Origin of the sequence: uncultured Enterococcus sp. (genome assembly GCF_913775425.1) — a bacterium.
In the GTDB taxonomy this organism is placed as follows: Bacteria; Bacillota; Bacilli; order Lactobacillales; family Enterococcaceae; genus Enterococcus_G.
Genome location: NZ_CAJYIS010000059.1, coordinates 1 through 48,014, shown reverse-complemented (window position 1 = coordinate 48,014; position 48,014 = coordinate 1). Strand labels below are relative to the sequence as shown.

Annotated in this window: 47 protein-coding genes; 36 read left to right on the top strand and 11 right to left on the bottom strand. The window is 39.3% G+C overall.

Annotated elements, in window-relative coordinates; genetic code table 11:
- The 11 genes from QZ413_RS06685 to QZ413_RS06635 all read left to right on the top strand — a co-directional run.
- On the top strand, nucleotides 1-1,175 hold a 1,175-nt coding region (locus QZ413_RS06685; RefSeq protein ID WP_297077762.1), incomplete at its 5' end, for an amino acid permease.
- A gap of 141 nt (nucleotides 1,176-1,316) precedes the next feature.
- A complete protein-coding gene (locus tag QZ413_RS06680; protein WP_297077760.1) occupies nucleotides 1,317-1,538 on the top strand; it encodes a hypothetical protein in 222 nt (73 codons plus the stop codon).
- Between the two features lie 391 nt (nucleotides 1,539-1,929).
- Nucleotides 1,930-2,991 (top strand): 3-deoxy-7-phosphoheptulonate synthase, encoded by a 1,062-nt coding sequence (locus tag QZ413_RS06675; RefSeq protein ID WP_297077766.1) that lies wholly within the window; start codon nucleotides 1,930-1,932, stop codon nucleotides 2,989-2,991.
- Nucleotides 2,992-3,287: 296 nt separating this feature from the next.
- Nucleotides 3,288-4,049 (top strand): amino acid ABC transporter permease, encoded by a 762-nt coding sequence (locus QZ413_RS06670; RefSeq protein WP_297077758.1) that lies wholly within the window; start codon nucleotides 3,288-3,290, stop codon nucleotides 4,047-4,049.
- On the top strand, nucleotides 4,046-4,861 hold the full coding sequence (locus tag QZ413_RS06665; RefSeq protein WP_297077756.1) for a transporter substrate-binding domain-containing protein: 816 nt from the start codon (nucleotides 4,046-4,048) through the stop codon (nucleotides 4,859-4,861). The genes QZ413_RS06670 and QZ413_RS06665 overlap by 4 nt, the downstream gene beginning before the upstream one ends.
- Before the next feature lie 15 nt (nucleotides 4,862-4,876).
- Complete coding sequence (locus QZ413_RS06660) at nucleotides 4,877-5,584, top strand: amino acid ABC transporter permease (protein ID WP_297077753.1); 708 nt, start codon at nucleotides 4,877-4,879, stop codon at nucleotides 5,582-5,584.
- Nucleotides 5,584-6,357, top strand: coding sequence for an amino acid ABC transporter ATP-binding protein (locus QZ413_RS06655; protein WP_297077751.1), 774 nt, complete (start codon nucleotides 5,584-5,586; stop codon nucleotides 6,355-6,357). Before QZ413_RS06660 ends, QZ413_RS06655 begins: the two co-directional genes overlap by 1 nt.
- Nucleotides 6,354-7,580, top strand: a complete 1,227-nt coding sequence (locus QZ413_RS06650; protein WP_297077749.1) for a PLP-dependent aminotransferase family protein — start codon at nucleotides 6,354-6,356, stop codon at nucleotides 7,578-7,580. Before QZ413_RS06655 ends, QZ413_RS06650 begins: the two co-directional genes overlap by 4 nt.
- 13 nt (nucleotides 7,581-7,593) lie before the next feature.
- Nucleotides 7,594-8,553: an NAD(P)-dependent oxidoreductase gene (locus QZ413_RS06645; protein ID WP_297077747.1), complete on the top strand. Its 960-nt coding sequence runs from the start codon at nucleotides 7,594-7,596 to the stop codon at nucleotides 8,551-8,553.
- Between the two features lie 12 nt (nucleotides 8,554-8,565).
- Nucleotides 8,566-9,324 carry an amino acid ABC transporter ATP-binding protein gene (locus tag QZ413_RS06640; protein ID WP_297077745.1) on the top strand — a complete coding sequence of 253 codons (759 nt, stop codon included), beginning with the start codon at nucleotides 8,566-8,568 and terminating at the stop codon, nucleotides 9,322-9,324.
- A gap of 133 nt (nucleotides 9,325-9,457) precedes the next feature.
- Nucleotides 9,458-9,922, top strand: coding sequence for an Lrp/AsnC family transcriptional regulator (locus tag QZ413_RS06635; protein ID WP_297077743.1), 465 nt, complete (start codon nucleotides 9,458-9,460; stop codon nucleotides 9,920-9,922).
- A 38-nt stretch (nucleotides 9,923-9,960) separates the two neighbouring features.
- Here QZ413_RS06635 and QZ413_RS06630 read toward each other — a convergent pair whose 3' ends face one another.
- From QZ413_RS06630 to queG, 3 genes are all read right to left on the bottom strand, one after another.
- The gene (locus QZ413_RS06630) at nucleotides 9,961-10,398 is read right to left on the bottom strand and encodes a DUF1093 domain-containing protein (protein ID WP_297077741.1); all 438 of its coding nucleotides are present in this window, start codon (nucleotides 10,396-10,398) and stop codon (nucleotides 9,961-9,963) included.
- A gap of 110 nt (nucleotides 10,399-10,508) precedes the next feature.
- Nucleotides 10,509-10,709 carry a hypothetical protein gene (locus QZ413_RS06625; protein WP_297077739.1) on the bottom strand — a complete coding sequence of 67 codons (201 nt, stop codon included), beginning with the start codon at nucleotides 10,707-10,709 and terminating at the stop codon, nucleotides 10,509-10,511.
- Nucleotides 10,710-10,761: 52 nt separating this feature from the next.
- Entirely contained in the window at nucleotides 10,762-11,916 is a 1,155-nt protein-coding gene (gene queG, locus QZ413_RS06620; protein ID WP_297077737.1) for a tRNA epoxyqueuosine(34) reductase QueG, read from the bottom strand.
- Nucleotides 11,917-12,059: 143 nt separating this feature from the next.
- On the opposite strand from queG, the gene thrC reads away from it, so the two are divergent.
- Nucleotides 12,060-13,544, top strand: coding sequence for a threonine synthase (gene thrC / locus QZ413_RS06615; RefSeq protein WP_297077734.1), 1,485 nt, complete (start codon nucleotides 12,060-12,062; stop codon nucleotides 13,542-13,544).
- Between the two features lie 92 nt (nucleotides 13,545-13,636).
- Here the strand turns inward: thrC and QZ413_RS06610 are convergent, their stop codons facing one another.
- Entirely contained in the window at nucleotides 13,637-14,317 is a 681-nt protein-coding gene (locus QZ413_RS06610) for a YoaK family protein (protein ID WP_297077732.1), read from the bottom strand.
- Nucleotides 14,318-14,441: 124 nt separating this feature from the next.
- Nucleotides 14,442-14,969 carry a DUF308 domain-containing protein gene (locus QZ413_RS06605; protein WP_297077730.1) on the bottom strand — a complete coding sequence of 176 codons (528 nt, stop codon included), beginning with the start codon at nucleotides 14,967-14,969 and terminating at the stop codon, nucleotides 14,442-14,444.
- 216 nt (nucleotides 14,970-15,185) lie between these two features.
- Here QZ413_RS06605 and QZ413_RS06600 point away from each other — a divergent pair, with 216 nt between their 5' ends.
- The 5 genes from QZ413_RS06600 (at nucleotide 15,186) to pheT (ending at nucleotide 26,538) form a co-directional block, all read left to right on the top strand.
- Complete coding sequence (locus QZ413_RS06600) at nucleotides 15,186-18,740, top strand: PD-(D/E)XK nuclease family protein (protein ID WP_297077729.1); 3,555 nt, start codon at nucleotides 15,186-15,188, stop codon at nucleotides 18,738-18,740.
- Nucleotides 18,733-22,380: a helicase-exonuclease AddAB subunit AddA gene (gene addA / locus QZ413_RS06595; RefSeq protein WP_297077727.1), complete on the top strand. Its 3,648-nt coding sequence runs from the start codon at nucleotides 18,733-18,735 to the stop codon at nucleotides 22,378-22,380. The genes QZ413_RS06600 and addA overlap by 8 nt, the downstream gene beginning before the upstream one ends.
- A gap of 77 nt (nucleotides 22,381-22,457) precedes the next feature.
- A complete protein-coding gene (locus QZ413_RS06590) occupies nucleotides 22,458-22,775 on the top strand; it encodes a helix-turn-helix domain-containing protein (protein WP_297077725.1) in 318 nt (105 codons plus the stop codon).
- Nucleotides 22,776-23,082: 307 nt separating this feature from the next.
- Nucleotides 23,083-24,126, top strand: coding sequence for a phenylalanine--tRNA ligase subunit alpha (gene pheS / locus QZ413_RS06585; protein WP_297077723.1), 1,044 nt, complete (start codon nucleotides 23,083-23,085; stop codon nucleotides 24,124-24,126).
- Between the two features lie 3 nt (nucleotides 24,127-24,129).
- Nucleotides 24,130-26,538, top strand: a complete 2,409-nt coding sequence (gene pheT, locus QZ413_RS06580) for a phenylalanine--tRNA ligase subunit beta (RefSeq protein WP_297077721.1) — start codon at nucleotides 24,130-24,132, stop codon at nucleotides 26,536-26,538.
- 138 nt (nucleotides 26,539-26,676) lie between these two features.
- On the opposite strand, the gene trpS is transcribed toward pheT, so the two are convergent.
- Entirely contained in the window at nucleotides 26,677-27,681 is a 1,005-nt protein-coding gene (gene trpS, locus QZ413_RS06575; RefSeq protein ID WP_297077719.1) for a tryptophan--tRNA ligase, read from the bottom strand.
- 225 nt (nucleotides 27,682-27,906) lie between these two features.
- Here trpS and QZ413_RS06570 point away from each other — a divergent pair, with 225 nt between their 5' ends.
- The 8 genes from QZ413_RS06570 to cbpB all read left to right on the top strand — a co-directional run bounded on the left by QZ413_RS06570 (nucleotide 27,907) and on the right by cbpB (nucleotide 34,027).
- Nucleotides 27,907-28,638 (top strand): amino acid ABC transporter ATP-binding protein, encoded by a 732-nt coding sequence (locus tag QZ413_RS06570; protein ID WP_297077717.1) that lies wholly within the window; start codon nucleotides 27,907-27,909, stop codon nucleotides 28,636-28,638.
- An 11-nt stretch (nucleotides 28,639-28,649) separates the two neighbouring features.
- On the top strand, nucleotides 28,650-29,462 hold the full coding sequence (locus tag QZ413_RS06565) for a transporter substrate-binding domain-containing protein (RefSeq protein ID WP_297077715.1): 813 nt from the start codon (nucleotides 28,650-28,652) through the stop codon (nucleotides 29,460-29,462).
- A 12-nt stretch (nucleotides 29,463-29,474) separates the two neighbouring features.
- A complete protein-coding gene (locus tag QZ413_RS06560; protein ID WP_297077713.1) occupies nucleotides 29,475-30,122 on the top strand; it encodes an amino acid ABC transporter permease in 648 nt (215 codons plus the stop codon).
- 15 nt (nucleotides 30,123-30,137) lie between these two features.
- On the top strand, nucleotides 30,138-30,800 hold the full coding sequence (locus QZ413_RS06555; protein ID WP_297077711.1) for an amino acid ABC transporter permease: 663 nt from the start codon (nucleotides 30,138-30,140) through the stop codon (nucleotides 30,798-30,800).
- A gap of 88 nt (nucleotides 30,801-30,888) precedes the next feature.
- A complete protein-coding gene (racE, locus tag QZ413_RS06550) occupies nucleotides 30,889-31,710 on the top strand; it encodes a glutamate racemase (protein ID WP_297077709.1) in 822 nt (273 codons plus the stop codon).
- Nucleotides 31,700-32,968, top strand: a complete 1,269-nt coding sequence (locus QZ413_RS06545; protein ID WP_297077707.1) for an XTP/dITP diphosphatase — start codon at nucleotides 31,700-31,702, stop codon at nucleotides 32,966-32,968. The genes racE and QZ413_RS06545 overlap by 11 nt, the downstream gene beginning before the upstream one ends.
- Complete coding sequence (locus tag QZ413_RS06540; protein ID WP_297077705.1) at nucleotides 32,965-33,486, top strand: metallophosphoesterase; 522 nt, start codon at nucleotides 32,965-32,967, stop codon at nucleotides 33,484-33,486. Before QZ413_RS06545 ends, QZ413_RS06540 begins: the two co-directional genes overlap by 4 nt.
- Before the next feature lie 67 nt (nucleotides 33,487-33,553).
- A complete protein-coding gene (gene cbpB, locus QZ413_RS06535) occupies nucleotides 33,554-34,027 on the top strand; it encodes a cyclic-di-AMP-binding protein CbpB (protein WP_297077703.1) in 474 nt (157 codons plus the stop codon).
- Between the two features lie 159 nt (nucleotides 34,028-34,186).
- On the opposite strand, the gene QZ413_RS06530 is transcribed toward cbpB, so the two are convergent.
- Both QZ413_RS06530 and fabI read right to left on the bottom strand, forming a co-directional pair.
- Entirely contained in the window at nucleotides 34,187-35,110 is a 924-nt protein-coding gene (locus tag QZ413_RS06530; protein ID WP_297077701.1) for a mechanosensitive ion channel family protein, read from the bottom strand.
- Between the two features lie 66 nt (nucleotides 35,111-35,176).
- On the bottom strand, nucleotides 35,177-35,932 hold the full coding sequence (gene fabI, locus QZ413_RS06525) for an enoyl-ACP reductase FabI (RefSeq protein ID WP_297077699.1): 756 nt from the start codon (nucleotides 35,930-35,932) through the stop codon (nucleotides 35,177-35,179).
- A gap of 186 nt (nucleotides 35,933-36,118) precedes the next feature.
- Here fabI and fabZ point away from each other — a divergent pair, with 186 nt between their 5' ends.
- On the top strand, nucleotides 36,119-36,559 hold the full coding sequence (gene fabZ, locus QZ413_RS06520) for a 3-hydroxyacyl-ACP dehydratase FabZ (protein WP_297077697.1): 441 nt from the start codon (nucleotides 36,119-36,121) through the stop codon (nucleotides 36,557-36,559).
- Between the two features lie 78 nt (nucleotides 36,560-36,637).
- Here the strand turns inward: fabZ and QZ413_RS06515 are convergent, their stop codons facing one another.
- On the bottom strand, nucleotides 36,638-37,384 hold the full coding sequence (locus QZ413_RS06515) for a peptidylprolyl isomerase (protein ID WP_297077695.1): 747 nt from the start codon (nucleotides 37,382-37,384) through the stop codon (nucleotides 36,638-36,640).
- Nucleotides 37,385-37,522: 138 nt separating this feature from the next.
- On the opposite strand from QZ413_RS06515, the gene QZ413_RS06510 reads away from it, so the two are divergent.
- The 8 genes from QZ413_RS06510 to QZ413_RS06475 all read left to right on the top strand — a co-directional run bounded on the left by QZ413_RS06510 (nucleotide 37,523) and on the right by QZ413_RS06475 (nucleotide 45,605).
- Nucleotides 37,523-38,449, top strand: a complete 927-nt coding sequence (locus QZ413_RS06510; RefSeq protein WP_297077693.1) for an alpha/beta hydrolase — start codon at nucleotides 37,523-37,525, stop codon at nucleotides 38,447-38,449.
- 124 nt (nucleotides 38,450-38,573) lie between these two features.
- Nucleotides 38,574-39,887 (top strand): GTPase ObgE, encoded by a 1,314-nt coding sequence (obgE, locus tag QZ413_RS06505; RefSeq protein WP_297077691.1) that lies wholly within the window; start codon nucleotides 38,574-38,576, stop codon nucleotides 39,885-39,887.
- Nucleotides 39,888-39,992: 105 nt separating this feature from the next.
- Nucleotides 39,993-40,544: a DUF456 domain-containing protein gene (locus QZ413_RS06500; RefSeq protein WP_297077689.1), complete on the top strand. Its 552-nt coding sequence runs from the start codon at nucleotides 39,993-39,995 to the stop codon at nucleotides 40,542-40,544.
- A gap of 21 nt (nucleotides 40,545-40,565) precedes the next feature.
- Nucleotides 40,566-41,495 carry a ribonuclease Z gene (gene rnz, locus QZ413_RS06495; protein ID WP_297077687.1) on the top strand — a complete coding sequence of 310 codons (930 nt, stop codon included), beginning with the start codon at nucleotides 40,566-40,568 and terminating at the stop codon, nucleotides 41,493-41,495.
- A 12-nt stretch (nucleotides 41,496-41,507) separates the two neighbouring features.
- Nucleotides 41,508-42,296, top strand: coding sequence for an SDR family oxidoreductase (locus tag QZ413_RS06490; RefSeq protein ID WP_297077684.1), 789 nt, complete (start codon nucleotides 41,508-41,510; stop codon nucleotides 42,294-42,296).
- A 27-nt stretch (nucleotides 42,297-42,323) separates the two neighbouring features.
- Nucleotides 42,324-42,710 (top strand): lipopolysaccharide assembly LapA domain-containing protein, encoded by a 387-nt coding sequence (locus QZ413_RS06485; protein ID WP_297077683.1) that lies wholly within the window; start codon nucleotides 42,324-42,326, stop codon nucleotides 42,708-42,710.
- Nucleotides 42,711-42,794: 84 nt separating this feature from the next.
- Entirely contained in the window at nucleotides 42,795-45,083 is a 2,289-nt protein-coding gene (gene recJ, locus QZ413_RS06480; protein ID WP_297077681.1) for a single-stranded-DNA-specific exonuclease RecJ, read from the top strand.
- A 9-nt stretch (nucleotides 45,084-45,092) separates the two neighbouring features.
- Nucleotides 45,093-45,605 (top strand): adenine phosphoribosyltransferase, encoded by a 513-nt coding sequence (locus QZ413_RS06475; protein WP_297077679.1) that lies wholly within the window; start codon nucleotides 45,093-45,095, stop codon nucleotides 45,603-45,605.
- Between the two features lie 149 nt (nucleotides 45,606-45,754).
- Here QZ413_RS06475 and QZ413_RS06470 read toward each other — a convergent pair whose 3' ends face one another.
- Entirely contained in the window at nucleotides 45,755-45,964 is a 210-nt protein-coding gene (locus tag QZ413_RS06470) for a hypothetical protein (RefSeq protein WP_297077677.1), read from the bottom strand.
- Nucleotides 45,965-46,141: 177 nt separating this feature from the next.
- A complete protein-coding gene (gene lexA, locus QZ413_RS06465; protein ID WP_297077675.1) occupies nucleotides 46,142-46,765 on the bottom strand; it encodes a transcriptional repressor LexA in 624 nt (207 codons plus the stop codon).
- 146 nt (nucleotides 46,766-46,911) lie between these two features.
- Here lexA and QZ413_RS06460 point away from each other — a divergent pair, with 146 nt between their 5' ends.
- Together QZ413_RS06460 and QZ413_RS06455 are read left to right on the top strand one after the other, a co-directional pair.
- Nucleotides 46,912-47,154, top strand: a complete 243-nt coding sequence (locus QZ413_RS06460) for a DUF896 family protein (protein ID WP_297077673.1) — start codon at nucleotides 46,912-46,914, stop codon at nucleotides 47,152-47,154.
- Between the two features lie 119 nt (nucleotides 47,155-47,273).
- On the top strand, nucleotides 47,274-48,014 hold a 741-nt coding region (locus QZ413_RS06455; protein WP_297077764.1), incomplete at its 3' end, for a thiamine pyrophosphate-dependent enzyme.

Below are 48,014 nucleotides of genomic sequence, written 5' to 3'. Positions count from 1 at the left end.
TGCTCTACATTCAGCCAAATTCTGGTTCATTTTCTCATTTCGCAAGCAATTATTTAGGCAAACCATATGGCTACATTACAGCATGGAGTAACGTATTTGAGTATTTAATTGTTGGAATGAGTGAAATTATTGCAGTCGGGGAATACATGAAATTTTGGTTTCCAGACTTGCCATCGTATATTCCAGGGATTATCGCGATTGCGACATTAGGACTTGCCAATTTGATTTCTGTAAAATTTTTTGGTGAATTAGAATTTTGGTTTTCATTTATCAAGGTCTTCACGATTATTTTAATGATCATTGCAGGTTTTGGGTTGATTTTCTTTGGTTTTGGTGATGGTGCGATTGGATTTTCAAATCTTTGGGCACATGGAGGTTTTTTCACTGGTGGATTTACAGGCTTTTTCTTTGCCTTATCGATCGTCGTGTCTTCGTATCAAGGGATCGAATTGCTCGGAATGACAGCCGGAGAAGCAGAAAATCCTCAATCGACGATTACAAAAGCGATCAAATCAACTGTTGGTCGAATTTTAGTTTTTTACGTCGGTGCGATTTTTGTCATTGTGACGGTCTATCCATGGAATGAATTGACCACACTGGGTTCACCTTTTGTTCAGATTTTTTCTAAAATCGGGATTACATTTGCTGCCGGACTGATCAACTTTGTCGTATTAACGGCTGCTTTATCTGGATGTAATTCAGGGATTTTTAGTTCAAGTCGGATGTTATATAGTATGAGCTTGCGTGGAGAAATGCCAAAATCCTTTAGTAAATTAACAGCTCACGGTGTCCCATTGTTTCCAGTAGTGACAATGTCTGCAGGTATTTTGATTGGGTTTGTCTTAAATGAATTGCTACCATTTGTATTGCCAAGCGTCAATAATTTATTTATTGTCGTATATAGTTCAAGTGTACTTCCAGGGATGATTCCTTGGATCGTTATCTTATTAAGTCAGATCAAATTCAGAGCACAACACCAAGACTTGATGGAGGATCATCCGTTTAAGATGCCATTTTCGCCTTATAGTAATTATTTGACGTTAGGATTTTTAGCGATCGTGTTGATTTTTATGTTTATCAATCCTGAAACAAGAGTGTCTTTAATAGTGGGGATCATCTTTTTGATTCTTGTACGTATCGATTATTACCGACGATTTGAGCGTAAAATGCGATAAAGAAAAAAAGTTGTGATAGAAGTGAACAGCTTTAAGAAATAAGCCATTTATTTGATTTTTAGGGGATGTGATCAATTTTTGTCACATCCTTTTTTTTTTGACATCAAATCGAGTATAATAAACAAAAAAGGAGTGATTTTAATGGATTGGCAAACGATCATGAAAAAACGTGCAGAGCGTAAAGCACGTAAAAAAGCGATGTTAAGACAAAAAAATGCTCAGCTTCGTGCACAAGGAAAAGATCCGTTAAAAGGCTGGGGGACTATGGTCGATAGTGGATATGGCGGGATAAATAACGGTACTAGTAAATTGGATACAAAGCCCTTTTTACTAGAAGAACAACGAAGAATCCGAAAAAAATAGAGCCAGAGAACAAATCAGTGAAGGTAGACTATTGGTTTAGATGACCGGTTTTTAGCGCTCGTGAGCAAAAGCTAAATCTAAAATAGCCGACAACCGGCAGAACAAAAAATAGTAGAAAAAAGATTGACGCTAAAAATTGCTTATGGTATATTCTCTATAACGTTTTGACGTTACCGAAATAACCGAGTAGATTGGTCAATCCCTCTATCAGAAAGTCGATGGTTGCTGTGAATCGATGAAATTGACAAATTGAATTACATTAAAGTAGGTTACAATTGCATAGAGTCAGAGTGGAAAACGAATCGTTTTCAATTAAGGTGGTACCGCGGAATAAACTTTCGCCCTTAGCATTAGGCTAAGGGCGTTTTTTTATACTCTTTAATTGAATGACATTAGAACTGGGAATCAAGAAAGGAAGAAAAATATGAGTTTTGAAGCATTAAGTAGTCGCATTAATTTAGAATTAGTCAAAAACACTTCTACCCTAACGGCGGAACAGACCGCGTATAAACAAGCACGCGATATAGAATTAGCCAATATCATCAAAGGGGACGATCCACGCTTTTTACTCGTTATGGGTCCTTGTTCAGCAGATAATGAATTGGCAGTGATGGAGTACGCGAAACGTTTGTCACAATTACAAGAACAAGTCAAAGATAAGGTCTTTATCGTGCAACGAGTCTACACCAATAAACCTCGAACAAATGGGGATGGCTATAAAGGTCTATTGTACCAAAAATCACCCGAAGAAGAAGTCGATTTGATCCAAGGACTTGTTTCTGTACGTAAGATTCACCGTCGTGTATTGACTGAAACTGGATTAACGACAGCAGATGAAATGTTGTATCCTGAAAATTTTGAAGTGGTGTCAGATTTAGTTAGTTATCATGCTGTCGGTGCGCGTTCAGTAGAAGATCAACAACATCGTTTTGTAGCAAGTGGAATCGATGCGCCAGTTGGCTTGAAAAATCCAACAAGTGGGAATTTGTCGATCGCTTTTAATGCGCTACACGCGGCACAACGCCAACAATCATTTATCTATAACGGGATGGAAGTGTTGACAAGTGCCAATCCACTTGCGCATTTGATCTTGCGTGGTGGCGTCAATGAGTTTGGTAAAGTGATTCCAAACTATCATTATGAAGATTTACTGCAAGCGGCGAACCTTTACGAAAAAGAAGCCTTCCATAATCCGATGGTGATGGTTGATACAAACCATGACAACTCGGGTAAACAATATTTAGAACAAGTTCGGATCACCAAAGAAATTCTTTCGAGCCGTAAATGGAACGATAAAATCGCTAAGACTGTTCGTGGGTTGATGATTGAAAGCTATTTAGAAGATGGCCGTAATGAACCAGGGCAACAAGCTTTTGGCCAATCGATCACGGATCCATGTTTAGGTTTTGAAAAAACTAAAGAATTAGTAGAATACATCTATAAAGAAGTTTAAATCCAAAGGAGACTGTGATAAAAGTTGGTCACAGCCTCTTTTTTTGTATGTATTGATTGATTTAGTCTTCAAAAAAAGTAGCACAAGCATGTATTCGACTAAACGAGAGCGCTAGGTTGTAAAAGACCGCGCTTTTTTTTATGTCTAAAAAGAGCGTTCTCATTTTTGTTTTCATAGTGAGAAGGATTCTTTTGCCTAATTATTAGATTTTGATGATAAAAAACGTATTAAATTAAAATTAGATGAGTTAAAGTAGGAACAAGCCAAAGAGGAGACAACCAAAAGGAGGATCTGTTATGACACAATTTTTTCAACCGCAATTAATCGTTCAGTATTTTCCCAAAATTTTAAGTGCACTACCTGTAACACTAGGAATCGTGCTAATGGCTACAGGCATCGGTTTAGTACTAGGTGCGCTGATTGCATTTAGTCGCATCGAAAAAGTTCCTATACTCGCACAAATAAGTACCGTATTTGTTTCATTTATCCGTGGAACACCGATCTTAGTACAACTATATATCGTCTATTACGGGATTCCGGCACTTTTACAAGCGACAGGACTTGATATCTCCAACTGGAATAAGCTGATTTTTATTTACATCACATATGGATTAAATACTGCAGCCTTCCAATCGGAAACGATTCGCGCAGCAATATTAAGTATCCCGGAGCATCAAAAAGAAGCGGCCATTGCATGTGGGTTATCGCGGAACCAATTTTACCGTAAAATTTTGTTCCCGCAAATGTTAAAAATCGCACTTCCTTCTTTTGGGACAACGACAATTGCCTTATTACAAGATACCTCATTAGCTTTTACGATTGGTTTGATCGATGTAGTCGGAAAGGCAAAAGCGATCGGAGCAGTCACTTATCATACATTAGAAGGATATATTGGAGCGGCGATTATTTTTATCGTACTTAGTATCGTACTCGAACAAGTTTTCCAAGTATTAGAAAAAACAGTGCAATACGAACGAACCGTACAATTGGCAAAACCACGTATTTTATTTTTCAAAAAAAATTCCCTATCGACAGGGTATAAAGGAGAAAATATATGAAAAAACAATTGAAATGGATCATGATGACGGTCGCAGTAATTGGATTGAGTGCAACGTTAGCTGGATGTAAATCAGAAAGTAAAACAGCCAAAGCCGATGCGAATCAAACGATTAAAGTAGGAACAGGAAACGATGCCTTGCCTTATGCTTATTTGGATGAAAATGGTGAGTACGATGGCTATGATGTCGCAGTTGTCAAAGCGATCGCAGAAAAATTACCAGAGTATACTTTTGTTTTTGAAGGCGCCGATTTTCCAACGACCCTGTCGAATCTAGAAAGTGACAAGGTCACGATGGCTGCTTATGAATATGAAATGAATGACGAACGAAAAGAAAAATTCGTTTATGGTGATGTAGGATATGTCACATGGGATACGTATATCGTCTATGATGCCGATAAAAAAGAACCCTACCAAACGTTTGAGGATTTGAAAGGGAAAAAAGTCTATGTGACAACAGCGACCAATCAAGCAGCGATGGCTGAAAATTATCTAAAAGAACATCCTAATGCGTTTACACTCGTTTATGGTGAGTACAATAATGAGCAGATCGTTCAAGCGCTAACTTCAGGAGCAGTGGATGCCACGCTCGCACCTAAATATCAAGTCGATAACTATAATCGCACTTTCGATACAAATCTAAAAATCGGCGATCAACCAGTCCACAATTCGGATGCTTATCTTTTATTCAATAAAAAAACCGATCCAGCATTCATCAAAAAGGTCAACACCGCTTTAGCTGAGTTGAAAAAAGAAGGGACATTAAAAACTTTATCTGAAAAGTATCTTAAAGGAGATTATGTCAGTAAATAGAAAGCAGGGATGAAAATGAGTTTTCATATTGATATCATGTTGCAAACATTGCTGGTTGCGAGTCGTTATATTTGGATCACGTTGTGGATGTCTGGATCGTCTTTAGTGATTGGTAGCTTATTGGGACTTGGGATCGCACTTATTCGTTATTTAAAGATCCCGCTTTTTTCTCAGCTATTTCAATGGACCATGCCCATCTTCAAAGGAATCCCAATCGTTTTATTGATCTTAGGAGTTTATCTAATTGCTTCTAAAACATTTGATAATGTGGCTCAATCCATGCATTGGTCTTTACGTTTTAAAAACTTTCCGTTAATTACAATCGTGATTTTTGCCCTTAGCTTTATGGCGATGATTAATAGTAGTGAAATTTTCCGTGGCGTGTTCCAAGGTGTCAAAAAAGGACAACTAGATGCTGCTCGTTCACTGGGGATGAACAGAGGTCAGATGATTCGTCGTGTCTTGCTTCCCCAAGCCTTTCCAACAGCGATTCCAATGTTGAGTAATTTATTTATCCAAATTATTAAAGCGTCAGCATTAGCTTCTATGGTTAGTGTAGTCGATGTGTTTTCAGCAGCTAAAATCACTGCTCAACAAAATTATCGTTTTTTAGAAGCCTATATTGCCGTAGCGATCGTGTATTGGAGCTTGAGTCTTGTGATTGAACAAGCGACAAAAGGCTATGAGAAAATCCAACATAAAAAATTTAGGAGGACTGTTTGATGAGCTATATCGAAATTCGCCAACTTAAAAAATCATTTCGTAAACACGTCGTATTGGATGGTCTTGATCTTGATATTGAAGAAGGGAGTGTCATTGTCTTACTAGGACCAAGTGGATCGGGGAAAACGACTTTTCTACGTTGTTTGAATTTTTTAGAACAACCAGAATCAGGCACGATCAAACTAGATCAAATGCAAGTCGACAGCGCGCGATTAACTAAAAAAGTGCGTGTAGCCTACCAAAAGCAGACTGCGATGGTTTTTCAACATTATGCTTTATTTCGCAATCAAAATGCTTTAGAAAATATTGCACTGCCACTAATGGCAGCACAAGGCTATACCAAAGAGGAAGCTTTCAGCCGCGCAGCTGAATTGCTCGATCAGGTAGGATTACGTGAGCGTGCACAATTTTATCCTAGTGCATTATCTGGAGGACAGCAACAACGAATCGGGATCGCACGTGCGTTGGCTTTAGCACCAAAACTCATGTTATTTGATGAACCGACAAGCGCGTTAGATCCCGAATTAGTCCAACAAGTCTTGCTCGTGTTGAAAGAGATCGCTAAACAAAAGCAAACAATGGTCATTGTGACCCATGAAATGCGTTTTGCTTATGAAGTGGCCGATCATATCGTATTTATGGAACACGGTAAAATTGTAGAACAAGGGCCACCCAAGCACTTTTTCCATCATCCAAAACAAGAACGAACACAAGCCTTTATTGCGAAATTTAGAGAACAATTACCCTTAGACGAAATGGAGGAAGCGATATGAACTATTCATTTGCCAACCGTATTGAAACATTAACAGGATCTGTATTACGTGAAAATGCAAAAAAACGTCAAACAAATACACAACTTATTTCGTTTGCATATGGCTATCCATCGGTTCAAGCGTTTCCGATGGAGACTTTAGGCAAAATATCAGAAAAACTGTATACGAAAATCGATCCCGAAACCTTTTTGCAATACGGGGCTACAGAAGGGGATGGCCGATTGCGCCAATTGATTGCTGCTCGTTTGCGAAATACGGTCGACATCCAAGTAAAAGAAGATCCTTTGATCGTTTCAGGTTCGACACAAGCCATCGATTTGGTTATCAAAACATTATGTAATGAAGGCGATATCGTGTTGTGTGAAGCCCAAACCTTTTCAGGTGCTGTCAATGCAATCAAAAGCTATGGTGCAATTCCTAAAGCGATTCCTTTTGATGTTGAGGAACAATCGATGGATCTTGCTTATTTAGAAAAAACCTTAGCACAAGATCATGAACACAAAATCAAGTTGATCTATGTCATCCCAACTTTTCAAAATCCTTTAGGAACATCGATGCCGTTAGAACGTCGTCAAGCGCTCTATGCGCTGGCGTGTCAATATGATGTGTTGATTTTAGAAGATGATCCATATGGCGATTTGCTTTATACAGGAAAAGCGATTCCCAAAATAAAGAGTTTGGATGACGAGGAGCGTGTGATTTACGCTGGCTCATTTTCAAAGATCTTAGCACCAAGTACCCGTCTAGGATTTATTGTGGCACCCACACCAATCTTTGATAAATTGGTTCTAGTCAAACAAACGACAGATTCGCACACAAATTTTTATTGGCAAGTCATGCTTGCTGAATTTATGCAATATTATGCATTTGAAGCGCATGTAGAAACATTAAAGCAACTTTATGCACGCCAAGCAAAATTGATGATGAGTGGGTTACAAGCGTGTCCAAGTGACTTATTGACCGTTATTGAACCAACAGGTGGATATTTTATTTGTTGCCATCTGACTGAACAAGTCGATCCACTTCGTTTTTATGATTATCTTGAAACACATGGATTAGCCATTATCCATGGCAATATCATGAGTGTTTCAGGTAAAGGATATGATCGTTATTTCCGCTTGAATTTTACAAAACCGAGTCCTAAAGAAATCCAACAAGGCTGCCGTATCATACAAAATGCTTTAATCGATGCAAGTGTATATACGCAACCAGTCAGCGTTTAGAAAGGAGAAGCCAATGAGGATTATTTATTATGGCGTGCAGCCAGAAGAGGAAAGTACCATCCATCAATGGGCATTTCGCTATCAGATTCGTGTCACGATCGTTCATGAAGCGATCGATACCGTCAATGTCCATCTAGCAAAGCATCATCAAGGTGTATGTTTGTTTCCAAGCCAAGTGATGCGTACGTCAGAAGAGATCTATCGAATTTTGGCTGCTTATCAGATTCAAACGATCGCCATCAAATCGACAGGAGTTGAAAGCGTGAATTTTGAATGGGCAAAAAAATATGGCTTAACGATCACGAACGTACCTGCATATAGTCCAACTTCTGTAGGTCATTATGCTGTGATGGCGATCTTGATGGGACTACGGAACGTACCACAAATTATCCAACACTATAAGATGCCAGCAGGTAAGGAAATGAGTGAAGTCACGATAGGATTAGTTGGGATGGGGCGGATCGGGAAAGTCGTAGCAAAAAATTGCCAAGCACTTGGAGCCAAAGTGATTGCGACCACAAGGAATAAGCAGTTTGGAACTTACGAGGGAATCGAGTATTGTTCGTTTACAACCTTGATCACGCAGGCAGACGTCATTTCCTTACATCTTCCCCAAACACAAGAGAGTTACCATTTGATTGATGAGCAAGTATTTGACCAACTAAAAAAAGATGTCGTATTCGTCAATACAGCCAGAGGCGCGATCATTGATACCAAGGCGATGCTGTTGTGGCTAAAGACAGCGCCATTTGCCTCAGTGATTTTAGACACAGTAGAAGATGAAGAGGAGTATCGCAGTAATTATACCGATAATCCTTGGTATCAGCGGCTATCGATTCATCCTCAAGTCATGATGACCCCGCATATTGCCTATCATACGAAACGTGCAGTGGATGAGATCGTTTGGACGGCATTGAGTAATACAATGGAGATCTTGACGACTGGAAAATCAGCCAATCAAGTGTTCTCATAAGGAGGAAACCAGATGATTAAAGCACAAGTAAAAGCCTTGAAAAAAAGTTTTGGCAAACAAGAAGTATTAAAAAATATCGATTTTACAATTCAAGAAGGTGAGGTTGTCTGTATAATTGGGCCAAGTGGCTCTGGTAAAACGACCTTTTTACGTTGCTTAAATGTATTAGAAGAACCCGATGAAGGATTGTATCAGTTAGGGGAAGTGCAATATGATTTTGCCAGAATGGGGAAAAAGCAAGCTCGTGAAATTGCACAACACACCGCGATGGTCTTTCAATCTTACGAGTTGTTTGAGCATCTGACCGTTTTAGAAAATATTATGGAAGGATTACGCACAGTACAAAAAATTCCGAAAAAACAAGCACACAAACTGGCATTAGAAAATTTGGCTAAAGTGGGATTAAGCGATAAACAACATGCCTATCCCATCCAGCTATCCGGTGGTCAACAACAGCGAATCGGCATCGCGCGTGCGATGGCTTTATCTCCTGAATTATTATTATTTGATGAACCAACCAGTGCTCTAGATCCAGAATTAGTTGAGGAGGTCTTACAAGTCATGCGTGAATTAGCGCAACAAGGGCAAACCATGGTGATTGTGACTCATGAAATGCAGTTTGCTCAAGAAGTAGCCGATCAGGTTGTATTTATGGCAGATGGACTCGTGATTGAAAGTGGGTCGGCTACAACTTTATTTCAATCACCTCAACAAGAACGAACACAGCATTTCTTAGCACAACTTAGATTTCAAGAACTTCAGCTGACCTAAATGAGGGTCAGTTTTTTTGTGTTTACATAATAAAGTTATCGTAAGTGTTATAAAATCTAACATGTAAAGGGAGGTCTAGCTTGCATCTTCTGCCTAAGCTCGTTAAAATAGAAAAAAAGGTGAGGTGTAGCGGATGGATGCAATTGATCAAAATATTTTAAATATTCTACAAAAAAATGCACGAGAGACAGTAAAGCAAATGGCCGAAGAGTGTTTTATTTCGTCACCATCAGTATCTGTGCGTTTGCAAAATTTAGAAAGCCAAGGATATATCAGTTCTTATCAAGCGATACTGGACTATCAAAAAATTGGATTTGCTATTAAAGCGTATATCCATTGTGCAGTGAATGCCAAAGATAAGGAATCTTTTTATGGATTTATCGAAGACGTTCCCAATGTAGTAGAGTGTGATTGTATTACGGGAGATTTTTCGATGATGTTAAAAGTATATTTCACCAACACGGTCGAACTCGATGAATTTATTAATCAGTTGCAACGCTTTGGCGATACCAAAACGAATGTGGTCTTTTCGACTAGAGTTGCTGCTCGAGGGCTACAATTAGAGCATGATGAACTTTCAGATAAAAAAAATAAATAATCCGTAACTTGCCTTCTATTACTTATCTAGAAGGCAAGTTACGGATTATTTGCGGTCCATTTTAGATGTTGTTGGTGTTGCAATTGATTTAATTCTAATTGTGCTAAAATCGTCGTTGGTACTTTAGATAGCTCGATTGGTTTAGGTGTTCCAATCAGGTGACCAAATAAAATAAAGGCACGGATATACGTTTTTGGGGCTAGTGGGATAACCGTTTCTCCGGATCGTTCGTATGTGATTTGTTGAGTATGTTTTTGGTTATCTACTGCAGTTAAGTGATAGGTGTAGGTATATGAATCCAAAATCGGATTTCCTTGGTCGTCTAAAGTATGTAATTTCAAAGGGATCTGTTCAGGAACGGCTGCGTAGACGACAAACGAATGATACACGTCAAGTACTTCACGAGAGAGGGTTTGGTGAAAATAAGCCACAGCACCGATGAACAAGATACAAAAACATGCAATAAATTTCTTCATACGCGTGAACATCCTTTCGTTTAGTATGTCTCTACTATACGAAAAAATAACAAAAAAATTCCATCGAAATGCGTAACATTTCTGTCACACTAAACGATGGAAGGCAAGACTTAATCAATAAAGCATTTAAATTGCGTGATGTGTTCAACTAAAGGTTTTTGGTTGTGGGTAAATTCAATCTGGATCAATTGTTCGCCTAAAGCCTTGACGCTGGCAATTTTGTTTCCATATTGATCTTTTAGTGATTGGCTCGCTTTTAATGTGTGTAACAAATGATTGATCGTTTGTTCAACTTCTTGCGCTGCGGACATGTCCATTCCTCCTTTATGTTAACTTTATCATACCAAAATTAGCAAAATATGACTATGATTTACTGCGTCTTTTAGGTCGTTTTAAACGAGCGATCGTTTCTGTCAGCTCTGCTAACACCATCTCATCTTGCTCTTTTTCTAACAACTCTTCAAATAATAAAATCGTTTCTTCTGGATAACGTTTTGTTAATTCCCCAATGGCCCAAACGGCAGTTGCCCGAATCACCGGACGAGGATCTTTTAAGCATTGCATGATTTCAGGTAGATGCTCTTTTGCACCTAGGTTTGCTAATGCCATAAGCGCATTGCGCTGGAGTGGTTTTTTTCCGCGCCATGATCCAGCTAAGTGTCCGAATTGTTCTTTAAATTCTCGGTTAGATAACTGCAACATCGGGACTAGTTTTGGAAAAGCTTCTTCTTGTTTTGGCTCCATCTCAGCATGAAAATGAAAATCTTTGCCTTTATTATAAGGGCAAACCAATTGACAGATATCACAACCATAGATGATATTGCGGATTTTTTTTCGATATTCGATCGGCATCATGCCTTTTGTTTGTGTTTGATAGGATAAACATTTTTTGGCATTCATTTGTCCATTTCCTAATAGTGCTGTGGTCGGACACCCCGTGATACAACGTGTACAAGAACCACAACCATTTGGAATGGGCGTATCTGCTTCGAATTCTAAATTAGTGACGATCTCACCTAGATAAACGAAAGAACCGAATTCTTCAGTGATCAATAACCCGTTTTTTCCAATAAAGCCTAAGCCCGCTCGTTGTGCAACGGCGACATCGATGAACTCCCCAGTATCGACTTCGGCTTTAAAGCGTGGATCATCTTGTTGGGCTTCTTGTTTGATAAAGGCAATCAATTCATTGAGTCGACTTTTTAATACATCATGATAGTCGATTCCCCAAGAAGCACGTGCGAATTGTCCGCGCTTTTCTTTACGGTCAGGTTCTTCATGTAATTTAGTAGGGTAAGCAAGTGCGATCGAGATGATCGATTTAGGTTGATCAAATGTCAGTGATGGATCGATCCGCTCTTCGATATCTGGATGTTCAAAACCAGAAGTATGCCCAGCCTCTTTTTGTGCATATAACGATTCCCGATAGTCAGCAAAAGGCTCAGCAGTGGTAAAACCGATCTTATCGATGCCGATGCGTTTACTTTCGGCAATAATTCGTTCTTTTAGCGTATGCATAGTGATCTCTCCTTTAAGGTAATCATACCGAGAAAGCCGCAAATATTCAAAGAAATCTTGTTCTTTTTCAGAGAAAGTATAGTTTCTTTTCGCAATAAATGATAAACTAATGAAAATTACGAGAGAATGAAAAGAGGTCTGTTATGACAACAATCTACACGAGTACGCGTGGTGGACAACAACACGTTACAGCGTCACAAGCGATTTTACAAGGATTAGCTACAGATGGTGGGTTATTTGTACCTGAACATTTCCCACAAGTAAACTTAGACTTTGAACAATTAAAGGGACAATCGTATCAAGAGATCGCGCTATTGATCATGAAAGCTTTTTATAGTGATTTTTCAGAAGCTGAATTAAAAGCGTGTATCAAAGCGGCTTACGACGATAAATTTGATACCGACGTTATTGCACCTGTAAAAAAAGTGGGGACGGAGTATTATTTAGAATTATTCCATGGTCCGACATTAGCCTTTAAAGATATGGCGTTATCGATCTTACCTTACTTGATGACGACTGCGGCAAAGAAAAATCAGTCGACAAATGAATTAGTGATTTTAACGGCCACTTCTGGAGATACAGGAAAAGCGGCAATGGAAGGGTTTGCGGATGTCGAGAATACGAAAATTATTGTATTTTATCCTAAAGAAGGCGTCAGTAAGATTCAAGAACAGCAAATGCGCACTCAAAAAGGCGACAATACGTTTGTTGTCGCAGTCGAAGGGAATTTCGACGATGCGCAAACACGCGTGAAAGAGATGTTTAATGATCTTGCGTTACGTCAAACATTGGCATCACATCAAAAACAATTCTCATCAGCAAATTCAATCAATATCGGGCGTTTGATCCCACAAGTCGTCTATTATGTATATGCTTATGCACAATTGATACACCAACAAGAACTGACCAACGGGCAAACACTGGATGTCAGTGTACCGACTGGAAATTTTGGAAATATTTTAGCGGCTTACTATGCGAAAAAACTGGGTGTGCCGATTGGAAAATTGATTTGTGCATCCAATCAAAACAACGTGCTAACAGATTTCTTCACGAGTGGCACGTATGATCGAAATCGTGAATTTTACGTCACGAGCTCGCCTTCGATGGATATTTTGATTTCAAGTAATTTGGAACGTTTATTGTACGAAGTTTCAGGACAAAATACCGACACGACAAGCTACTTGATGGAAGAACTTACGACGAAAGGAAGTTATGAATTAGAGGTCGCTTTACGTGAAGGATTAAGTGACTTTTTAGTGGCATATGCCACGGATGAACAAACGCAATTGGCGATCAAACAAGTTTTTGATCGTGAAGGATATGTGATCGATCCACATACAGCGGTAGCCAAACATGCACTAGACCAAATGACGCAACTTTCAGATCCTGCCTTGATCGTATCGACGGCAAGTCCATATAAATTCCCTGAATCTGTGGTACGTGCCTTTGATGAAGTCAAACATGTTGAAAATGAATTTGGGTGGGTAACTGCTCTGTATGAAGAAACAAAGCTGACGGTTCCGCCGGCTGTAAAAACATTATTTGAATCCCCTATTTTACACGATCGTACCATCCCAGTAGATGAGATGTTGCCTTGTGTGAAAGAGATTTTAAATATCAATGAATAACCAAACGAAGCTGTAGCAAAAGTGGACAGCTTTAAAAAAATGAGCCAAATAACTACCGGTTTCGGTAATTATTTGGCTCATTTTGTTAGGTGTTACGCAGAGTAATCACTGCGGTAATACCGTAAGACTAAAATCGTTTGACTGATCGACAAATATAAAAATAAAGCTGAGATGATCAAAATCGATTTTTCAGCAAATACGCGATAACTAATCCCCAACACGACGGCGCCAATCAAAAAAGCAACGACGACTAACGTAAAATGGATAAACGTACCTAAAGCCTGTTTATCTCGTGTCAACAGATAATCGTAAAGACCAGCAGCCATGCCTTTTAAATTTCCCGTAGTAAATAAGCTCGTATAGACACGACCATTGATCTTGTCAAATGAGATCCACTGAGCGGCAGTAATAAAGGAAATCGCAATGGTCACTAACGTTGTATGCTCGTGGATAAACGATAGACTGAATAAGAAAAAGAGTAGTGTTTCTGCATAAAGAATGATCAAACGCCAAAATGGCCAACTGCGTTTGCGGAAATAATGCATCAAAGCTTTCCCAAAAAAAATGCCTAAAAAGAAAAAAAGTGTCGAAAGAAATTTTTTCCAAACACTTCCCCATTGACCATCTATCGTTTGCATGATTGCTAAGATTAAATTTCCGGTTTGAGCAGAAGCGAAAGAATCGTAATGCATATACGTATATAGATCGACCGCACCACCGATAAAGGCAAGGATCAACCCTACCGAGCGAAACTCATGAATGTCTTTTTGCACATCTTCACCTACATATTCTATGATTTTGCTAACACTATAACAAATATTCTGAAAATTTCAATAAAAATGAAAAAATCATCATAAAAAAAGAGGCTATGACAATCATCTGTCACAGCCTTAATGTTTAACGTGAACGTAGAGAAGTGATCAAGGTTTCAATACCTGATAAAATGATCACAACACCTGCTAGTTGTAGCGCAAGTAAGATACTTTTGAAGGGATTGAATAAAAGTAACAATCCGACAATCAATAAACATAACCCAAACACTACTCGGGGCCAACGTGTACGATTGACCACGCGTACACCTTTAGGCTGTTGCATCAAATACACTAACCCTTGAATAATCAAAATAATCCCAAAGAAAATCGGGAAGATCGAGATAATTGGTTTTGACAAAACTAAAATGGCCAAAGCAGCGATGAGAAGCAATACACCACTTGTCACGCCAAATCCGACAAAACCAGTGTCTTTGCGCATGCGATATGTGGTCCATAAATTCATGATCCCCATGATTGCGACATAAGCGGCTAATACATACACCACTCCGTTAAAAAACTTTTTAGGTTCGATCAATAATAAAAAGCCGATAATAACATAAACGATCGTTCGAACCCAAGCGTAACGTTGCATATGATCTAAAAATTGTCTCATATAGATTCACCTCTTTTTTTATTGTCTCGTTGGACTTGTGTATAGTATAACATACTCTAAAAAAACCATATATTGAAAAGAATTTGATGCAAGAAGGATAACGTGTGAACTTCTCGAATTTTTCATGGAAAGGCCAAGAAAAAAAGTACGAATAATGGTAAAATGAACATATGTTTTGTTTTTTTAAAATTAATATAAAGAGAGGACGAGGAAACGATGACAGTACAATTTGTCTTAGGCGATGGTGTGTGTGATCACACAGAGACGTTAGTCCAAAAAGCAGACGAGTGGTTACAACAAGATGCCAACCATCGTGTCTTTTTTTTGGTCCCTAACTACAATAAATTTGAACGAGAAATCGAAATTTTACAAGCCTTGAAACAAGAAAGCGAGCAGACGCATTTTAGTAGTATGAAGACACAGATTTTTAGTTTCCAACGTCTGTCTTGGTATTACGCACAGCAAAGCGGACACTATCAAGCAGACACGATTACAGAAATCGGTGCTAAATTACTCATGCGTAAGGTGTTGACCAATCTAAAGGAACAATTGCACCTATTTCGTGGGGAGATCGATAAAGTAGGGTTTTTGACCCAATTACTCGAGTTGTATCAAGAATTTCAATTGAGTGGACTTACGACGGAACAATTACAGGAAATCGACACGACACAAATTACGTTAAAACGTGAATTGCAAACAAAATTAAGTGAATTGACGTTGATTTTTACAGCATATGAACAAGAACTCGTGCACCATCAAGTCACGCTCTATGATCCTCTACAATGGTTGATCCAGTATTTGAAAACACCAGAGGCGACTTTAGCAGCGCAATTAAAGCAAACGCTGTTTATTGTAACAGGGTTCTCATCTTTTCAAGCCAAAGAGTTCCAATTACTGACCCAACTCATGACACACAGTACGTTAACTGTAGATCTTATTTTGACGAATCGTCAGCAACATACCCAGGTGCTTGATTTATTCTATGATGCTGCTAGAACGTATACTCAGATTGCGACTTGGATGAACCAACACCAGCTGACGATCTTGCCTGATCATGTGATCGATACGCCGCTTGCGACAACACCGCGTAGCAAAGGACGCTTGGCACTGTCTGAATTTTGGGAGAGTACCCAGCAGATGCAAGGTGTAACGATCGATTCGGTAATGAGTGAATATGCAACGATTTGGCAAGTCGAAACACCAGAAGAAGAAGTCCGTCAAATCGGTCTAGAAATCAAGCGTTTGGTCAGTCGAGAACATAAACATCAGCTCCCGTTGACCTATAAAGATATTCAATTGTCTACGTTAGATCTAGCACTTTATGTTCCTTATATCGAACCGATTTTTAGTGAATTGGATATTCCATTTTATATCGATCAAGAAAAGTTAATTCGTCAGCATCCAATTGTTCAATTTTTAGCAACGTGGTTTGATTTAGATCGTTATTATTATCGCGAAACCGATATTTTTAATCTTTTAAAATCAGAACTGTTTATCCCAACAGACTATGATAAACCAATCGCTTCTTTTCGCGAATTGGTGGATCAAACAGAAAACATTAGTTTGGCTCATCATCTAAGCGGTACGTTATGGATCAGTAAAACGGACTGGGAGATCTACGCTTATGATCCTATCTTAGGACAACCGATCAGAGATGAAGCCTTAACGTTGAAGACAAATCAGTTGCGTCGCGCCTTTTACACACAATTGTATCAACCGTTAAGCAAATTAAAAAAAGCCCGTACGATGAAAGAAGCAATCACGTTGTTTTATCAGTTTTTATTGGAGCAACAAATTGATCAACAACTCATCCAGTGGCGCAATCAAGCAGTTTTACGTGGTCAATTAGATGAAGCGCGTAACCATGAACAAACATGGCAACATTTAATGGATATTCTAGATGAATTTGTGAATATCTATGACGAGGAAGCATTTGACTGGGAAGGATTTACTGTATTATTGATGAGCAGTTTAGAAAATTTGAGCTTCGGTAAAATTCCGACTTCACTAGATCAAGTGCAAATCAATCGTTTGGATTTAGCGCGTCCAAATCAAAGTAAAGTGACCTTTGCTTTAGGGTTAACAGAAACTGCTTTTCCACGTAAAGTCGAAAATCATACGTTATTAGATGTCACAGAACGCGAATGGTTAAATGAACAATTAGGTGAATTAGGCTATATTTATGACCGGGCAAAAGAAACACGTCAAAAAGAACCATACGTGGCCTATAGTTTATTTTTATCGAGTACGCAATTGTTGTATTTGACGTATCCAGCGACTTCTGAAACCGATCATACCTTGCAACCTTCACCATATCTCGCACGCTTTTTATCAAGTATGCCACAGCTACTCGTGAAAAAAGGATTGCTCACGTTGACTGCGGATCCTTTAGATTATGTCGGGTCATATCGAGGGGCGATCAGACAGATCAATCAGCTAACAAGGCAAGCGAAACAAGACGAACGTTCGCTACCGACTGCTTGGTCCCAACTACAGCGTAAAGTTAGACAAAGCAAATGGAATACATTGGCGCAACGCGTGTTTTTAAGTCAAGATGATCAGAACGTACCTGTTGCTCTAACGCAAGAACAAGCCCAACGATTATATGGGCGTGAAATGTATAGTTCGGTTTCACGTCTTGAAACCTTCCACGAATGTGAATATCGTTACTTTATGCAATATGGGCTACAGTTGAAAGAACGCGATATCTATGGGATTACACCTGCTGTTACCGGTGAATTTTTCCACGATGCACTTGATCGCTTTTTAAGTATTTTGATCAAAGAAAATATTAGTTTATCGAGTTTAACACCAGAAACTAGACGAGAATTCATGCAACAAGTCTTAAAAGAAATTTTTGGCGAAACACGCTATCAACTACTTAGTCGTTCGGCTCGGATGGACTTTTTGTTCCAACAATTAGGCAAAACGATCAACCGGGTCAGTTGGGCATTACACGAACAAAGCCAAAAAACCAAATTATCTCCAGTTCAAACAGAAGTATTATTTGGTCAAGTAGCGGCGAAAAAAGGAATCAAGGGATTAGAACTTGATTTAGCTAGCGGAGGTAAGCTGTACGTCAGAGGAAAAATCGATCGCATCGACCAAGTCGATGTCGACCAAAAAACGTATCTTTCTGTTGTCGACTACAAATCTAGTAAAAAAGAATTTGATCCGACTGAAGTTTACTATGGGCTAGCCATGCAACTGGTGACGTATTTAGATGTCGTCTTGCAAGATGCGGCACAGTTAGTAGGTAAGCGTGAAGTACAGCCAGCTGGGGCGTACTATGTAAAAATGCAAGATCCTTTGATAAGTGGAAGTACAGCGGAAGAAAAACGCGAAAGTGAACGGTTGAAGGCGTATAAATATTCTGGACTCTTTATTCAAGATCAGGCTTTATTTGCCGCTTACGACACAAGTTTGGTTAAAAGTCAGCATTCTGAAGTATTTCCCATTCGCAAAGACAAACATGATGACTACACTATGATTGCTCAAAGTAAAGACCGCTTTTATACGCCAAACGAAGTTGAGACATTAAGAGCGTATAATCGAGAAAAAATGCGTCATAGCGCCGATCGTTTGCAAAGTGGTGAGATTGCGTTAAATCCTAGTCTACGAGTGGAAAAACAAGCTAGAGCGTGTGAACATTGCCCATTTCGTAGTGTTTGCAAATTCGATGCGATGTTGCCAGAAAACCACTACCAAAAAATTGAAACCATACCAAAACAAGAAATATTGAAAAAAATGGAGGGTATTATTCATGAGTAAGATCCCCAATAAGCCAGAGGGTGCAATGTATACGGATCAACAATGGCAAGCGATCTTTGAGACGGGCCATCATGTATTGGTCTCGGCTTCTGCTGGTTCAGGAAAAACACGTATTTTAGTCCAACGCGTGATTGAGAAGATTAAACAAGGACATGCGATCGATGAATTGTTGATCGTGACCTTTACCGAAGCTGCTGCAAGAGAGATGAAGCAGCGGATCGAAGTTGCGCTAAAAGAATTGCTCCACACAGCAAGTGCTCAAGAACGTCAGTGGTTTTTAAAGCAGATCCAGTTGTTGCCGACAGCGATGATTTCAACGTTGCACGCATTTTGCTTACGTGTTATCCGTAAATATTATTACGTCCTGGATTTAGAACCTGGTTTTCGTTTGTTAACTGATGAAACGGAGCGCCTTCTTTTAAAAGAAGAAGTAATGGAAACGTTGATCGAAGAAGCTTACGAAGCAAAAACCCCAGAATTTTATGCCTTTGTCGAGAATTTTATGAGCGATCGATCGGATCAAATGCTAGGAGAATTATTGCTACAGTTGTACGAATTTTCTAGGGCCAATCCAGATCCTGTGGCTTGGTTAGATGCATTGCCAGACGCTTATAAAGTAGAAGAAGATATCACGAAAACGCCACTGTATCAAACGTGTATTAAAGTACAGATTGCAGAAAAATTAGGTGAAGCAAAACAACAGTTGCTCAAAGCGTATGCTTATGGTCAACAGTTAGACAAATTAGCACTTCTTTTGGAAACGGAACAACAACAAATTGCACGCTTGCTTGCGTATTTAGAACAAGATCAAATCGATCTACTCTATGAAGCGTTAACCAGTATTTCGTTTGATCGTTTTCCAAGTTATCGCAAGGCAGAAGACAAAGAGAGCGCACAATTGGTCAAACCTTTACGAGAACTCGCCAAGCAATTGGTACAAGAAGCAAGTGTCTTGCTACCTTATCCGCCTGAACAAATGCGTACGATTTTGGCGGCATCACAACCGATCGTAAAAGAAGCGGTACGCTTGGTCCATGAATTTATGGCACGCTATCAAAAAAGTAAACAACAAAAAAATATATTGGATTTCAACGATTTAGAACACTTAACACTGGCGATTTTACAAGTGAAAACGCCAGAATTAGATGTTCAAGCAGCATATCGTGACAGCATTCATGAAGTGTTGGTGGATGAATATCAAGATATCAATCGCTTGCAACAAGCAATCTTAGAGAGTGTGGCGACCCATCAACCAGGGAACCTTTTTATGGTAGGCGACGTCAAACAGTCGATTTACGCTTTTCGTTTAGCCGATCCAACATTATTTATTGAAAAATACGCTGCCTTTAAAGCGCATCAGATGGGGGAGAAAATCGATTTAAAGGAAAATTTCCGTTCACGTCAAGAAGTATTGGCGTTTACCAATTTGATCTTCGAACAATTGATGGACCAACGCGTGGGGCAAATCGACTATCAAGATGAAGCGCGTTTAGTGAGTGGAGCGACATATTATCCTGAAGGGAGTAACCAACAGCTCGTACCTGAATTATTGATTTATGAAAAGCAGACCACAGCAAAAGAAACGGTGATCAGCACGAAAACAGAAGGCGAGATTCATCTCGTGGCGCAAAAAATACGAGACTTGATCGAACAACGCTATCCGATCTTTGACCGTAAAACGGCCACATTGCGTCCACTTTCTTATCAAGATATCGTGTTACTGACGCCGACACGTAGTGCACATTTGACGATGATCGATATTTTTCAAGAATACCAGTTACCGCTTGCGATCAAAGATGCACAAAACTATTTCCAAGCAACCGAGATAAAAGTGATGTTAAGTTTGTTGCAGATCATCGACAATCCACTGCAAGATATCCCGCTAGTCAGCGTCTTGCGTTCGCCTATTGTCGGATTAAATGAATCGGAACTAGCAGATATTCGTTTAGAACATCCCGATTCGACCTTTTATCAAGCGGTAGTGTGCTATCCAGAAGAGCATGTGCTATTAAAACCGAAGCTGACGCGTTTTTTAGATCAATTGAACGCATGGCGCGAACTGGCAAAACGGCAACCGATCGCAACGGTCTTACAAGATATCTATGCTAAAACAGCATATCCAGATTATGTTTTAGGACTGCCTTCAGGTGAACAACGCTATGCCAACTTAATGGCCTTGGTCAATCGAGCGCAACGCTATGAAGAAACGAGTTTCCGAGGGCTCTATCCATTTATTCGGTTCATTGAGAAAATGCGTGAGAAAAACAAAGACCTGTCTCAGCCAGTCGCAAAAGTCCAAGAAGAATCGATCCAAGTGATGACGATCCATGCAAGTAAAGGATTAGAATTTCCAGTAGTTTTTGTGATGGATATGACCAAAGAAGTCAATACGCAAGATCTAGTAAAACCTTATTTGATGGACGAACACTTTGGCCTGGGCGTCAAGTGGATCGACGAGACACGTACGAGTTTTACGAGTTTGCCTTATCTGGCTATCCAACAAATCAAACTCGTTAAATTGTTATCAGAAGAAATGCGTAAATTATATGTTGCCTTGACGCGTGCAGAGCAAAAACTCTTTTTGGTGGGTTCGTATAAAACACAAGAAGAAGCGTTAGGTAAATGGTCAAAAGCATTGTCTCAAACAGAACAATTTTTAGATCCGCAACTGCGTCTATCGACTAAAGCGTCTTTGATGGACTGGATCGGAATGACATTAGTTCGACATCCTTTATTCGAACCTTTTTTAGACGAACTTCGTTTAAGAGGGAAGAAAATCAGCCATGATGGGCGATTTTCTTTTGCGTTTGTTGACAATGAAACACTGAATACACGTTATCAAGAAATGAAGGCTCAGTTAGCGCACGCACCACAACAGATCTTCACAACAACTGAATTTGGTGCATTATCAGATACGCTAGTGAAACGCCTCAATTATGTCTATCCCTATGAAAAAGCAACGAAGACATCTAGTTATCAGTCGGTATCAGAAATCAAGCGGCTATATAATGATCCAGACGAACAAGAATTGCAACTGTTAGATTGGAATGCACCGCAAGAAAAGGCCTATCGCCAAGTCGATACGTTTAGTCAACCAAAATTTTTAGCAAAAAAGGAAGTCAAAGCGACCGTTGTAGGACAAGCGACACATTATTTATTGCAGCAAGTTGATTTGACTAAAAAGCCCACTAAAGCTTCTTTAGAACAACAAAAGACAGCATTACTGGCAACGAAACAGTTTCCTAGTGAGATGGTGGCAGCCATTAATATCGATCATTTAGTATGGTTTTTTGATACACCATTAGGACAAGAATTGTTACAACAGCCACAACGAGTCTTTCGAGAACAACCTTTTTCGATGCTAAAAGCAGCAGCAGACATTTATCAAGATTTTGATGATCCGCATTCAGAATTGTTGATTCATGGCATTATCGATGGGTATATCGAATACGATGAATCGATTGTATTATATGATTTTAAAACCGACCACATTCGCTCAGGACAAACCGCGATGCAACTAGCTGAACGTTACCGAGGGCAATTGCGTCTATATAAACAAGCCTTGGAGCAGTCTTTAGGAAAAGAAGTAACCAAAACGTATTTGGTCTTGCTTTCTGAGCAAAACGTGCTATCCTTATGACGGACCAAAAGGATCAAGCGGCATTTCTTACAAATTGTAAGAGATATGGTAGACTATAGTCAAAGAGGTGAGACGAAATGGAAACAAAAAAAGTGAATTATACTCTTTGTCCAAGATTTGAAAAAGCCTTCTCGATTCTAGGGAAAAAATGGAACGGCTTGATTATTGACGTGTTATTAGAAGAGCATGGCCAACGTTTTGTGGAATTGTCAAAAACGATCCCGATGTTAAGTGATCGCGTGTTGGCGGAACGATTGAAAGAATTGGAAGAAGAACAAATCGTTCAAAAAAATGATCATTTGTATTCGTTGACCGAAAAAGGGATTGCATTGCATGAAAGTTTTGCTTCAGTTAAACGATGGAGCGAAGAATGGTGTACAATTGACGAAGCCTAGTTGCTTTTTTCACTCATTTTTAGTACACTGTCAGTAATTGGATAAAGAAAAAACGTTGACGGAAACGAGTAGTTTTGTCCCAGCTGAAAAGGGAGATTTGCCATAGACTGTAAGCAAATCCAGCATGGAAAAATGAAGTTCACTTCCTAGTTTGCATTTGAGAAAATGCCGGTAGACTATTATCGTTAATGAATAAAGAGCGTGAGACGTATCTCACGAATTAGGATGGTATCGCGAGCCTTCGTTCCTTTATAGGGACGAAGGCTTTTTTTATTTGATTGAAAGAGTACTAGAGGAGGAAAATTCCATGTCGTTACAAGAAAAATTGGAAACATTACAAGTGGAAACACTTGCTAAAATCAAAGAAATCACAGACTTAAAAACATTGAATCAAATTCGTGTTGAAATTTTAGGTAAAAAAGGCCCGATCACAGAAGTCTTGCGTGGAATGAAAGATCTATCTGCTGAAGAACGCCCTAAAGTAGGAAGTTTTGCTAACGAGATTAGAGATACGATCTCAAGTCATTTAGAAGCACGTAAAGATGCATTAGAAGCGCAAGCGTTGACCGAAGCGTTGGCCAAAGAAACACTTGACGTGACGTTGCCTGGGACACAAATTAAACGAGGAACACGTCATATCTTGACACAGATCATGGAAGAAATCGAAGATATTTTTATTGGTATGGGGTATCAAGTGATCGAAGGTTATGAAGTCGAACAAGACGAGTACAATTTCGAACGGATGAATTTACCTAAAGATCATCCAGCACGTGATATGCAAGATACCTTTTATTTAACAGAAGAATTGTTATTACGCACACATACCTCACCTGTTCAAGCGCGAACAATGGAAACGCACGATTTTACAAAAGGTCCATTACGAATGATCTCACCTGGGAAAGTATTTCGTCGTGATACCGACGATGCAACACATAGCCATCAGTTCCATCAAATCGAAGGATTGGTTATCGATAAGCATGTAACCATGGGCGATCTAAAAGGAACATTGGAAGTCTTGATGAAGCAAATGTTTGGTGAAGAGCGAAGCATTCGCTTACGTCCAAGTTATTTCCCGTTTACTGAACCGTCTGTTGAAGTAGATGTGAGTTGTTTCAAATGTGGTGGTGCTGGTTGTAATGTCTGCAAGCACACTGGTTGGATCGAAATCTTAGGTGCTGGGATGGTCCATCCAAATGTATTAGAAATGTCTGGGATCGATTCTACGACCTATAGTGGATTTGCTTTTGGTTTAGGACCAGATCGTATCGCGATGTTGCGTTATGGCGTCAATGATATTCGGAATTTTTATTTAAATGATCAACGCTTTTTAGCGCAGTTCAAGGGGGAATAATCGATGTTAGTATCTTATAAATGGTTGAATGAATACGTTGATTTAACCAACGTTACACCTAAAGAATTAGCAGATAAAATGTCTGTTACCGGAATCGAAGTTGAAGGAATCACTGTCTTAGAAGAAGGATTGAAAAAAATCGTCGTGGGACACGTAGTCGAGTGTATCGATCATCCAGATTCTGATCACTTGCATATTTGCCAAGTCGATATTGGTGAAGAGGAAGTATCCCAAATCGTTTGTGGTGCACCAAATGTCAAAGCTGGAATCAATGTGATCGTGGCATTGCCAGGAGCACGTATCGTGGATAATGTAAAAATCAAAAAAAGTAAAATGCGTGGAGAAGTTTCAAATGGAATGATTTGTTCATTAGAAGAAATCGGGTATTCAGATAGTGTGATCCCTAAAGCTTACGCAGAAGGAATTTATTATTTACCAGAAGAAGCCAAAGCCGGAGATTCGGTATTTCCTTATTTAGAAATGGACGATGCGTTGATTGAACTATCGATTACGCCAAACCGTGCAGATGCATTAAGTATGCGTGGTGTCGCTTATGAAGTCGGGGCGATCTACAATCAAAAACCTGTCTTTCCTAAGGTAGAACTAACAGAAAATGCAAAACCAGCTAGCGAAGTATTGACAGTCGATGTTCAAGAAAATACATTGGCGAAAGCTTATCAAGTCCGGATTATTGAAGGCGTGACGATCGCGCCAAGTCCAGAGTGGTTGCAAGTTCGTTTGATGAACGAAGGTATTCGCCCAATTAATAATGTCGTGGATATCACGAATTATATTCTATTAGAATACGGACAACCTTTACATGCGTTTGATGCAGCTAAAATCGGATCTGAACAATTGGTGATCCGCCGTGCGCATGAAAAAGAAACGCTTGTGACATTAGATGGCGAAGAACGGCAATTGACGAGTGAAAATCTACTTGTTACAAATGGAAACACGCCACTTGCCTTAGCTGGTGTTATGGGCGGATTGGATTCTGAAATCACAGATCAGACCACGGCTGTAGTATTAGAAGCGGCTATTTTTGATCCAATCAATATCCGTCGTACATCGAAGCAATTCAATCTACGTAGTGAGTCTTCAGCGCGTTTTGAAAAAGGAATCAATCATGCGACAATCGATGAAGCATGTGATAAAGCTGCAATGATGATCGCGCAATTAGCTGGCGGTGAGATTTTAGCAGGTAAAGCGATTGGAGCCACACTTGACGTTACAGATACAAAAATTGAAATTTCACTTGAACGTATCAATCATTATTTAGGAACGACGCTTATGCTTGAAGAAGTTGCGAAAATTTTTGCGGCACTAGACTTTGGGTGTACGACGACAGAAGAAACATTTGTTGTTAGTGTTCCGCCACGTCGTTGGGACATTACGATTGAAGCAGACTTGATTGAAGAAGTCGCACGTATCTATGGGTATGATCGTTTACCATCAACATTACCAAGTGGTGAAACAGTTATGGGAAGTTTGAGTGGAAAACAACGATTCACGCGTCGTTTACGCCAAGTATTAGAAGGATTTGGTTTGACGGAAAATATCAGTTATGCGCTATCGACACCTGAAAAAGTCCAACAATTTATGTATCAAACAAGTGCCATCACAAAATTAGATTGGCCAATGACAGAAGACCGTTCGGCGTTACGCATGAATTTGATCTCTGGTTTATTGGATAATGTTGCTTACAATACAGCACGTAAAAATACGGATCTTGCGATTTATGAAATTGGACGCGTATTTTATCAAAATGGACACACTACATTACCACTCGAAGAGACACATGTTGCCTTTGCATTGACTGGAAACTGGATTGAAAAAGATTGGCAAACTAAAGCAGATCCAGTCGATTTTTACAGAGCAAAAGGCATATTCGATGGACTATTAGCGCAATTAAACTTAAGTGGTGTAACATTGGAACAAACCGATACGCTCGCACAGTTACATCCAGGGCGAACAGCGTTGATCAAAGTAGACGATCAAGTGATCGGATTTATCGGTCAAGTCCATCCAACAATTGCCAAACAATATGGAATCTCTGAGACCTATGTATTAGAATTATCGGTAGATGTTTTGAGTACGTTACCGACGACGACTGTTTATCAAGTCGTAACCAAATTTCCAACTGTCAGTCGTGATGTGGCATTTGTTGTCGATGAAGCTGTTGCCCATACGACGATTGTAAGTACGATTACAGCGGTTGCAGGACGCTTCTTGAAATCGATTCGTTTATTTGATGTCTATCAAGGAGAATCGATCGAAAACGGCTCAAAATCAATGGCGTATAGTTTGCTATTTGAAAATCCTGAAGCTACATTGACGGATGAAGAAATTACTAAAGCAATGGAAAAAGTGGAACGTGCGTTGACAGAAACCTTACACGCAACCATTCGCTAAATCTAAACAAAGGGTGTGACGAAATTTTGTCACACCCTTTAAAAATGCAAAACGATACTCCAAGAGCAGAAGAAATAAGCCAAAGCATGCCGATTATCGGCATGCTTTGGCTTATTTTGTGATTGCTGTCATTGTTGTTTAGAAATATTGGATGCCCATCGCACGTTTGACTTCATCTAAAGTATTTGCAGCCACTTTTTGTGCTTCTTGACTCCCATTTTTTAGGATATTCATCACATATTCAGGATCTTTTGCAAGTTCTTCACGGCGCGTACGAATCGGAGCCAATACGTCTTCTAACACGTCGATCAAGTAGCGTTTGATCTTCACATCACCTAAACCACCTTGGCGATACTGTGCTTTTAATTCCTCGATATGTGCATGATCCGTTCCAAAAACATCCAGATAAGTGAAAACCATATTGCCTTCGACTTGGCCAGGATCTTCGACGTGGATATGATTTGGATCAGTATACATACTCATCACTTTCTTTTTCAAGATATCGCTTGGATCAGCTAAATAGATACCGTTATTCAGTGATTTACTCATTTTACCATTGCCATCGATACCAGGAAGGCGCCCCATTCCTTTAGGTGGTAGTACAGCTTTTGGTTCAACTAGTACGGGTTTGTAGATCGAGTTGAAACTATGCACGATTTCTTGAGTTTGTTCGATCATTGGTTTTTGATCTTCACCTACAGGGACTAAGTTCGCTTTGAAGGCTGTAATGTCTGCAGCTTGAGAAATTGGGTAGATAAAGAAGCCAGTTGGGACACCTTCGCCGAATTGTTTTTGTTCGATTTCCGTTTTTACAGTCGGGTTACGACGTAAGCGATTGACGCTCACTAGATTCGCATAATAAATCGTCAGTTCTGCTAATTCGGGTATTTGAGATTGTAAAAATAACGTTGATTTCGTTGGATCAAGTCCGACTGAAAGGTAGTCTAAAGCGACTTGCAAAACATTTGCAGAGACTTTTTCAGGAGTTTTGGCGTTATCTGTTAATGCTTGGATATCCGCTACCATAATAAATAATTGGTTCATTGGATCAGCTTGCATCTCGACTCTTTTTTTCAACGAGCCGACATAGTGCCCTAAATGCAATTGACCGGTAGGACGATCTCCAGTTAGGATTGTGTTCATGTCGTTCACCTTTTCTATAATGATTTCTTTCATCTTACCTTTTTTTTTCAGGGAATACAACAACTCTGAGAGACAAAGTCACAATTGACCAAAATGATAGAATAATCCACAATCTCATGTTATATTATATGACAAATAACTAGAAAAAGATTTACAAAACCTAAAAACTACGGTTATAATATTAAAATAATATTAAAAAAAGATTGCATTTCAGGGGGATTTCAGATGATTGAATTTAAAAACGTCGAAAAATATTACGGAAAATTTCATGCGTTAAAAAATATTAATTTACATTTTGAAAAAGGCGAAGTTGTGGTGGTCATTGGGCCATCTGGATCTGGTAAAAGTACGATGTTACGCACAATCAATGGATTAGAGAGTATCAGCTCAGGTGAATTGTTGATTGATGGAGTGAATATTCGCAGTAAGGAAAGTAAATTAAGCGAAATCCGTAAGAACGTAGGGATGGTGTTCCAACACTTCAATTTATACCCAAATAAAACGGTGCTAGAAAACATCACATTGGCGCCGATGAAAGTTTTAAAGCAAACAGAAGAACAAGCCAATGATACGGCTGAGAAATTATTGAAACGCGTTGGCATGTGGGATAAAAAAGATTCCTATCCATCGATGTTATCTGGAGGACAACAACAACGGATCGCCATTGCTAGAGGACTGGCAATGAAGCCAGAAGTGCTCTTGTTTGATGAACCCACTTCAGCACTTGATCCTGAAATGATCGGGGACGTTTTAGATGTGATGAAAAAATTAGCGAATGAAGGCATGTCGATGATCGTTGTGACCCACGAAATGGGATTTGCCCGTGAAGTAGCAGACCGTGTCGTGTTCATGGCCGATGGTGAAGTATTAGAAGATAGTCGTGATGTCATCGAATTTTTCGAACATCCTAAAGAAGAACGAGCACGACAATTTATCAGTAAAGTAATCAATCACTAGGAGGAACGTAGATGAAGCTGACAAAAAAGATGTTGATTCCGTTGTTGCTCTTATTCCTAGTAGGACTAGGTGGTTGTAAAGCAGCAAGTGTGTCATCTAAAAATGTATTGGAACAAGTGAAAACTAATGACCGGATCGTTTGGGGCGTCAAAAACGATACGCGGTTATTCGGATTGATGGATGTGGCTTCAAGAGAGGTCAAAGGATTTGATATCGATATCGCAAAAGCGTTGACAGAAAAAATTTTAGGTCGTGACGGTCGAGCAGATTTTGTCGAGGTTACTTCTAAGACACGTATCCCTTTATTAAAAAATGGGAACATCGATGCGATTATTGCCACAATGACCATTACCGAAGAACGAAAAAAACAAGTCGATTTCTCAAATGTGTATTTTGATGCCGGACAAGCTCTTTTAGTGAAAAAAGGAAGTCCGATCAAGAGTGTTAAAGATTTAAATGCAAATACGACTGTCTTGGTCGTAAAAGGATCAACTTCTGCGGTAAATATTCGTAAAGAAGCGCCTGATGCAAAGATTTTAGAAATGGAAAACTACGCGGAAGCATTTACGGCCCTACAAGCCGGTCAAGGACAAGCGGTTTCAACAGATAATGCGATCTTATTAGGGATGGCAAGTGAAAATCCTGATTATGAATTAGCTGGAGGTACGTTTACCAATGAACCATACGGGATTGCCATCAATAAAGGACAAACCGAATTTGTCGATGCGATCAATCAAGCGTTAAAAGAAATCCATGAAGATGGTACGTATGACAAAATCTATGACAAATGGTTTCCAGACGACCAAAGCGGGAAAGCAGAATAAGGAGGAAAACGCATGATCCAACTGTTTCAACAAAATAGCCAATTATTTTTTGATGGCTTTAAATATACGATTTTAGCGAGTTTGATCGCCTTGATCGCCAGTTTGATTATCGGAACATTGATGGCGATTTTTCAACTATCCGAAAATAAATGGATCAAAGGAATTGCACGGGCATACGTCGAGTTTTTTAGAAACATTCCATTATTGATCATCGTGATGTTTTTTTACGTTGTGATCCCACTGTATTTTTTACCGATTACCGGATTTCAAGCTGGAACGATCGGTTTGACCATTTATACTTCAGCATTTATCGCAGAAACTGTGCGAGCTGGGATTCAAACGGTTCCTAAAGGTCAAATGGAAGCGGGACTTTCTTCAGGATTGACATATAGCCAAACGATGCGCTATATCATTTTACCGCAAGCTTTTAAAATCGTTATCCCACCACTGGGCGGTCAATTTATCAATTTAATCAAAAACTCTTCGATCTTAGCCATGGTTGCCGGTCTAGATATTATGTATCAAGGAGATCTGATTGCAAGTACTACATTTAATACCTTTGATACATATATTATCGTTGGGATCTTTTACTTGATTTTAACGTTACCATTATCGTACTGGATGAGTTATTTAGAGAAAAAATGGGCAGTTCGTTCATAGAAAGGGGCAAAGGATATGAGTTTTTTTGATGCATTTTCATGGGTAAATATTCGTTTTTTACTTGATGGATTATGGGTAACAATCGAAGTTTCGGTATTGTCGATTGTGTTTAGTTTTATTTTTGGGGCACTTTTAGGGACATTGCGTTTTTCTAGCGTTCCGTTTTTATCACGGATTGTTGGTGTCATCGTGGATGTGATTCGTAATTTACCTTTATTATTGATTATTTTCTTTACGTATTTTGCCTTACCACAAATCGGGATTCGCTTTGATATCTTTTGGTCAGCTGTCATTGCGTTGACGATCTTTGAGTCGGCAATGCTGTCAGAGATTTTTAGAGCAGGATTGAACGCTGTACCAAAAGGGCAAATGGAAGCCGGATTGTCAACGGGATTAAGCTATATTGAAGTGATGCGTTCGATCGTCATTCCGCAAGCATTTCGCTCGATGATTCCAGCGATTGTCAGTCAATTGATCTCGCTAGTTAAAGACACGTCACTAGCGATCATCATCGCCTTACCCGAATTTACGCACAATGCTAAAATCATTTATGGACAAAATTCAAATTATGTGATTCCGATGTACGTAGCCTTAACTTTAGGTTACTTTATGATTTGTTATCTATTGTCGTTATTGTCACGCTATTTAGAAACCAAAAAATATTCTTATCAACAATAATTTCAAAAGAGATAGTGCCCAAGGGTAGCTATCTTTTTTTGTTTAGGATAAAATAACGATAGATTATACAATCAATTGAGGGATGAAGATGACAAATGAACAACCTATTGGGTTCATCGATTCTGGTGTTGGCGGATTAACGGTCGTCAAAGAAGCGATGAAGCAATTACCAAATGAACATATTCTCTATTTAGGTGATACAGCACGGTGTCCGTATGGGCCGAGACCTGCAGAACAAGTCATCGAATATACGTTTGAGATGGCTAATTTTTTGATGGAACAAAATATCAAAATGCTCGTTATTGCATGTAATACGGCAACAGCTGTCGCATTAGATGCCATTCGAAATGCGCTACCGATCCCGGTTGTCGGTGTGATCTTGCCGGGTGCTAGAGCAGCGGTCAAAGCAACAAAAAACCAACAAATCGGCATTATCGGAACGATCGGGACTGTAAAAAGTCAATCTTATTTGCATGCGTTAAAAGCCAAACAACAAGAGATTCAGGTCACAAGTCTGGCTTGTCCTAAATTTGTCCCGATCGTTGAGAGCAATCAACTGCAAACAGCAGTGGCCAAAAAAATCGTAGCACAAACACTACAACCGTTGCTAAATAAACGATTGGATACTTTAGTATTAGGCTGTACGCATTACCCGTTACTACGACCTTTGATTCAAAACGTCATGGGAGACAGTGTGACGTTGATTGATTCTGGAGCAGAAACGGTGAGCGAAGTCAGCGTATTATTAGATTATTTTCAACTTGCTAATCCCAATCCATTAAAGAAACGTGCTATTTTTTATACAACAGGATCGACTGCGTTGTTTGATGCGATCGCCACCCAGTGGTTACCGATCAATCGCGCTCAGTCGCAAAAAATCCATTTAGGAGGGACTACTCATGAGATATAATGGACGTTATGCTCTTGATCATCGAGACGTGTCATGGACAACTCAAGCTAAAAAATATCCGTTTGCTACGATTAGTTATCAACAAGGTGAAACGAAACTAGAGGTCTCTTTGGTTGAATGTGAAACATTAGCAGTACCGGTCATCTATTTTCCAGAAGATGCTACAAATGATCAAATCAAACGCGCAAAACTGATGGATACCTTACCCAATACACTTCATTGCTTGCTAAAAAAAGTCATTGTTGGCAAACAATCATTCGGATTTAAGGTAGTCGTAACGATTCAACAAGCAGACGGTAGCGTCACTGCAGCTGTTATCAATGCGCTTTACCTCGTGTTAACACAAGCTATAGCGAAGCAACAGATGACAAAGAAACACGCTTTTGCATTGATTGATGATTTTGCAGCGGTGACATTAGCAAAACAAGAAGAAATGTTGGTTGATCCAGACGCAATCGAAGAGTCTAAAGCAGAATTTTTACTGGTTATGGTAATGTGTAAAGACGGTCGTTTTATTGATTGGTACAATGATTCGCCTGAAGTTTTTGACATCGAACGGATCAATGAAAGTTTTATTTTAGGTCAGCGCGCAGCAGAATCGTTGCTTGCTGAACTGATGACAACAACACAAGTAGCGATGCCTCTTGAAGAAAAAACGATCATGATTGCTACAAACAACCAAGGAAAAGCGAAAGAGTTCGCCTCTTTATTTGCAAAAGCCGGGTATCAGATCAAAACATTAGCTGACTACAAAGAGTTACCTGAAGTAGAAGAAACAGGGCAGACATTTGCGGAAAATGCCTGTTTGAAAGCAGAAACGATTGCACAACAATTGAATATTCCCGTACTAGCGGATGATTCAGGGTTAAAAGTCGATGCATTAAACGGATTGCCAGGGGTCTATTCTGCACGTTTTGCAGGGTTGCAAAAAAGTGATGCAGCAAATAATGCAAAATTATTGCATGAATTAACAGACGTAGCTGATGAACAACGTACTGCACAATTTCATTGTACATTAGCTTTTGCAGCACCAGAACGTGAAACTCTTGTCGTGTCGGCTGAATGGCCAGGTCGTATTGGGCGTATTCCAAGAGGAGAGAACGGTTTTGGTTATGATCCGTTATTTGTCGTACCAAAACTCAATAAAACGGCGGCCGAATTGACAGGAGCTGAGAAAAATACGATCAGTCATCGTGGGCAAGCGATGACAAAATTAGCTGCAATTTGGCAAGGATGGTTGGAAGGAGAAACGAAATGAAATATTTAGTAGTCAGTGACAATCATGGCGATCGAGAGATTTTAGAAACGATCGCGACAACGTTTGCCGATCAAGTGGACGTGTTATTGCATTGTGGAGATTCAGAATTACCTGGTAATGATCCGTTATGGGAAACATTCCAAGTAGTGGGCGGAAACTGTGATTTTGATCCGCTTTTTGAAGACTATCGAATCATTACAACAACACAAGATACGATTTTAATCACGCATGGTCATCGCTATCAAGTCAATCATTCGATGACTTCACTAGGCTTGCTTGCACAACAAGTCAATGCAACGATCGTTGTATTTGGGCACACGCACCGTCTAGGCTGTGAACAATTAGGTGAGCGCTTATTTTTGAATCCAGGGAGTATCAGCCAACCGCGAGGATTGCCGTATAAAAGTTTTGCGATTATCGACAGTACACCCACACGTGATCGTGTTACGTACTATGATCGTACGATGCAACCGATCGAAGGCTTACACTTTGAATTTGTAAAACATAAGAATCCTTAACAAGACTATCGTTTTATAAATAACTGTACTACACTAAAGAAAACAACGAAATATGGGAGGTTATCACTTGATAGGCGCGAAAACAGAGCAGTTACTTTTGGAGAATCAAGACAATTTAGTGATTCCTGCCGAAAATGTCGCCACTGTGCTCTATACACATGGTTTAGAACATGCATTATTAGTACTATCAAAAGTAGGATACAATCAGATTCCGGTTTTAGATCATGAAGACCGTTTTATTGGAGTTATTGGCTTATCTGATGTTGTCAATAAAATGATGGGGCTGACTGGACTAGATGTCAGTGCCTTAGAAAATTTAACTGTCGCGGATGTGATGGAAGTCAATATTCCATGCATCACACATAATGATGTTGAAGAAATCTTGCATCAATTAGTAAATCGCCCTTTTTTACCTCAAGTCGATGAAACAGGTGTGTTTACAGGGATCGTTACGCGCAAGGAAATTTTAAAATCTGTTAATCATCTCGCGCATCAGTTGGAAAGACGTTATGATTTGATTGAAAAAGTGACAGTACATTAAAAAGATACACAAAAAAGGGGGCTGACAAACAGCTGTCACACCCCCTAAATACTGAATAAGTAACGTAAAAAAAGTTTCTAAAAAAACAAGCCACACTCTTACCGAAATAGGTAAGGATGTGGCTTGTTTTAGCACTAGTCACTTCTATTGCGACTTTTTTTAAACTGTTGGTAAAATAGGTGTTGTTGGAATCGTAAAGCCAGCTTTGATTAACGCACTGACTGAAGCGTTGAGTAATTCTTCTTCGATCTGGTATTGGAAACCGTTTTTGACGTAGAGTGTACTACGTAGCGCAAACATTCCGTTTCCGAGATCAACCATCCCAAAAATAGCAGGTGGTGTGGTAATGCTGTCTTCATATTTTACTTCAATCTCATGATTGACTTTACGAATGACTGTACGAATTTGCTCTAAATCTTCAGAAGGATCGATACGTACATCTACCAATACACGCATGTTGGCACGAGAAGCGTTGCTAACCGTTGTGATATTGCGATTAGGAATAAAATGAACCGTACCATCAAATGCTTTTAGCTTCATCGTTCTAAGACCAACACCAGTTACAGTACCGTCGATATTCAAATTGGTCAATTTGATATAATCACCAACAGCGACTTGTTGTTCCATAATAATAAAAAATCCAGTAATGATATCATTCATAAATCCTTGGGCGCCTAGACCAATGGCCAACCCAATGATTCCAGCTCCAGCAAGCAGTGAACCTACAGGAACACCCAATGCGGATAGCAGCGAATAAATAAATAAAAAACCTACAGTGTATTGAATAATGTTTCCAATCAGATTAAACATTGTATTCATCCGACTGGCATTGACATTATTTTTTTTATCATAAGATTTATGAGCTCGATTTAAAATTGCAAGGGATAATTTCCAAATAATTAAAAATAAAATAATAAGAAAAATGACCATAATCGTTTTTTGGATCACCAATGCGATCAGTGCTTCCCAATCGATTGAAGCCCACCATTTTTGTAGGGCATTTAATTGTTTTGTAGTTGGTTCGATAATTGAATTCGTACTATCTGAACTAACAGTAGACGTAACGTTCAGTAAAAATGACATCAAGACAGTCCTTTCTTTTTAATCTGTTCACTATTGTAACATAAGGTCAAAAGAAAGGTCGATTAATTAAGATAAATGAACACCTTTATCCACAAAGATCGTTTCACCGATAATTCCGCTTGATAATGGACTGATTAAGAAGGCACATGTATTTCCAACTTCTTCGATCGTTACACCAACACTATCTGGTGTACGGCTTTCTGATAATTGAATCAATTTTTGGTAATCTTTTACACCAGTTACGGCTAATGTTTTGATTGCGCCAGCAGAGATTGCGTTAACACGGATTTTTTCTGGAGAAAGATCAGCCGCCATATAACGAACAGCCGCTTCTAAAGAGGCTTTAGCGATTCCCATCATGTTGTAGTTTGGTACCGCACGTTCTGAACCTAAATAAGTTAACGTTACGATTCCGCTGTTTTCTGCTAAAATTGGTTTTGCATAATGGCTGACAGCGATAAATGAATAGCTACTTACGTCTTGAGCTAATGCAAATCCATCACGAGATAAATCCAAAACGCTACCTTGTAGATCTTCTTTATTTGCATACGCAATGGCATGAACTAAACCATGGATTTCTGGTGTGTATTCTTTAATTGTTTCAAATGCTTGTTTAATGCTTTCGTCATTGGCTACGTCACATTCAACTAAAAACTCTGACCCATCTAATAATTTTTCCAATGATTTTTTCATGCGGTCGTTTTGGTACGTGTAGATCACTTCTGCACCTTGGTCACGTAGTGCTTGTGCACAACCCCATGCAATACTGCGTTTGTTTGCGACGCCCATTACGACGACTTTTTTACCTTCTAGAAAACCCATAATGTCACTCCTTAAGTGTAAATGTATAGTAATATCATAAAACATCCATGATTTCTTATTATTATCGAAAAAACTTTGATTGTCAAACTAATTTTCAATTCTCTTAATAGTTATTGAATATTTTGTTAAAATATGATACTTTGATAACCAAAGTATTTATTTATGGATTCGAAAAGAGGATGACTCATGAAAAAATTGTTGACTGAAACTGAAGTAATGGATTTGATCCCAAATCGTTACCCGATTATTTATATTGATTATGTAGATGAAATTGAATCTGGGAAAAAAATTATCGCAACAAAAAATGTAACAATCAATGAAGACTTTTTCCAAGGACATTTCCCAGGAAACCCGGTAATGCCAGGCGCATTGATTTTAGAAACACTAGCGCAAGCAGGTTCGATCTTGATTTTGAAATCAGAAGAATTTTTAGGTCGTACAGCTTATATCGGCGGTATCAATAAAGCGAAATTCCGTCGTAAAGTCGTACCAGGAGATACGATGAAATTGTCATTTGAGATCATGAAGATCAAAGGTTCAGTAGGGATTGCGGATGCAGTGGCTACTGTTGATGGTAAAGTATGTGCTCAATGTGAATTTACCTTTATCGTAGGGGAACAAAAATAAGCACACGAATTTCGTATGCTTATTGCGGCACTTATACCGCCGTTTGAGGTTGTGACAACAAGTTGTCACAACCTTTTTTTATTTGGCTTCTTGTAAAACATCGATCGACGTGATTTTTACAGGATTGACTGGTTTTGATTGTTCGCCAGTATCACTAGTTGTGACTTCTTGTTTAGCGATTTTATCGACGACATCCATACCTTCGATCACTTGGCCAAAGACCGCATATTTTCCATCAAGTTCAGGTCGTCCACCGTTTTTGTAAGCATCGATGATTTTTTGTGGATAATATTGAATCGCAAGACCATCTGATTTGTCTTCGTGGTTTTGGACGATAAAGAACTGACTACCCAAGCTATTCGGCGCGCTGCTACTAGCCATAGATAATGCACCGTTTAAATGATACAATTGATTGGAGATTTCCGCTGCAAATCCTTTACCCCAAATACTTTCTCCACCGGTACCATCACCTTTAGGATCGCCACTTTGAATCATAAAGTCTTCGATGATACGATGAAACGTCACGCCGTTGTAATAGCCTTCTTTAGCATGAGTTACAAAGTTCTCAACGGCTTTTGGTGCAATCTTTGGAAACAATTTGATTTTGATGGCTCCTTCTGTCGTATTGACTTGGACCAAATCTTCGTCGTCTTTGACGTTTGGATCAAGTTGAGGCAAGTCAAGGGAATTTAAATCCACAGACTCACTTGTTTTTTCACTACTACTTGTTGCACTAGAACTAGTTGTTGTTTTACTTGCACACGCGCTAAGGCCAATGACGGCTATAGCAAGAGACAAGAGAACACTAAGACGTTTTGTTTTCACATTGTTGACTCCTTTATATTAAGATACTGTTATCATATCAAACCATTTTGCGTTCGTAAGTAAAAAAATGAAGTTTTAAGAAAAAATATTGAGAAATAGAGTGGTTTTCACTATACTACCTATAGAAAGAGGTGGAGCATGAAGATTTTTATCCGTGTTTTTTTTGTATTGTTATTTATCATCGTGGTGGGATTGATTTTTGCAGGGAATTATTTTTATAATTATGCAGTTGTTCCATCAGAGAAAAGTTTTTTAGAATCGGATACGCCTGGAACAAAAGTAAAAAAATCAGCTGATCAAGAGTGGTTTGAACAAGCAACTGGCCGAACCGATTGGCAGTTAATCGCTGAAGATGGGTTGAAATTGCGGGCTATTTATATTCCAAGCCAAACCCCTTCAACGAAAACGGCTTTAGTGGTCCATGGGTATATGGGAAAAGCCGATACGATGGCTGCCTATGCGAAAATGTATCATGACTTGGGCTATAATGTCTTAGTTCCTGATGCAAGAGGACACGGCCAAAGTGAAGGAGATTATATTGGATTTGGCTGGCATGAACGTCGTGACATGGTTGGTTGGATCGATGACATCATTCAAAAAAATGGAACGGATGAGACCATTACGTTGTTTGGGATTAGTATGGGAGCAGCCACGGTTATGATGACTGCCGGAGAGAAATTGCCTAAAAATGTCGTGTCGATCGTAGAAGATTGTGGCTATTCCTCTGTGAATGAAGAATTGACGTATCAATTAAAGGCGTTGTTTGGTTTGCCGGCATTTCCGTTGATCCCTGTGACGAGTTTAGTGACGAAAGTGCGCGCGAATTATTTCTTTGGTGAAGCAGATGTCATCAAACAACTTGAAAAAAATCATTTACCTATGTTGTTTATCCATGGGGATGCGGATACGTTCGTTCCATTTTATATGTTAGATAAGGTCTACAATGCAACGAAAGGTCCGAAAGAAAAATGGGTCGTAAAAGGTGCAGAGCATGCAAAAAGCTATTCTGTAGATCCAAAAGCTTATCAAGAAAAGGTGGCCGCTTTTTTAGCTAAATACAATTGAGAGACAAGACAATGAGAGAATCAAAAGAGTCAAAGGAAAGTAATAGACAAACGACTAGTCAGTAGGTACAATGAAATAGACTTTTTGAAACACTAGGTTAGTATATAGAATGGAGGACAATTTTATGTCCATGTTTTTAGATCAAGTAACAATTGACGTCAAAGCTGGTAAAGGCGGCGACGGAATGGTAGCCTTTCGTCGTGAAAAATACGTTCCAGATGGCGGACCTGCCGGAGGAGATGGTGGCCGTGGAGGCGATGTCATCTTAGTCGTCGACGAAGGATTACGTACATTAATGGATTTTCGTTTTAACCGTCACTTTAAAGCCATTCCTGGAGAAAACGGAATGAGTAAAGGGATGCATGGTCGTGGCTCAGAAGATCTATACGTGAAAGTCCCTCAAGGAACAACAGTGCGGGACGCTGAGACTGGTGCATTTATTGGCGATTTAGTCGAACAAGGGCAAACTTTAGTCATCGCGAAAGGTGGTCGTGGTGGTCGTGGGAATATCCGCTTTGCCTCACCAAGAAACCCAGCACCAGAAATCGCTGAAAATGGTGAACCTGGCCAAGAACGCAAGATCGAGCTTGAATTAAAAGTGCTAGCCGATGTTGGTCTAGTAGGGTTTCCTTCAGTAGGGAAATCAACATTGCTTTCAGTCATTTCTTCAGCTAAGCCTAAAATCGGTGCCTATCATTTTACGACACTAGTACCAAATTTAGGTATGGTAACAACAAGTGAAGGCCAAAGTTTTGTGGTTGCTGACCTTCCGGGGTTGATTGAAGGAGCTTCACAAGGTGTTGGTTTAGGGACACAATTTTTGCGTCATATTGAACGAACGCGCGTCATCTTACATGTGATCGACATGAGTGGGATGGAAGGTCGCGACCCTTATGAAGATTACTTAGCGATTAATGCAGAGTTAGCTACGCATAACTTACGCTTATTGGAGCGTCCGCAATTAATTGTAGCCAATAAGATGGATATGCCAGATGCTGAGGAAAATCTGAAACTTTTCAAAGAAAAATTAGCAGCCGAACAAGAAGATGAATTCGCAGATCCAATCCCAGTCTTCCCAATTTCTGGCGTGACAAGACAAGGGATCGACGCGTTATTGAACGCTACAGCGAACTTGTTGGATGTAACAGACGAATTCTTATTATATGAAGAAGAAGTTGAAGAAGATGTAGTCGAATATGGCTTGCGTCAAGAAGGACCTGAGTTTATCATCGATCGAGAGCCTGATGCTTCTTGGACATTAAGTGGTGAAAAACTAGAAAAACTATTTGAGATGACAAACTTTGATCACGATGAAACGGTTATGCGTTTTGCGCGTCAATTACGTGCGATGGGTGTCGACGAAGCCTTACGCGCTCGTGGTGCTAAAGATGGCGATATCGTCAGAATCGGTAACTTTGAGTTTGAATTTGTAGAATAAGTTAAAATAAGAAGAAGTTCGTCTACACGATCTTCTTCTTATTTCTTTGTGTTTTCTTTATTTATTGGTAAAATAAAAGGAAATACGATAAAGGACGTGGACTAAATGGAAAAACGCGTAATTGTGGTAACATTTGATGAAAATGCTTTGGCTTATCAAGGGTTTTCAGAGGTGAAAAAATTATATGCAACCAAACGATTGAAAGTGGAACAAATGGCAGTTGTGAAACATTCTGAGACTGGTGACCATAAATTTTCAATCGAAGACTTTTTTGATCCAACAGGTTCAAGTGCAACGACTACAGGCGGGATTATCGGCATGATCGTAGGAGTACTAGTCAGTCCACTCGCGATTTTACTTGGTTGGTTTGGTGGAAGTTTGATCGGTGCAAGTAAAGATGCAAAAGAGTTATCCACAGCTAAAAACATTTTTGAACATTTGATCAATCAAATCAATGAAGGACAAACAGGATTGATTATCATTGCTGAAGAAGAAGACAATCGCCCGTTAAATGAAATCGTCATGCAAGAATTAGGTGGTTCGATCCATCGGTTTACATTTGCCGAAGTTGAAGCTGAGATTCAACATGCCAAAGAAGTCGAGGCTGAAACGAGTGAGTCAACGAAACAAAATTGGCTTGCCCGACATACAAAATAACAAAAAGAAACGAGCTAAACTATGGAATTAGAATTTTTAGGTACCGGTGCAGGGGTTCCCGCAAAGCACCGTAATGTGAGTGCGATCGCATTAAAATTATTAGATGAGCGAAATAAGGTATGGCTATTTGATTGTGGTGAAGGGACGCAAATGCAAATCTTGCGGACTACGATTCGTCCACGAAAAATAGAACATATTTTTATTACACACTTACATGGTGATCACATTTTTGGTCTACCGGGATTATTAAGTAGCCGTTCTTTTCAAGGTGGCGATGAAAAACTTACGATCTATGGACCAAAAGGGATCGAGGAATATGTACGAACGGCGTTGAAGATCTCACAATCACGTTTGTCTTATCCATTACATTTTGTGGAGATCCTAGACGAAGGAGTGATTTTTGAAGATCATCAATTTCAAGTCATTACCAAACGCTTAGATCATGGGATCGAATGTTTTGGTTATCGTGTGATTGAAAAAGATTATCCTGGAGAGTTGCAAGTCGCACAACTTCAGGCATTAGGGATTACGCCTGGTCCTCTATTTGGAAAATTAAAGCGCGGGGAAACCGTCACTTTAGAAAACGGAGAAACCTTAGACGGACGTGAGTTTGTTGGAGCAGCCAAAAAAGGACGAATCGTGACGATTTTAGGTGATACGCGTTATTGTGAGGCTGCTATTGAGTTAGCGCAACAAGCTGACGTATTGGTTCACGAAAGTACCTTTAATAAGCATGAAGCGAAAATGGCGCGTGCGTATTTTCATTCAACGACACAACAAGCCGCAACAGTGGCAACTAAAGCTCAGGTACGCAAACTTTGTTTAACGCATATCAGTGCGCGTTATTTAGCTAAAGAAGCCAAGGAATTGGAACAAGAAGCAAAAGAGCTATTTGCAACAAGTGAAGTTGTTAAAGATTTTGACCGTATTGAGATCCCATTTCAAGAATAAGAGGTGTGTGTGATGAAATTAAAAGGAAAAGTAGTATTTGTGACTGGAGCTTCAGGTGGGTTAGGCAAAAAAATCTGCTACGAAGCTGCAAAACAAGGTGCGATCGTTGTCGCTTGTGCACGACGTATCGATGAATTAACAAAAGTCAAACAAACGTGTATGTCGCTTAGTAAACAGCAAGCGTTTTGTTACCAATTAGACGTCGCCAATCCCGAGCAAGTCGATCAAGTATTGCATGCGGTTGCCTTAGAAGTTGGACCAATCGATGTATTGGTGAATAATGCAGGATTTGGGGTATTTGATGAATTTGTGTCATTTGATTTTGACACGACACGCCGCATGTTTGAAGTCAATGTGTTAGGGTTGATGTATATTACCCAAAAAATCGCTGCGGAAATGGTTCGAGTGCAAAAAGGAAGTATCATTAATATCGCCTCGATCGCAGGAAAAATTGCAACACCGAAAACAGCCGTATATTCGGCAACAAAATTTGCTGTCCTAGGTTTTTCTAATGCATTACGCTTAGAATTAAAGCCATTTGGCATTCACGTCACAACGGTAAATCCTGGACCGATGGAAACAAACTTTTTTAATACAGCAGACCCTTCAGGAAATTATGTCAAAGGGGTCAAACCATTCTTGTCTAGTCCGGAAGTATTGGCGAAAAAAATCGTTCGAACGATGACAAGGCCAAAACGAGAAATCAATCAACCAAAAGTGATGAATACAGCTGCTAAAGCCTATACCTTATTTCCAAGGATAGGAGATTTTTTAGCTGGTGGTATCATGAATAAAAAGTAAATTTGGATGAAGTAGAGGGGTTAGGATATGAAAAATCAGTGGCGAATCGTATTGGGGCTAGTGTTAGCATTTATTATTGTATTGTTTGCCGTCTTGAATAATCAAGACGTTGCGATTAGCTTTGGATTTACAAAATTAAATGCACCGCTGATCTTAGTGATTATGGGATCGGCTTTTATTGGAGCTGTTGTGATTGCCTTAGTAGCAACTAGTGGCTATTTAAAACAAAAGAAAACGATCAAAGAATTACGAAATCAGGCATTGACCGATGATGCCATCATCGAACGACGTGTAGCAGAAAAACGTGCTGAACTAGAGCGTGAATATGCCAATAAAGCAGTTGAGATGCAACAAGCATTTGATCAAAATCAAGTCGCTATAGAAGAATCGGCTACACAAGATACGGTAGAATAAATCAAAAAGCAGAAGAGGCACCTTGGTGTCATTCTTCTCTTTTTTTTGCTTTTTTGCTATAATATGCAAGTTGGGAGTGATTGTGTGCCGAAAAAAAAATACGAATGGATCGAGCCAAAAACGGTTCAAATACCAGTAGAATTGACACAAGCGTTACAAGCAGAACAGTTACCAGAAGTGTTAGCACCGATTTTGTATACACGAGGAATCCAAACCAAGCAAGCCTTACAAGAATTTTTATATCCAGCAATTACGAGCTTACATGATCCGTTTTTACTTCATGATATGGAACGCGTTGTGGATCGAATTCAACAAGCGTTAGTCGAAGAAGAAGCGATCTTGATTTACGGAGATTATGATGCTGATGGAATTACGAGTACTACAGTATTAAAAGAAGCTCTAGAACTACTTGGAGCGAACGTGTCGACTTACTTGCCTAATCGTTTTACGGATGGTTATGGGCCTAATCGTCGCGTCTACGAAGAACAAATCAAATCTGGGATTCAATTGATTATCACTGTGGATAATGGAGTATCTGGACATGAGGCGATTGCTTATGCTAAAAGCCAAGATGTAGATGTTATCGTAACCGATCATCATGAGTTGCCAGAACAATTACCAGAAGCGTATGCGATCATCCATCCTAAACATCCACAAGGAGCGTATCCATTTAAAGAATTAGCTGGAGTAGGGGTAGCGTTTAAATTAGTCTGTGCATTATTAGAAGAGGTGGTCTATGAAGCGCTCGATTTGGTAGCGATTGGAACAGTAGCAGATATGGTGTCGTTGACTGGTGAGAATCGAGTACTTGTCTCTCAAGGAATCAATGCGTTGAAACACACGCAACGACTTGGTTTACTAGAATTATTGAAAGTCAGTCAAGTGGACGCTGCAGCGATTTCAGGCGAAACGATTGGGTTCTCACTTGCGCCGCGTTTAAATGCCTTGGGCCGTTTAGCAGATGCCAATGAGGCAGTGACGTTATTGTCGACGTTTGATTTAGAAGAAGCAACGCGCTTATCTCAAGAATTGGATGATTGGAATACGAAACGAAAAGGACTCGTGGAAGAAGTCATGATCGAAGCGATGCAACAGCTAGATCACACACGTCAAGTCAATGTCTTGATTGGTGATCAGTGGCATGAAGGTGTATTGGGAATCGTAGCCGGTCGAATTATGCAAGAAACTGCCAAACCAACTATTGTACTTACTCGCTTAGCATCCGGAGCAGTTAAGGGCTCAGGTCGTAGCATTCCACAAATCGATCTATTTCGCTTATTATCGCAATGGAAAGAAAACTACATTTCATTTGGTGGACACCATTCAGCGATTGGGATTACATTAGATGAAGCGTATATCGACACACTTGTTCAACAAATGGATACCTACCTTGCTGAGCAGATACAAGATATCAAAGGAGTTCCGCTAACGATTGCGGCATCATTGACTCTATCACAAGTAGATCTTACTTTAGTTGACGCAATTGATCGTTTGGCACCATTTGGAATGGACAATGCATTGCCATTGTTTAAATTTGAACAGGTGAAATTAGAGCATTTGGCTGCAATCGGAGCAAAGAAAAATCATTTGAAGGGCGTTATGCTCCAAGAGGGACACGAATTAGATATGATTGCGTTTCAAATGGGAGATGCACTAGATTCACTTCAAGCAGATAATCTATCTTTTGTTGGGAAACTGACGATTAATGAATGGAATGGTCGTAAAAAAGTTCAACTCCAAGTAGAAGACTATGCAACAACAGGCGTACAATTTTATGATTATCGTACGAAAAAGCGTTTGTTGCCAAAAATGGAAGAGGCAACTTATCTTTCGTTTACGACGAGTACATCTGCGTTTAAAAAGACATTATCTCATGTGGTAGAATTGACCAGTGAACAAATGGTCAAAGAGTGGGTGGAAACAACACCGGCAGTAAACAATATGGTGTTTATCGATTGTCCACTATCTTTAGAGTGGTTGCATCTTATCTATCAAGAAAACTTAACACAACACTACTATTTGGTGTTTGAAACTGAAGATGATGCTTATTTAGATGGAGTGGGAACAAGAGAGCAGTATGCACGTTTGTTTGCATTGATCAAACAAGGCCAAGCGATCGACGTACGTTATCGATTGCAAGACATTGCGAAATACTTAAATTTACCACCGAAACTATTAATTTTTATGATTCAAGTGTTTTTTGAGCTGAAATTTGTTACAATAGACGATGGTGTTTTAAGTTATGTTTCGGATGCGCCACATCGTGCACTCAATGAAAGCGTTCTGTATCAAGAGCGCCAATTGAAAATGGACAGTCAATCCTTTTTACAATTAACAAACTTAGAAAATTTAAAACAATGGTTTTTTTCATAGGAGGAAAAAATGGATTTAAAAAATTATATTGCAAGTATCGAAAACTATCCCTCAGAAGGAATCGTCTTTCGTGATATCTCGCCTTTAATGGCTGATGGTGATGCGTATCGTGCGGCCACGCATGAAATCGTAAAATATGCAGCAGAAAAACAAATCGATATGGTCGTAGGACCTGAAGCACGTGGCTTTATCGTAGGCTGTCCTGTAGCATATGAACTTGGTGTAGGGTTTGCACCTGTTCGTAAACCAGGGAAATTACCACGTAAAACAATTTCTGTTTCTTATGATCTAGAATACGGTAGTGATACGTTAACACTTCATGCCGATGCAATCAAACCAGGTCAACGTGTGTTGATTTGTGATGATCTACTTGCAACTGGTGGGACGATCAAAGCAACAATCGAATTGATTGAACAATTAGGTGGAATCGTCGTTGGATGTGCCTTTTTAATCGAATTAAAAGATCTACATGGTCGCGACAAAATCGAAGGCTATGACATGATCACTTTAATGGAATATTAAACAAATAAAGGGTGTGACAGAAGTCTGTCATGCCCTTTTGAACATCGAATAAATATCGTTATAAAAAAATAAGCCGAATCATTGCCTGTAATAGTGGAAACTATCTTAGGCAATGATCCGGCTTATTTTTTAAGTTGCAGCTAGAATCTTTATTTATTACGATTCAATTTAGTATAGGGTGGAAAATGAGTATTTTTCTTATGATAGTTTAAACGGTAACGCTTATCATCCCACGCAACTAACCACATAATACCTAACGGACAGAAAATTAAAAACGAAATCAACGAACCTGCGTGACCAAGTAACATACCGACTAACAACACAATTAAAATAAATCCATAACGACGAATGGCTTCCATTTTTCTTCACTCCTATTAATTATACGAACAAACGTTTGCTTTATTAGTATACAAACATTTGTTCGAATTGTAAAGCGAAATACGATAGAAAAGTAAAAAAACTATTATCGCAAAAACGATATTTTTTACTAAAAAACAAAGAAAAAAACACCTCATAAAAGAGGTGTTTCACCTATTTTAATTTTCAAAATGACGGTATAACCCGACCACTCTTCCTAAAATACGGACACTGTCTAATAAAATAGGCGCAAGAAAATCATTTTCTGGTTGCAAGCGAATCTGTTTTTCTTCTTTATAAAAAGTTTTACATGTTGCTTCGTTTTCATCCGTCATCGCGATCACGATATCCCCATTTTGTGCAATATCTTGTTTTCTGACGATTACTTGATCGCCATCAAGTATTCCAGCATTGATCATACTTTCGCCACGAATCGTGAGCATGAACAATTGACCTTGTTCATGTGAAAAGTCTGGTGGGATGGGGAAGAAGTCAGAAGCTTCTTCTACTGCTAAAATGGGTTCTCCAGCCGTCACAACACCAAGTAACGGGATTTGAGAAGGCGCAATGTCTAATGCTTCCAATCCTTTAGCCGTTAATTCAATAGCACGAGGTTTAGTAGGGTCGCGTTGAATATACCCTTTTTTTTCTAAACGTGCTAAGTGTCCGTGGACAGTGGAAGTAGAAGACAGTTGAACAGCTGCTCCAATTTCGCGGACAGTTGGCGGATAGCCTTTTTCACTTACTTTTGTATGTATAAATTTTAATACTTCTAATTGACGACTTTCTGTACGTCTAGCCAACGTTTACACCTTCTTTCGAATTCTACTATAATTTTAGCATATGTTTTACTTGAATTCAAACAAACGTTCGTATATTACCAATCTGATAGTTGTATTTTTAAAGCGAATCTATTACTATGAAGAAAATAGCTTAGGAGGTCATCAAGATGTTATCAGATAAAAAAATGGCACGAATCAACGAATTGGCACGTAAGAAAAAAGAAAGTGGTTTAAGTGAAGGCGAATTGGCCGAACAAAAATTACTACGAGAAGAATATTTAGAAGCCTTTCGTGGGGGGATGCGCCATCACATCGAGGGAATGAAAGTGGTGGATCCAGAAGGCAACGATGTAACACCTGAAAAATTAAAAGAGATTCAACGTCAAAAAGGGCTTCATGATCGCAATTAATTGATTTTAAGATAAGGAATGTAATCTTTGTTTAACAATGATTGCGTTCCTTGTTTTTTTCTTTTATAATAGAGAAGAGATTAATAGTAAAAAAAACTAAAAAACGGAGGCGTTACATGTTGTTTGATAAAATCGATCAATTAGGAGTCGATACTTTACGTACATTAAGTATCGATGCAGTACAAAAAGCCAATTCAGGACATCCAGGGTTACCAATGGGAGCTGCGCCAATGGCGTACGCTTTGTGGACAAAACATTTGAAAATCAATCCAGCGACTTCTCGCAATTGGGTCGACCGTGACCGTTTTGTGTTATCAGCTGGACATGGCTCGGCTTTGTTATACAGCTTACTCCACACTGCAGGTTACAACGTGACGACTGAAGATTTACAAAATTTCCGTCAATGGGAAAGCAAAACACCAGGACATCCTGAAGTCAACCATACAGATGGTGTCGAAGCGACGACTGGACCTTTAGGACAAGGTGTCGCAATGGCAGTCGGTATGGCGATGGCAGAAGCGCATTTAGCTGCAACGTACAACAAACCAAACTACAACGTAATCGATCACTACACATATGCATTATGTGGCGATGGTGATTTGATGGAAGGCGTCTCTCAAGAAGCGGCTTCTATGGCCGGTCATTTGAAACTAGATAAACTGATCGTATTGTACGATTCAAATGATATTTCATTAGATGGACCGACGAATAAATCGTTTACTGAAAATGTAGGTCAACGCTTTGAAGCGTACGGTTGGCAACATATCTTAGTCAAAGAAGGTAACGATTTAGAAGCGATCAGTCGTGCGATCGAAGAAGCCAAAGCTGAAACGGACAAACCAACGTTGATCGAAATCAAA

What these genes read in the sequence shown, in the direction of transcription:
- QZ413_RS06630 (WP_297077741.1), bottom strand. Translation starts at nt 10,398, where the DNA reads ATGAAGAAATTTATTGCATGTTTTTGTATCTTGTTCATCGGTGCTGTG.
- QZ413_RS06640 (WP_297077745.1), top strand. Translation starts at nt 8,566, where the DNA reads ATGATTAAAGCACAAGTAAAAGCCTTGAAAAAAAGTTTTGGCAAACAA.
- pheT (WP_297077721.1), top strand. Translation starts at nt 24,130, where the DNA reads ATGTTAGTATCTTATAAATGGTTGAATGAATACGTTGATTTAACCAAC.
- QZ413_RS06680 (WP_297077760.1), top strand. Translation starts at nt 1,317, where the DNA reads ATGGATTGGCAAACGATCATGAAAAAACGTGCAGAGCGTAAAGCACGT.
- QZ413_RS06565 (WP_297077715.1), top strand. Translation starts at nt 28,650, where the DNA reads ATGAAGCTGACAAAAAAGATGTTGATTCCGTTGTTGCTCTTATTCCTA.
- thrC (WP_297077734.1), top strand. Translation starts at nt 12,060, where the DNA reads ATGACAACAATCTACACGAGTACGCGTGGTGGACAACAACACGTTACA.
- QZ413_RS06665 (WP_297077756.1), top strand. Translation starts at nt 4,046, where the DNA reads ATGAAAAAACAATTGAAATGGATCATGATGACGGTCGCAGTAATTGGA.
- fabI (WP_297077699.1), bottom strand. Translation starts at nt 35,932, where the DNA reads ATGGGTTTTCTAGAAGGTAAAAAAGTCGTCGTAATGGGCGTCGCAAAC.
- racE (WP_297077709.1), top strand. Translation starts at nt 30,889, where the DNA reads ATGACAAATGAACAACCTATTGGGTTCATCGATTCTGGTGTTGGCGGA.
- QZ413_RS06470 (WP_297077677.1), bottom strand. Translation starts at nt 45,964, where the DNA reads ATGGAAGCCATTCGTCGTTATGGATTTATTTTAATTGTGTTGTTAGTC.
- obgE (WP_297077691.1), top strand. Translation starts at nt 38,574, where the DNA reads ATGTCCATGTTTTTAGATCAAGTAACAATTGACGTCAAAGCTGGTAAA.
- QZ413_RS06555 (WP_297077711.1), top strand. Translation starts at nt 30,138, where the DNA reads ATGAGTTTTTTTGATGCATTTTCATGGGTAAATATTCGTTTTTTACTT.
- QZ413_RS06530 (WP_297077701.1), bottom strand. Translation starts at nt 35,110, where the DNA reads ATGTCATTTTTACTGAACGTTACGTCTACTGTTAGTTCAGATAGTACG.
- QZ413_RS06625 (WP_297077739.1), bottom strand. Translation starts at nt 10,709, where the DNA reads ATGTCCGCAGCGCAAGAAGTTGAACAAACGATCAATCATTTGTTACAC.
- QZ413_RS06570 (WP_297077717.1), top strand. Translation starts at nt 27,907, where the DNA reads ATGATTGAATTTAAAAACGTCGAAAAATATTACGGAAAATTTCATGCG.
- fabZ (WP_297077697.1), top strand. Translation starts at nt 36,119, where the DNA reads ATGAAAAAATTGTTGACTGAAACTGAAGTAATGGATTTGATCCCAAAT.
- QZ413_RS06590 (WP_297077725.1), top strand. Translation starts at nt 22,458, where the DNA reads ATGGAAACAAAAAAAGTGAATTATACTCTTTGTCCAAGATTTGAAAAA.
- rnz (WP_297077687.1), top strand. Translation starts at nt 40,566, where the DNA reads ATGGAATTAGAATTTTTAGGTACCGGTGCAGGGGTTCCCGCAAAGCAC.
- QZ413_RS06500 (WP_297077689.1), top strand. Translation starts at nt 39,993, where the DNA reads ATGGAAAAACGCGTAATTGTGGTAACATTTGATGAAAATGCTTTGGCT.
- QZ413_RS06545 (WP_297077707.1), top strand. Translation starts at nt 31,700, where the DNA reads ATGAGATATAATGGACGTTATGCTCTTGATCATCGAGACGTGTCATGG.
- addA (WP_297077727.1), top strand. Translation starts at nt 18,733, where the DNA reads ATGAGTAAGATCCCCAATAAGCCAGAGGGTGCAATGTATACGGATCAA.
- QZ413_RS06655 (WP_297077751.1), top strand. Translation starts at nt 5,584, where the DNA reads ATGAGCTATATCGAAATTCGCCAACTTAAAAAATCATTTCGTAAACAC.
- QZ413_RS06540 (WP_297077705.1), top strand. Translation starts at nt 32,965, where the DNA reads ATGAAATATTTAGTAGTCAGTGACAATCATGGCGATCGAGAGATTTTA.
- QZ413_RS06490 (WP_297077684.1), top strand. Translation starts at nt 41,508, where the DNA reads ATGAAATTAAAAGGAAAAGTAGTATTTGTGACTGGAGCTTCAGGTGGG.
- QZ413_RS06510 (WP_297077693.1), top strand. Translation starts at nt 37,523, where the DNA reads ATGAAGATTTTTATCCGTGTTTTTTTTGTATTGTTATTTATCATCGTG.
- QZ413_RS06635 (WP_297077743.1), top strand. Translation starts at nt 9,458, where the DNA reads ATGGATGCAATTGATCAAAATATTTTAAATATTCTACAAAAAAATGCA.
- QZ413_RS06645 (WP_297077747.1), top strand. Translation starts at nt 7,594, where the DNA reads ATGAGGATTATTTATTATGGCGTGCAGCCAGAAGAGGAAAGTACCATC.
- trpS (WP_297077719.1), bottom strand. Translation starts at nt 27,681, where the DNA reads ATGAACACAATCCTAACTGGAGATCGTCCTACCGGTCAATTGCATTTA.
- QZ413_RS06460 (WP_297077673.1), top strand. Translation starts at nt 46,912, where the DNA reads ATGTTATCAGATAAAAAAATGGCACGAATCAACGAATTGGCACGTAAG.
- QZ413_RS06650 (WP_297077749.1), top strand. Translation starts at nt 6,354, where the DNA reads ATGAACTATTCATTTGCCAACCGTATTGAAACATTAACAGGATCTGTA.
- QZ413_RS06560 (WP_297077713.1), top strand. Translation starts at nt 29,475, where the DNA reads ATGATCCAACTGTTTCAACAAAATAGCCAATTATTTTTTGATGGCTTT.
- QZ413_RS06475 (WP_297077679.1), top strand. Translation starts at nt 45,093, where the DNA reads ATGGATTTAAAAAATTATATTGCAAGTATCGAAAACTATCCCTCAGAA.
- pheS (WP_297077723.1), top strand. Translation starts at nt 23,083, where the DNA reads ATGTCGTTACAAGAAAAATTGGAAACATTACAAGTGGAAACACTTGCT.
- QZ413_RS06605 (WP_297077730.1), bottom strand. Translation starts at nt 14,969, where the DNA reads ATGAGACAATTTTTAGATCATATGCAACGTTACGCTTGGGTTCGAACG.
- queG (WP_297077737.1), bottom strand. Translation starts at nt 11,916, where the DNA reads ATGCATACGCTAAAAGAACGAATTATTGCCGAAAGTAAACGCATCGGC.
- QZ413_RS06670 (WP_297077758.1), top strand. Translation starts at nt 3,288, where the DNA reads ATGACACAATTTTTTCAACCGCAATTAATCGTTCAGTATTTTCCCAAA.
- QZ413_RS06485 (WP_297077683.1), top strand. Translation starts at nt 42,324, where the DNA reads ATGAAAAATCAGTGGCGAATCGTATTGGGGCTAGTGTTAGCATTTATT.
- QZ413_RS06600 (WP_297077729.1), top strand. Translation starts at nt 15,186, where the DNA reads ATGACAGTACAATTTGTCTTAGGCGATGGTGTGTGTGATCACACAGAG.
- QZ413_RS06660 (WP_297077753.1), top strand. Translation starts at nt 4,877, where the DNA reads ATGAGTTTTCATATTGATATCATGTTGCAAACATTGCTGGTTGCGAGT.